Source organism: Gemmatimonas sp., assembly GCF_046594945.1.
Taxonomy (GTDB): Bacteria; Gemmatimonadota; Gemmatimonadetes; order Gemmatimonadales; family Gemmatimonadaceae; genus Gemmatimonas.
The window spans coordinates 1-44,290 of the sequence record NZ_JBKJRB010000095.1 but is presented as its reverse complement, the minus strand read 5'-3'; the positions used below and the strand labels follow the sequence as shown (position 1 = coordinate 44,290).

43 protein-coding genes and 1 other RNA gene are annotated in these 44,290 nt (G+C 65.8%); 25 read left to right on the top strand and 19 right to left on the bottom strand.

Translation table 11 applies throughout. The features are described from left to right. Both ACLL97_RS11405 and ACLL97_RS11400 read left to right on the top strand, forming a co-directional pair. Window positions 1-256 (top strand): GlsB/YeaQ/YmgE family stress response membrane protein (locus ACLL97_RS11405; protein ID WP_411280595.1); only part of this gene is annotated, 256 nt, incomplete at its 5' end. Between the two features lie 144 nt (window positions 257-400). After that, window positions 401-943 (top strand): YfiT family bacillithiol transferase, encoded by a 543-nt coding sequence (locus tag ACLL97_RS11400; RefSeq protein WP_411280594.1) that lies wholly within the window; start codon window positions 401-403, stop codon window positions 941-943. Window positions 944-952: 9 nt separating this feature from the next. On the opposite strand, the gene ACLL97_RS11395 is transcribed toward ACLL97_RS11400, so the two are convergent. Next, a complete protein-coding gene (locus ACLL97_RS11395; RefSeq protein WP_411280593.1) occupies window positions 953-2,989 on the bottom strand; it encodes an Ig-like domain-containing protein in 2,037 nt (678 codons plus the stop codon). Between the two features lie 199 nt (window positions 2,990-3,188). Here ACLL97_RS11395 and ACLL97_RS11390 point away from each other — a divergent pair, with 199 nt between their 5' ends. Further along, window positions 3,189-4,178 (top strand): TolB family protein, encoded by a 990-nt coding sequence (locus tag ACLL97_RS11390; protein WP_411280592.1) that lies wholly within the window; start codon window positions 3,189-3,191, stop codon window positions 4,176-4,178. Beyond that, window positions 4,175-5,086, top strand: a complete 912-nt coding sequence (locus tag ACLL97_RS11385) for an Ig-like domain-containing protein (RefSeq protein WP_411280591.1) — start codon at window positions 4,175-4,177, stop codon at window positions 5,084-5,086. Before ACLL97_RS11390 ends, ACLL97_RS11385 begins: the two co-directional genes overlap by 4 nt. Window positions 5,087-5,186: 100 nt before the next feature. On the opposite strand, the gene ACLL97_RS11380 is transcribed toward ACLL97_RS11385, so the two are convergent. From ACLL97_RS11380 to ACLL97_RS11315, 14 genes are all read right to left on the bottom strand, one after another. Further along, window positions 5,187-6,497: a DUF1501 domain-containing protein gene (locus ACLL97_RS11380; protein ID WP_411280590.1), complete on the bottom strand. Its 1,311-nt coding sequence runs from the start codon at window positions 6,495-6,497 to the stop codon at window positions 5,187-5,189. Window positions 6,498-6,528: 31 nt separating this feature from the next. Beyond that, entirely contained in the window at window positions 6,529-8,088 is a 1,560-nt protein-coding gene (locus tag ACLL97_RS11375; RefSeq protein WP_411280589.1) for a DUF1800 domain-containing protein, read from the bottom strand. A 192-nt stretch (window positions 8,089-8,280) separates the two neighbouring features. Next, window positions 8,281-9,615 (bottom strand): type II secretion system F family protein, encoded by a 1,335-nt coding sequence (locus ACLL97_RS11370; protein ID WP_411280588.1) that lies wholly within the window; start codon window positions 9,613-9,615, stop codon window positions 8,281-8,283. Then, window positions 9,612-11,144, bottom strand: a complete 1,533-nt coding sequence (locus ACLL97_RS11365; RefSeq protein WP_411280587.1) for a GspE/PulE family protein — start codon at window positions 11,142-11,144, stop codon at window positions 9,612-9,614. Before ACLL97_RS11365 ends, ACLL97_RS11370 begins: the two co-directional genes overlap by 4 nt. After that, window positions 11,141-12,964, bottom strand: coding sequence for a secretin N-terminal domain-containing protein (locus tag ACLL97_RS11360; RefSeq protein ID WP_411280586.1), 1,824 nt, complete (start codon window positions 12,962-12,964; stop codon window positions 11,141-11,143). The genes ACLL97_RS11365 and ACLL97_RS11360 overlap by 4 nt, the downstream gene beginning before the upstream one ends. Next, on the bottom strand, window positions 12,961-13,527 hold the full coding sequence (locus ACLL97_RS11355) for a hypothetical protein (protein ID WP_411280585.1): 567 nt from the start codon (window positions 13,525-13,527) through the stop codon (window positions 12,961-12,963). The genes ACLL97_RS11360 and ACLL97_RS11355 overlap by 4 nt, the downstream gene beginning before the upstream one ends. Then, window positions 13,524-14,084, bottom strand: a complete 561-nt coding sequence (locus ACLL97_RS11350) for a GspMb/PilO family protein (RefSeq protein ID WP_411280584.1) — start codon at window positions 14,082-14,084, stop codon at window positions 13,524-13,526. Before ACLL97_RS11350 ends, ACLL97_RS11355 begins: the two co-directional genes overlap by 4 nt. Beyond that, a complete protein-coding gene (locus ACLL97_RS11345) occupies window positions 14,081-15,217 on the bottom strand; it encodes a PilN domain-containing protein (protein WP_411280583.1) in 1,137 nt (378 codons plus the stop codon). The genes ACLL97_RS11350 and ACLL97_RS11345 overlap by 4 nt, the downstream gene beginning before the upstream one ends. Next, window positions 15,214-16,119: a hypothetical protein gene (locus ACLL97_RS11340; protein WP_411280582.1), complete on the bottom strand. Its 906-nt coding sequence runs from the start codon at window positions 16,117-16,119 to the stop codon at window positions 15,214-15,216. Before ACLL97_RS11340 ends, ACLL97_RS11345 begins: the two co-directional genes overlap by 4 nt. Next, complete coding sequence (locus ACLL97_RS11335; protein ID WP_411280598.1) at window positions 16,116-16,709, bottom strand: type II secretion system protein J; 594 nt, start codon at window positions 16,707-16,709, stop codon at window positions 16,116-16,118. The genes ACLL97_RS11340 and ACLL97_RS11335 overlap by 4 nt, the downstream gene beginning before the upstream one ends. Then, on the bottom strand, window positions 16,709-17,002 hold the full coding sequence (locus ACLL97_RS11330; RefSeq protein WP_411280581.1) for a hypothetical protein: 294 nt from the start codon (window positions 17,000-17,002) through the stop codon (window positions 16,709-16,711). The genes ACLL97_RS11335 and ACLL97_RS11330 overlap by 1 nt, the downstream gene beginning before the upstream one ends. Beyond that, entirely contained in the window at window positions 16,999-17,418 is a 420-nt protein-coding gene (locus tag ACLL97_RS11325) for a prepilin-type N-terminal cleavage/methylation domain-containing protein (protein ID WP_411280580.1), read from the bottom strand. The genes ACLL97_RS11330 and ACLL97_RS11325 overlap by 4 nt, the downstream gene beginning before the upstream one ends. A gap of 64 nt (window positions 17,419-17,482) precedes the next feature. Beyond that, window positions 17,483-18,250 (bottom strand): hypothetical protein, encoded by a 768-nt coding sequence (locus ACLL97_RS11320; protein WP_411280579.1) that lies wholly within the window; start codon window positions 18,248-18,250, stop codon window positions 17,483-17,485. Window positions 18,251-18,330: 80 nt separating this feature from the next. After that, window positions 18,331-19,758 carry a S41 family peptidase gene (locus tag ACLL97_RS11315; RefSeq protein ID WP_411280578.1) on the bottom strand — a complete coding sequence of 476 codons (1,428 nt, stop codon included), beginning with the start codon at window positions 19,756-19,758 and terminating at the stop codon, window positions 18,331-18,333. Window positions 19,759-20,057: 299 nt separating this feature from the next. Between ACLL97_RS11315 and tal the strand changes: the two genes are divergently transcribed. The 8 genes from tal to ACLL97_RS11275 all read left to right on the top strand — a co-directional run bounded on the left by tal (window position 20,058) and on the right by ACLL97_RS11275 (window position 29,266). After that, window positions 20,058-21,218 (top strand): transaldolase, encoded by a 1,161-nt coding sequence (gene tal, locus ACLL97_RS11310; RefSeq protein WP_411280577.1) that lies wholly within the window; start codon window positions 20,058-20,060, stop codon window positions 21,216-21,218. Next, window positions 21,205-22,710, top strand: a complete 1,506-nt coding sequence (pyk, locus tag ACLL97_RS11305) for a pyruvate kinase (RefSeq protein ID WP_411280576.1) — start codon at window positions 21,205-21,207, stop codon at window positions 22,708-22,710. Before tal ends, pyk begins: the two co-directional genes overlap by 14 nt. A gap of 46 nt (window positions 22,711-22,756) precedes the next feature. Further along, window positions 22,757-23,536 (top strand): MBL fold metallo-hydrolase, encoded by a 780-nt coding sequence (locus ACLL97_RS11300; RefSeq protein WP_411280575.1) that lies wholly within the window; start codon window positions 22,757-22,759, stop codon window positions 23,534-23,536. A gap of 51 nt (window positions 23,537-23,587) precedes the next feature. Beyond that, window positions 23,588-24,976 carry a glucose-6-phosphate isomerase gene (locus tag ACLL97_RS11295; protein WP_411280574.1) on the top strand — a complete coding sequence of 463 codons (1,389 nt, stop codon included), beginning with the start codon at window positions 23,588-23,590 and terminating at the stop codon, window positions 24,974-24,976. Between the two features lie 228 nt (window positions 24,977-25,204). Further along, entirely contained in the window at window positions 25,205-26,623 is a 1,419-nt protein-coding gene (locus ACLL97_RS11290) for a class II fructose-bisphosphate aldolase (RefSeq protein ID WP_411280573.1), read from the top strand. Window positions 26,624-26,713: 90 nt separating this feature from the next. Beyond that, window positions 26,714-27,235 carry a YtxH domain-containing protein gene (locus ACLL97_RS11285; RefSeq protein ID WP_411280572.1) on the top strand — a complete coding sequence of 174 codons (522 nt, stop codon included), beginning with the start codon at window positions 26,714-26,716 and terminating at the stop codon, window positions 27,233-27,235. Continuing rightward, window positions 27,213-28,193: a YihY/virulence factor BrkB family protein gene (locus tag ACLL97_RS11280; protein WP_411280597.1), complete on the top strand. Its 981-nt coding sequence runs from the start codon at window positions 27,213-27,215 to the stop codon at window positions 28,191-28,193. The genes ACLL97_RS11285 and ACLL97_RS11280 overlap by 23 nt, the downstream gene beginning before the upstream one ends. After that, window positions 28,190-29,266, top strand: coding sequence for a threonine aldolase family protein (locus tag ACLL97_RS11275; RefSeq protein ID WP_411280571.1), 1,077 nt, complete (start codon window positions 28,190-28,192; stop codon window positions 29,264-29,266). The genes ACLL97_RS11280 and ACLL97_RS11275 overlap by 4 nt, the downstream gene beginning before the upstream one ends. 68 nt (window positions 29,267-29,334) lie before the next feature. Here ACLL97_RS11275 and ffs read toward each other — a convergent pair. Continuing rightward, window positions 29,335-29,431, bottom strand: an RNA gene (gene ffs, locus ACLL97_RS11270) — signal recognition particle sRNA small type. 100 nt (window positions 29,432-29,531) lie between these two features. On the opposite strand from ffs, the gene dnaX reads away from it, so the two are divergent. The 8 genes from dnaX (at window position 29,532) to ACLL97_RS11230 (ending at window position 35,663) form a co-directional block, all read left to right on the top strand. Continuing rightward, complete coding sequence (gene dnaX / locus ACLL97_RS11265) at window positions 29,532-31,370, top strand: DNA polymerase III subunit gamma/tau (RefSeq protein ID WP_411280570.1); 1,839 nt, start codon at window positions 29,532-29,534, stop codon at window positions 31,368-31,370. A gap of 17 nt (window positions 31,371-31,387) precedes the next feature. Further along, window positions 31,388-31,702 (top strand): YbaB/EbfC family nucleoid-associated protein, encoded by a 315-nt coding sequence (locus ACLL97_RS11260; RefSeq protein ID WP_411280569.1) that lies wholly within the window; start codon window positions 31,388-31,390, stop codon window positions 31,700-31,702. Between the two features lie 10 nt (window positions 31,703-31,712). Further along, window positions 31,713-32,303: a recombination mediator RecR gene (gene recR, locus ACLL97_RS11255; RefSeq protein ID WP_411280568.1), complete on the top strand. Its 591-nt coding sequence runs from the start codon at window positions 31,713-31,715 to the stop codon at window positions 32,301-32,303. Next, on the top strand, window positions 32,303-32,593 hold the full coding sequence (locus ACLL97_RS11250) for a hypothetical protein (protein ID WP_411280567.1): 291 nt from the start codon (window positions 32,303-32,305) through the stop codon (window positions 32,591-32,593). The genes recR and ACLL97_RS11250 overlap by 1 nt, the downstream gene beginning before the upstream one ends. Window positions 32,594-32,656: 63 nt before the next feature. Then, window positions 32,657-33,145 (top strand): roadblock/LC7 domain-containing protein, encoded by a 489-nt coding sequence (locus ACLL97_RS11245; RefSeq protein WP_411280566.1) that lies wholly within the window; start codon window positions 32,657-32,659, stop codon window positions 33,143-33,145. A 13-nt stretch (window positions 33,146-33,158) separates the two neighbouring features. After that, on the top strand, window positions 33,159-33,836 hold the full coding sequence (locus ACLL97_RS11240) for a GTP-binding protein (RefSeq protein ID WP_411280565.1): 678 nt from the start codon (window positions 33,159-33,161) through the stop codon (window positions 33,834-33,836). Window positions 33,837-33,881: 45 nt separating this feature from the next. Continuing rightward, window positions 33,882-34,556 (top strand): CDP-alcohol phosphatidyltransferase family protein, encoded by a 675-nt coding sequence (locus tag ACLL97_RS11235; protein ID WP_411280564.1) that lies wholly within the window; start codon window positions 33,882-33,884, stop codon window positions 34,554-34,556. 303 nt (window positions 34,557-34,859) lie between these two features. After that, window positions 34,860-35,663 (top strand): PEP-CTERM sorting domain-containing protein, encoded by an 804-nt coding sequence (locus tag ACLL97_RS11230; RefSeq protein WP_411280563.1) that lies wholly within the window; start codon window positions 34,860-34,862, stop codon window positions 35,661-35,663. Window positions 35,664-35,885: 222 nt separating this feature from the next. Here ACLL97_RS11230 and ACLL97_RS11225 read toward each other — a convergent pair whose 3' ends face one another. After that, the gene (locus tag ACLL97_RS11225; protein ID WP_411280562.1) at window positions 35,886-36,284 is read right to left on the bottom strand and encodes a GxxExxY protein; all 399 of its coding nucleotides are present in this window, start codon (window positions 36,282-36,284) and stop codon (window positions 35,886-35,888) included. Between the two features lie 250 nt (window positions 36,285-36,534). Between ACLL97_RS11225 and ACLL97_RS11220 the strand changes: the two genes are divergently transcribed. The 5 genes from ACLL97_RS11220 to ACLL97_RS11200 all read left to right on the top strand — a co-directional run bounded on the left by ACLL97_RS11220 (window position 36,535) and on the right by ACLL97_RS11200 (window position 41,576). Next, window positions 36,535-37,815 (top strand): competence/damage-inducible protein A, encoded by a 1,281-nt coding sequence (locus ACLL97_RS11220; protein WP_411280561.1) that lies wholly within the window; start codon window positions 36,535-36,537, stop codon window positions 37,813-37,815. Between the two features lie 96 nt (window positions 37,816-37,911). Next, window positions 37,912-38,454: a nucleotide exchange factor GrpE gene (locus ACLL97_RS11215; RefSeq protein ID WP_411280560.1), complete on the top strand. Its 543-nt coding sequence runs from the start codon at window positions 37,912-37,914 to the stop codon at window positions 38,452-38,454. Window positions 38,455-38,467: 13 nt separating this feature from the next. Continuing rightward, entirely contained in the window at window positions 38,468-39,610 is a 1,143-nt protein-coding gene (locus ACLL97_RS11210; protein ID WP_411280596.1) for a DnaJ C-terminal domain-containing protein, read from the top strand. Then, entirely contained in the window at window positions 39,610-40,164 is a 555-nt protein-coding gene (locus tag ACLL97_RS11205) for a hypothetical protein (RefSeq protein WP_411280559.1), read from the top strand. The genes ACLL97_RS11210 and ACLL97_RS11205 overlap by 1 nt, the downstream gene beginning before the upstream one ends. 119 nt (window positions 40,165-40,283) lie before the next feature. Further along, window positions 40,284-41,576: a dicarboxylate/amino acid:cation symporter gene (locus ACLL97_RS11200; RefSeq protein WP_411280558.1), complete on the top strand. Its 1,293-nt coding sequence runs from the start codon at window positions 40,284-40,286 to the stop codon at window positions 41,574-41,576. Window positions 41,577-41,728: 152 nt separating this feature from the next. On the opposite strand, the gene mnmA is transcribed toward ACLL97_RS11200, so the two are convergent. Together mnmA and ACLL97_RS11190 are read right to left on the bottom strand one after the other, a co-directional pair. Next, window positions 41,729-42,889, bottom strand: coding sequence for a tRNA 2-thiouridine(34) synthase MnmA (gene mnmA, locus ACLL97_RS11195; protein ID WP_411280557.1), 1,161 nt, complete (start codon window positions 42,887-42,889; stop codon window positions 41,729-41,731). Window positions 42,890-42,897: 8 nt separating this feature from the next. After that, entirely contained in the window at window positions 42,898-44,088 is a 1,191-nt protein-coding gene (locus tag ACLL97_RS11190; RefSeq protein ID WP_411280556.1) for a cysteine desulfurase family protein, read from the bottom strand. Between the last annotated feature and the right edge of the window lie 202 nt (window positions 44,089-44,290).

The following is a 44,290-nucleotide window of genomic DNA, read 5'->3' as shown; positions in this document are numbered from 1 at the left end:
GTCACTGTTGTGGACTGCTATCATCGGGCTGATTGCTGGCGCACTCGCCAAGGCGATCATGCCGGGCCGTGATCCGGGCGGCCTCATCATCACCATGCTCCTCGGCGTGGCCGGCGCTCTGCTCGGCACCTTTCTGGGTCGGACCGTCGGCTGGTATGAACCCGGCGAAGCCGCTGGACTCATCGCCGCCGTCGTGGGCGCTATTGCGTTGCTGTTTGTGTACCGCAGCATTGTCGGGCGTCGCTCGGTTAACTGAGCCGAGTGATCGAGGACCGTGACCTCGATGTAACGTCGGCATGGCGGCTGCACCGTCGCACCGGGTTCGCACCGTGGATAGTTTTCGCACTGTCCACGGTGTGGACGCGCTGTGTCTATTTCCGCCTTCCATCGGAGTCTCTCAATGTCCGGCACGCCTGACGTCGCTACCGACGCTCATCGCTATCCTATCGGTCGTTTTCAGCGACAGGCGGCATGTTCCGTCGAGCAGCGCGCCGCGTACATCAGGCGAATCGCCGAGCAGCCCGCCAATCTATCGGCGGCCATAAGCGGTCTCGATTCGGCCGATTATGCGGCGCCGTATCGTCCAGGTGGATGGACCGTTCGGCAGCTGGTGCATCACATGGCCGACAGTCACGCCAACGCCTACATCCGTGTGAAGCTGGCCTTGACCGAGCACGAGCCAACCATCAAACCGTACGATCAGGATGCATGGGTGGCGCTGGCCGACAGCGAGCTCGTGTCTCCGCTCGTCTCGCTGACGATGTTCACCGCCATTCATGAACGGCTGGTCGCGGTGCTGCAGTCACTCGAGCCCGCACAGTTCGCGCGAACGCTCGTGCACCCGGAGACCGGCCCGATGACGCTCGATCAGTTGGTCGCGCTGTACGCGTGGCACGGCGATCATCACGTGCGTCACATTCAGCTGTATCGCGAGTCGCGGTAGGCGATACGCTTACGGCTGTCCTTCCACGATACGCGCCCCTTCGCCTACGAGCGCGAGCCCCGACGTGTTGGGGATGCCGGACATGGCGTAGATGAAGCCGCGAGCCGGGGTGGTCAGCGTTTGCCACCCTGCGCCGGTGAAGCGGAGTACCGTGCCGCTGTCGCCGGCGGCGTAGACTTCGGTTGGACTGCGACCCCAGAGTGTGCGCAGGTCGCGAGTTGTCGGCGCCGGGAATCGCTCCCATGCCACGCCGTCGTACCGCAGCGCCGTTCCCGAATCGCCCACCACAAACACGTCCGTGGCGCTGGTACCCCAGACGGCGCGCAGTCGGCTGGTGGACGGCACGATCAACGACTGCCATCGGCCGCCGTCAAAGCGAAGTACGGTCCCAGCGTCGCCCACGGCGTACACGTTCGCGGGATCGCTGCCCCAGACCCCGCGCAGAAATCGCTGCGTGCCACTCTGCTGTGGAGTCCAGCCCGTGCCATTGGAGCGAAGAATGGTCCCGCTCTCGCCCACGATGACATGCTGGCCGCTGCCACTCCACACGGCGCGCAGCAGAAAGGTGGTCGGGGCCGATTCGCGTGACCAGGCGATGCCGTTGAATCGAAGCACCGACCCGGTGTCGCCAACCGCGACAATGTCGGTCGGTGAGTTTCCGCTTATGCCGTACAGATCATTCACCGACGGCACCGGTTCCTGCAGCCACGATGTACCGGCGCGACGATAGACGGCGCCGCCGAAGCCCACGGCGAACATCGCACCGCCGCCGGCGTTGCTACCGGCGCTACTACTTGCTCCGTACACCGAGAGCAGGGCAGGGTCGGATAACTCGGTGGTGGCAGTGGCGGCAGCGCCGGTACCACGCAATGTGACCACGGTGCCCCACCATCCGGCCAGCCGCAACGTGCCGTCGCCACGCGGCGCGATGGCCCGCAGGTTCTGTCCCGACCCGATCGACAGCGCGCGCCACGTAACGCCGTCGAAGTGATACGTCGCGCCACCGTTGCCCACCGCGTAGATATCGTTGAACGCGCGACCGCGCAGGGCAAACAAATTCGCGCGCCCCGGTGCCGTCACCGCACTCCACTGCACGCCGTCGAATCGCAGAATGGTGCCAAAAATGCCAACGGCGAAGACGTTACCCACACTCGTGCCCCACACATCGAAGAGCGGATTCGCGGTCGGCACGGACATGCGCTGCCAGCTCGTGCCGTTCGAACGCAGGATCACGCCATTGTTGCCGACGACGAACACGTTCGTGCCGTTCGCACCCCAGATGCCCCACAGATCTTCGGTCACGGGGGTGGGCTGCGGGCTCCACGTCGTGCCATCGAAATGCAAGATCGTCCCGCGATCGCCGGCGATGAACACGTCGTTGGCGGCGAGTCCCCAGACTTCGAGCAGCGTTACCGTGGTGCCGCTCGAGACCGGCGCGAAGCTCACCCCATCGCCATGATACAGCACGCCGCCGGCCCCGACGATCCAGATATCCGTGGGCGACGAGCCCCACACGCCAGTCAAGGTTTCGGTGGTGTTGAGCGAGATCACTTCCCACGGACCGCTCGTGCGCGACCGCAGCATGATGCCGTTCTGTCCCACCGCGTAGCTGCTCCCCGCGCCGTCATCCCAGAGACCGAGAATGGTGACGTCGGAGAACCCGGGGCGCGCGAGGCGCCATTGGGCGATGCCGGGCGCCGACCCGCTCACCCCGACCTGCACGAGCGCGATAAGCGAGCCCGACGTGGCCGTGATCTTCGCCGAACCGGGCGCGACCGCGCGGATCACACCCGACGCGTCAACCGTAGCCGTCGCCGGCGCATCGCTCCGCCACGCGATCTGTGGGTTGGCGACCAATTGTCCTGTGCTATCGCGCGCCTCCAGGGCGATGCTACGCTGCTGACCGGCTTGCAGGTTCACCGACGCTGGCGAAGCAATCAGGCTGCGGATCGACGTGCCGCCACCCGGCGGTGGCGTGACTGCCGTCGGTCCGCTGTCTCGGCACGCGCCCACTGCGACGAGCGTGGAGGTAAGCACAGCCAGCATCGCGCTGCGAGAAAGTCCGCAAGGAAGCGTACGAGTCAGCACGCGAAGCATCGTCGGGAAGAAGCGAGAGCGGTGCGAAGAAGGCCCCATGGTGTACGGAGGCTAGCGCCTCGCGCTATGCGGACGCAACGGTCAGTCCGTAGCTTTCGGAGATCACTCTGGCGTTGGTGACGTGCGCCCTCTTTTCCCTTCGCTTCGTATGAATTCTGTCCCGTTGTTTCGTCGCTGGTCCGTCGCGCCGACACTGTTCTGCACGCTCGGCGTGGCGGTGCCGTCCCGCGCGGTCGCGCAAGTTACCACTGCCGGTTCGACCGCTGGTCTGACCGCCAGACCCGCGCCGCCCGATCCTGACGTATTTCTGCTGCCGCTCGCGGGACGAGGGGACGCGCTCAAGATCGGCGTGCCGGTCAACGTGTCGCGCCGCACCGGGTACGATAACCAGCCGGCCTTCGCGCGCGATTCGCGAGCGTTATTCTTCACGTCGAACCGCGGCGACGGACAGAGCGACATTTACGTCCACGACGTCAGCACAGGACTCACCGGCCCGCTTCGTGCCACGAAGCCGGAGAGCGAATACTCAGCCATGCCGACGCTCGATGGACAATCGATCACGGTAATTCGCGTGGAGGCCGACTCCACCCAGCGGCTCGCGCAATTTCCCACCGATGGCTCGGCGCCGAGGGTGCTTTTCCCAGCCATCAAGCCGGTCGGGTACTTCGCACAAGCCGATGACAGCACGTGGGCGATGTTTGTGCTCGGTGCGCCCGCCACGCTGCGACTGGCGCGTACGGGTGCGGGCCGTGAACTCACCACCGGCGACGAGATTGCCAGCAACGTAGGACGTTCGTTGCATCGCATTCCCGGTACCGCGCACGTGAGCTACGTGCAGAAGGGCGCCGCCGCGTGGTACGTGATGCGACTCGATCCCGCCTCACGTCGGGTCGACACCTTGATCGCGTTGCCGACGGGCAGCGAAGACGTGGCTTGGGTGGACAGCACGACACTGCTCGTGGGCAGTGGCACCCAGTTGATGCAGTGGCGGCGGGGCGCCGCGGCGTGGAACGCGTTGGGCGATCTCGCCTTCGCGCAGCTCACGAACATCACGCGTTTGGCCGTGAGTCCGAATGGTCAGTGGCTCGCGCTGGTCGCCGAGCCGAAGGCGCGGACCGCAACGCGATCGCTTCGATGACGACCATCGTCAGGAGACTTACGCGCTGGGGCGCGTTCGCCGGCGTGACGCTGCTCGGGGCATGTGGAGACAGTACGGCCGGCGGCCCTCCGCCACCCGCGGCCGTCGTGTCACGTGTGGATCTGTCGGCCGCCACGACGGCGCTCACGCCGTTGCAAACCGTGCAATTTTCGGCAGTGGCGCGAACGTCGGGTGGCGACGTGGTGAGCAATGCACAGCCGGTGTGGACGTCCACGGCACCGAGCATCGCGTCGGTGAACGCGTCGGGAATCGTGACCGGTGTTGCTGTCGGGTCGGCGACCATTCGTGCGACCGTGGGTGCCGTGAGCGGCACGCTCGATGTCACGGTTGCGTCGGGCGCGGGCGTGCTCGCCACCATCGTCGTGAGCGCGCAAGATCGCACCATCCCGTTGGGTCAGCTCACGCAGGCCAGCATTAGCGGCCGCGACGCAGTCGGCGGCACCGTGGCACTCGGCACCCGCGTTGTCACGTGGAGCACCGGCAACTCATCGATCGCGACGGTTACATCGGCCGGTGTCGTGACCGGGGTGGGCGTGGGGACCGTCAGTCTGCAGGCCTCGGTCGCCGACGGCGCCGTACCAAAAACCGGCAGCGTGCAGTTGACCGTGAACAGTATTCCCAACGCACCGATCTCCGCCGATGTGGTTATGCCAGGGCTCACCTTCAGCCCCGTCGAGACGGTGGTAAAGCAGGGCGGCACGGTGCGGTTCATCTTCCCCGCGTTAGCGCACAACGTGATCTGGGATCCGCGGCTCGCGGGATCCCCGACGGACATCAATACCACCAGTAATGTCACGGTCTCCCGCACGTTCCCGTCGGTCGGTGTGTTTCCGTTCAAGTGCACGCTGCATCCGGGCATGGACGGTACGGTGATCGTGAGTCCGTAGGGCGCGTGCGGATTCACGCGCACCATGCACCAAGGGCGCACCCGACCGTCGGGTGCGCCCTTGGTGCATCGTCTACTCGCGCGACGCGGGTGGCACGACGCTACGCCTTGGTAACGTTGCGGAAGCGTGGCGTAAAGTCGGGGAACACCACCGACAGGTTGCTGTTGCCAAGTCGGTTCTGCACGATCTCGGCGAGAATATCGCGGTGATCGAGCGTGACGCGAAGATCCTGACCATTCTCGAGATTCTCTCGCGCCAGTCCGGGCCAGCCGTTGGTAAGCACGCGACCACCGTTGATCTTCTTGCCCATCGCGAAGGCGACGTTGCCGCGACCATGGTCGGTGCCGCGGTTCCCGTTCTCGCGCGCATTACGACCGAACTCGGAGATCACCACCACGGTCACGCCGTACGACGTGGTGCCCTGAATGAGGTCGGCGTGGAAGGCAGCGAGGGCGTTCGCGAGATCGAGCATCCTTATATGCATGAAGCCACCGTCGAGCGTCGCTATCGGTCCTTGCGTGGCGTGCGTGTCCCAGCCACCGCTGAACGCGTGCACCGCCTCGACGCCGACATCGGCCTTGATCAGCGCGGCGGTTGAACGCAGTGCCTGACCCAATCCGCTGGTCGGATAGACGGCGCCATTCACCGGCGCGTAGCCGGTGAAGTTGATCCGCTGCAACAGCGCAATCGTGTTCGTGGCATCCAGTGCGTTGTCCGCCACTGGATTCACCGTGCCGCTGTGATTCGCCGACAGCCACTGCGCCCGCGCGGTGGACGTCGTCGCATTGCCACCGATCGAGAAGTTGGTGGGATTCGGGATAGGTAGGGTCTTCGGTCCGCCCGACAACGTCTGCGGCAGGCCCGACGTGAAGCTGAGCGCGCGCAGCGGAGCATCGCTCCGCAGCGGTGTGCTGGTCGCGAGATGTCGACCAAGCCAGCCACCCGTGATGCGTGGGTCCCGCGGCTTGCCGAGCTCCATGTATCGCTGCGCATCGAAATGCGAGCGCGAGTTGTCGACGGAGCCGGTCGCGTGGGCCACCAGCAAGTCGCCGTTGCTGTACGCCGGCATCAATGGCGCCATGCCGGGCGAAAAGCCGAAGAAGTCGTCGAGTGCGACCGCCTTTGGACCCGTGCCTGCGGCATCGGGACGGGCGATCGCGATGTTCGGACGGCCCGTGTAATAGTCCGGGTCACCGAACGGCACGACCATGGACATTCCGTCGGTGCCGCCGCTGAGGAACACGGAAACGATGATGTCGCGGCTGCCGTTCGACGTTTGCGCCAGCACGACCTTGGGAAGCCATGTCGGCAGCAGGGCGCTTACGCCCACCCCACCGGCCAGCGTCAGGAAATCGCGACGCGCCAGCTGCTGGTATTCCTGGCACCCGTCTTCTGTCGATTCAGCACTCATGTGGCGACTCGGCTCACGTGAAAAGAGGGCATCAGAACCACTGGTACTCCTGCGCACTGCCGGCGAGTGAAATCGTTTCGCGCACCCGTGCATCACTGTAGGTACCGCCACCCAGATACGCGATCAGCTGCGTGCGCAGCGCCGGCGGAAGCTCGCCGCCGAACATGCGGGTGGCGATCTGCGCCACCACCCCATCGGTCGTGTCGGGCACCCGGAACAGTGCCGAATCCACGCGCGTCGTCGTCGCGCTGGTTTGCGTCGACAGATACTGCATGTACGACCAGCGCGTGATCACGAGTCCGCTCCACCAGTCCACACGATCTGGATACCCGTTGGGCTGTTCCCACTGAAACACCGGCATCCCCATCTGGTCGGCGCGCTGACGTGCCGATCGGATGTTGTTGATCGTGGCCCCCATGCCGCGCAGCGCCGAAATACCGAGGTGGAAGGGACGCTTGTACTTGGCCGGTGCCGCCAACAGGTTCTTGCCCGACAGAATCGTGCGGATCATCGCCGTGATGTCGCCGCCCGTGGACAGATACGTCGCGGCCGTCGCATCCACGACCGCCTGCGGCGGCTCGTAGGCCAGCAGCCAGCGCGCCATCTTGAGCGAAATGTAGGCGGCCGTGCTCGGATGCTCGATGAGCATCTGAATCGCGGTGTCACCTTCGGCCTTCATCTGCACGTCGGTCGCCGTGGCCAGCATCGCTGGGAACGCCCGGCCGAGAAACGTCTTGGCGTTCCGATCGTGGAAGTTGCGATTGAACGAGAAGATGCCGGCCCCGGCGGTGGTCCACCCGGTGAGAATGCGCGACAGCTCCGCCACGTCGGTCTGCGAGTAGCCACCGCTCACACCCAGTGTGTGCAGCTCCATGATTTCGCGTGCGTAGTTCTGATTCGGCGTCGGCGTGCGGCTGCGATTCTGGTCGAGATACACCAGCATCGCGCCGCTCTGCGCGGTGGCGCGCAACAGCTCGGGAAACGTCCGCATCGCGTTGACACGGATCACGTCGCGATCGTCGATCAGTTTCAGGTACCCGACCTTGTTCAGACTGATCGTGAAATGGTCGGTCCAAAACTCCACCATGCGTTCTCGCAATTGCGCTTTCGAAAACGCGGCGCGATACCACGTGGCGTCGGCGAGCTGATTGGCGACTTCATTGCCATCCTGAGTCGCTAGCGTCGCGGACACCATCTGCGTCATCGGGAGGCGCGCGGCGATGATCGCCTCGATCGCGCTGTCGTCGATGTCGGTGGCACGAAGTTGGTAGTCGAGGTAGCCGGCGTACCCCAGTCGACGCGCGAGGGCGACTTCCTCTGGGTTCACTCCCATCGTGATACGACGGACAAGGCGGAGTACCGGATCGCTCCAGGCTGCCGACGGATCCGCCGCGTTGCTCGCCGACTGCCCATTTGGAAACGGACTGCTGCCGCGGCTCTTCGGGCGCTGCGCCTCGAGGGTCTGGGCCGCGGCGAGTCCGGCCGCCGCCGCTGCGCCGAGCGTAAAGAATCGGCGACGACTCGGACGGCTGTCGTTTACGGTCGCGGCATCGCTCACTGGTTCCGGATTTTCAACGTCGTTCGTCGGCATGTCAGTTTGCGGAAAGGGCGACTGGGGAGACTCTGCTTCGTGGCCGCGCACACGTACCTGCCTAAATGCTCGGGATTGAGGGCTCCGCTGTCAACGCCGAAACCTGCTAAGACTGCATCCGGTTGGCGCCGTCGGCGACCATGGAGTGATTGCTGGCCCAGGTGGTGACGCCTGTCCCCTCTTTCCAGACGCTCAAAAGCTGCTGGCGTTAATGCCGTAGATCGCCTGCAGCAGTGCGAGGGCTACGAACCCGACCACGCCGCCGAAGCCGAGGATCATCACCGGCTCGATCAGCGCGACGGCACTCGTGATCACCCGCTGGACCTGATCGCTCGCCGTCGTCGCGGCGCGACGGGCCAACGGCGCCAGCGCTCCGCCCTGTTCGCCGGCTTCAAGCAGTCTCGTCGCCAGTGGAGTCAAGGACCCGGCTAGGGCCTGCGCTACCGAGCCGCCGTCGCGCACGATCACCTCGGCGCGGGACAGCCGCTCGGCGAGGTCGTCGTTGCCCACGGTCCCGCGCGCCAGGGACATCGCGCGCAGCAAAGGCACGCCAGACTCGAGGGCCATCGCCAGCGTGCCGAGATAGTTGGCGGCGGCGTGCTCACGTTCGAAGCGACCGACCAGCGGCCAGTGCAAGCGGGCGGCATGCCAGCGCCGGCGCCGCGCCGCATCCTGCAGCGACTGGCGCCCGGCTGTACCGGCCACCACGAACGCCGCCACCAGCAGCCAGCCAAAACGGGAGAGCAGGGCACTCAGACCGATCAGCATCCGCGTGCTGGCCGGCACCGTGCCGCCGGCGCCGGCGATCAAGTCGGCGAAACGCGGCACGACCACCACCAGAATGACCAGCGTGCCCACGGTCGACGCGATCGCCAAGAGTGTGGGGTACACCAACGCCGCGCGTACGCGGGAGCGGAGCCGACCCTCCTGTTCGAGATCGTCGGCCAAACGGGCGACGGTGTCCGCCATGCTCCCCGACGCCTCGGCAGCGGCCAGCAAAGGGGCATACGCGCGTGGAAGTTCCTCCACGCGAGCCGCCGCTTCGGACAGCGACTCGCCGCGTGTCACGGCCTCCCGCAGCCCGCCAAAGATTCGTTGCCAGCGCGGGTCCGTCTCCCCCGAGGCGGCGAAGGCCAAGGCGCGTTCGAGCGGTACTCCCGCCTCCAATAGGGTGGCAACCGACCGCGTCAGCATCGCCAGCGACTCGTTGCCATCCGTGGTGCGGCGCACGAGGCGATCCAGCAAACTCGCGGGCGTCCCCACGGCCGAAGCCGTCGATGACGCACCCCCCGCTGCCGTGGCCCCCGTTGCCGTGGCCCCCGTTGCCGTGGCCCCCGTTGCCGTCAGCGCCGCGGTCGCGCCCGTGGGTTCGAGTTCGATCACCCACAAGGCGCGTCGGCGCAAAAGATCGACCGCCGCCTCCACCGTAGCTGCGTCGACCTCGCCGCGCGTCATCGCGCCCTGAGCATCGACCGCCTGATAACGCCATCGCGTCGTACCCGCCGACGCCGTCGGGCGGCCAGTCACGCGCTGTCGTCCTCGCTCACCATGCGGTCCACTTCGTCGATCGTGGTGTCGCCGGCGGCCACACCGCGCCAGCCGTCGTCGCGCAACGAGCAAACGCCGCGGGTCCGAACCATCGACCGCAGTTCCACCAGCGACGCGCCGTTCGTGAACGCACCGCGCAGGCCATCGTCGAGCACGAGCAGCTCGGCGATGGCCACGCGACCTCGGAATCCAGTACCGGCGCAGGGCGCACAGCCTACGCCTTCGCGCAACCGGGTGATCGGCACGCGAGACTCGGCGGTGCGCACCCGCTCCTGCTCCGTGAGCGCGCGCCACGCCCCGCAGTGGGCACACACCCGACGGACCAACCGCTGCGCCAGCACTCCTTGTAGCGTCGCACTCAGCAGGTAAGGAGGCACGCCCATCTCCTGCAATCGCGCCAGCGCTGCGGTGGCATCGGTGGTGTGCACGGTACTCAACACCAGGTGGCCCGTCAGCGCGGCCTGCACCGCAATATCCGCCGTCTCCGCGTCGCGCAGTTCGCCCACCAGGATCACGTCGGGATCGTGTCGGAGAATGGCGCGCAACGCGTTCGGAAATCCGAATCCCGCCCGCGCGTTCACGGGCAACTGCACGACGCCGTCCAGACGGTACTCCACCGGGTCTTCCACCGTGACCACCTTCACGCCGGGCGTGCTGCGTTCGCGCAGCGCCGCGTACAGCGTGGTCGTCTTGCCCGACCCGGTCGGACCACTCACCAACAGCAAGCCCGATGGGCGTCGCAGTAGGGTACGCCATTGCGCGAGGACATCGGCACTGAGCCCCAGCGCTTCCAGCGACGAGGGTTGCTCGGCGTGCCCGCCATCGAGCAAGCGCAACACCATGCTCTCGCCGTGCAAGGCGGGCAGCGTGGAAATGCGTATGTCGAGTTCTCGGTCGCCCACCCGCACGCGAGCGCGACCGTCTTGCGGCAGGCGTCGTTCGGCAATGTCGAGACCCGCCAGTACCTTCAGCCGCGAGATGACGGCCGTGCGGAACTCGGCGCCAAGCTGCTGGGCGTCACGCAACACGCCGTCGAGCCGCATGCGCACCCGCAAGCCATCAGGGCGCGATTCCACGTGGACATCGCTGGCACCGGCGCGTGACGCTTCGGCCAGCATGGCGTTCACCACCTGAATCACCGGTTCGCGCGAGGCCAGCGCTCGCAAATCGTCCAGCGATTCGGTGAGCTCGCCGCGAAGCAGCTCGCCGCGAAGCAACGCACCGCCGCCGATCGCGGTGACCGCAGCGGTCGGCGCCACGCGCGGCGCCGACAGAATCGCGGCCCGGATGTCGCCGGCGCCAAACGGCACCACGCGCACGTCGGCGTCGAAGGCGCGCTCCAATGCATCCTGCACGGCGGCGGCGATCACGCCATCGGCCGCCACCAGCAGCGTGCCGTTCTCCAGGTCGAGCGGCAACACGGCGTGCTCCTCCAGCCACCGCGCCGGCACTCGCCCCGCCAGCGCACCGGCCGCCGCCGCCCGCAAGTCACGGGCATCGCCACTCATGCGGGTGGCTTCCGGGTAAGCGGCGTGCCGTCGAGCGCGCCCGGCGACCGATCTTCCAGGCGCTTCTTCACCCGCTCACGAATCGCATCGGCATCGGCGTCGGAGCGCACGAGATACGGCGTCACGAAGATCGCGAGCTCCGTGCGCTGACGCGTGCTGGACTGCCGCCTGAACAGCGCCCCCAAGAACGGAATGTCCATGAGTAGCGGAATCCCCTGTTCCTGGGTCTGACGCGTCTCGCCGATCAGGCCCGCGATCACGACCGTCTGCCCATCGCGCAGAATGGCGCGCGTCGATGCTTCGCGGGTGGAAATCACGGGGGCGCTCTGGGCCGCCGCCACGGTTTGCGACGTGAGCGAACTCACCTCCTGCAGCAGCTGCACCGAGATGTAGCCGTCGTCGTTGATGGTCGGAATGATCGACAACTTCGTGCCCACATCCTGATACTGAATCGCGCGGTCGATCGAGATGTCGTTGCCCAGCCGTGTGGATGCCACGAACGGCACCTTGCTCCCTACCAGGATCGACGCTTCCCGATTGTTGGCGGCGATAATCTCCGGTGTGGACAGCACTCGCACCTCGCTGGTGGATGCGATTGCTCGAAGCATTGCGCGCACGCCCGTGCCATCCAACCGGACCAGGCGCAATAAGGCGGAGGTGGAACCGGTATCAGGGATCTCCGGGTTGCCGAACTGCGCCTGCACGTCGCCGCCGCGATTCACGGCCGACCAGTCTACGCCGAACTCGGAACCGCGGCCCAGCGCGATCTCCGCCACCGTCACCTCGAACAGCACCTGCGACGGACGCGTGTCGAGCGCGTCGATCGTTTCGCGCAGCAATGGATAGTTCGGTGGTGCGGTGCGAATGACCAACGCGTTGGTGGGCGCATTGGCCACGATGGTCGTGCGCCCCACCAGCAAGCCCGACGCGGAATCCCGCGGTGTGGCGGCTTGCGAAGCGCCCATCTGCTGCGTGATTGCGTTGGCACCACTCATCCCACCCGAGTTCCGCGTGCGGAAGGTCTCCGCCTCGCGAGCTCGGAACGAATCGAGCGCGCGTGACAGCGAACGATCGGCCAGCGAGCCGCCACCGGTGTTCGCGACCTGCGCGCCATACAACTGCCCCAGCGCACCGGCCAAGTCGTCGGCGGAGGCATACTTCAGATTCACGACGTAGGTGCGAAGTCCCGACTCGCCCGCCGGTGCGGCGTCGAGCGTGCGCAGCAGCTCGAGATATCGCGCCACGTTCGCGCCGCGATCGGTGATCAGCAGTGCGTTCGAGCGCGCGATCGTTTCGATACGCGCCCCTTTGCCCATCAGCGCGCGCAGTGCATCTGCCCCCTCGTCGGCGCGAATCGATTGCAGCGGCACCAACTGCGTGACCAGACCTAGCGGCGGCGGGTCGGGAAAAGTGAAGCCGGTACGCAATGACCCGGTGGCCGGTGCCTTCGCGCTTGGCAGCACCTGCGCTACCGTGCCACTAGGCACCAGCATCAATTCGTGCGATTCCAGCAGCGACTCGAGAATGCGCTCGAGCTCCGCGGTGTTGAGCGGTGTCGGTGTGGCGAAGGTCACGCGAACATCCGGTATGTCGCTCATCAACACGGTGCGTCCCAGCATCGTGGCCAACGTGCGGATCACGTCGGCCAATCGCGCGTTGGCGAAATCGAGCGTGGTCGCGCGCAACGCCGAAACCGGTGCTTTCGCTGGCCGCTGCGTCTGCGCCTGCAGAGCGTGGTTTCCGAGTGACAATGCCACAGGACCAAGCAGGACGCCGAACGCGGTGAAGCGCCAGGTTCGGGGAAGCGGTAAGACGTTCACGGCTCGTTCTCGCTGGAATCCGGCACGACGCGGGACAGACGCAGAGTGCGTGTCCCGCTGGAACTTGAAATCACGACGCGATCACGGCCGATGCGCACCACGCGCACACCGCCGGATGATTCGCCCACCCCAAGCAGACGCGGCGGCTCGCTCGCCGAACGTGCCTGCAGCAGCGCGCGGAGCGAACCGTCAACTGACACGATCCCGAACAGCCGCGGCCCGGCACCGACATCCGCCGGCGCGAAGGCACCAGCACCCGCGTCGAGCGTCGACGGCATCGGCGGTGTGGGCTCGGATCCCGGCGCCACAAAGCGCGCCGTCGGAGCTTTCCGACTGGCGCTGAAGGCGTTGGTGCGTACAATCTCGTAGCGCACAGATTCGATCGTCGCTCCGGTGTTGCTCGACGCCAGCGATGACGCGCCACCCGTGGGCGGCAGGCGTATCTCGGCGGGCACTACAATCGTGGTCGCCGGCCACACCAGCATGATGACGGTGAGCACCGCGCACACCACGGCGAAGGCGTCCAGCACACGGTACCCGCGCCAGTCGCGTCTCGCGCTCATTCCATCACCATGGGGGCGCGGACCTCAAGCGTCACGCGCAGCACGTCGGGTGCGCCACGTAACGCCGAATTGATCTGCACGGTGAGTCGTTCCACCGCGGTGATGCGCGGCGCGTTGGCCAGCTGCGCGAGCAGGGAGGCAAGTCCGTGAATGTCACCGTAGGCCGACAAGCTGGCCGTCAGGTCGCCGTCGCTCGTGAGGTCGGGCCCGATGTCCACCCGATCGACCACCAGACCGCTCGCATCGGCCGCGCCCTGCAGCAGCGCTTGCAGCGCGCTAGCTCCCAATGCAGGGGACCGTGCGTGAATCACGCGGCGCGCGCCGCCAGCCAGCAGCACTTCTCGTGACGACGCCGCAACTTCCAGCTCGCTGGCGTGCTGTTGCATGCCCTTCAGGTGCGCCACCTGCGCGTGGACGCGATTGAGCTGGCGCTCACGGTCGCGCCATCGCGCGACGGCCGGCAATAGGCCATACGTGACCAGCAGCGAGAGCGCGAGCACGACAAGGCCGCCCATTACCACCCGGCGCTCCCGCGACGGCGCCCGCAACATGGTCATCGGGCACCTCGTGCCGCGGCCGGCTCGCTGGCCGTCCGGAAGACGATTGAGAAGGAGCTACGCGATCGTCCGTTCTCGAGATAGCGCAGACTGGGAGCTGCCGCGCGTACCGCGACGAACTGGGCGTCGGCGTCGAGCAGTGGCACCAAGGCCGCCGCATCATTCACGCTTCCGTCGATGCGCCACTCGGTACCGTTCCACTCGAGTCGCTGAATGAACGCGTCGCGAGGGAGCAGGCCACCGAGTCGTGCCAGCACGGCCGGTGGCGCATCGGGAAGTGCAGCGCGACGATCTGCCTCCGCGATCGCGGAGTGCTCCTGGACTGCGCGCACCAATCGTTCCTGCGCGGCGCGGGCGCCGGCGGTCGACACCTCCAACAACTGGGCGTCACGCTGCAAGCCGACCAGCTGCCGCTCGCGCCAGCGATCCACACTCCACGCCAGCAGCACGAGCGCGGCCGCCGCGACCGCTGCCGATTGCCACCAGCGTCGGGTACGCTGCCGCTGCCGGCGCGCGCGCATCGAGGCGTCAAGCAGCTGCCGGTCGAGCGCGCCCGCCGAGGCCCGCCAGGCACCGCCCGCGAGGTCCGTGATCATCAGCTGGCGCGCGGTGTCCGACACGCTGCCACGCGCTCGTCGGGCCTCGTGCACCCGGCCGTCGCGAATGGTGAGCTGCCCGGTAGCGCCCGGCCCGGCGGGCACCGCCCATCGACCGTCATGCCCGGCTCCCGCGGCCGCTTCGCCCACCGTCACCACCGCCTCTACCGGACTCCACGCTGACAGCGCGTCGATCCACGACGCCAGCAACGCGCTCGGCATCGCGAACGCGATACCGCCATCGGTGGCCACGGCCGCCGACTCGCCGAGCGCGAAGTAGCGGTCGCTGTCGCGCTGGAGCATGCGTACGCGGACATCGTTCGGGACCGGTGGAAGCGCCGGCTCCGCGATCTCCAGAAACGCGAGTCCAACGATCACCACTAACGACGTCGGCGCGCCGAACACCGCCCGCAGCGCATCCACCAGAGGCCCTGGTGCCTCGGGATGCCACGGCACGCGCGACGCACCGCCTGCGCCCTCACGAGCCAGCGCGTACACTGCGTCCGGTTCCAGCAAGAGACACACCGCGCGGCTCATCGATCCTGCTCCCGCCACCGCACGAGCCGTAGCTCCGTGCCGTTCACGTCGAACACCGCCTGAATCTCGCGGGTCAGCACGTGCCCGAGCCGCCAGCCGCGCGAGATCAGTAGCAGCCGTGACGGTCGATCCACCAGCGTGCCGGTGGCCGACGCCAGCACCCGCCGCGACGCGGTGCGTCGATTCACGCGACCGTCGCCATCAACGGTGAGATCGGTGGCGATGGCATCGAGCCATTCCGCTTTCATTCCCGGCACCGTGAGTAGCTCGTCGAGCGACGTGAATGGCCGCAGAGCGCGTGACGTCGGCTCGCGCCCTAGCATCGTCGCGGCGACCGAATCACGCTGCCAGCGCTGCCGCTGTCCCGCGTCGTAGGCCAACGACGATCCCAATGCCGCTCCGTGCACGCGGGACTCGATCGCCGCCGCTACCCGCCGTGCGTCAGCGGGTGGCGCCACGGTCGCCAACAGCTGTTGCCATCCCTCGGCACCGGCCGCGTTCACGTCGAGCCGCGCGCTGACGTCGACCACGGCCGTCGCGAAGACACCGTCGATGAGCGTGTCCTGCACGAGCGCCCCGCTGCCCGAGGTCAGTGCATCGAAGACGCGGTCGACGCGTGCCGAGTCGGCCCCCGCGTCACGGAGCTCCACTTCAATGCGCGATCGAGCTGCCAGCACGCCACTCTCGGCCATCGCCCTCGCCGTGACTTGCGACCGTCGGTTGTCCACCACCGCTGCCGCCTGACGCGCGCGGCTGCTCGCGATCGCGGTCACGCTGGCGAGAACCGCGATGGTGACCAGCGCGACGACCAGTGCCGCGCCACGACTTGTCCTGTCACTTGCGCCGCGTCTCGCGCCACTACGCGCGCCGCGCCGAATTTGCTGACGATGAGTCGCGGTCATGAGCGCGGCCGCTCCAATGGCGCGAGCAGCACGCGCAGCGGTATGGGCGCCGCGCTCGACGGAAGCTGCCACGTGAGTTCAATGGCGCGGGGACGGTCCTGCGCGATCGGCCAGTCGGCGCGCCAGGTCGGCGATTCCAGCGCCGACGCATGGTCCAGAACGCGCACTTCGAACCCGCTCACTGCGGAGAGTGTAGCGGTGAGCGACGTCGACTCGCGGTCAGGACCGGTTGGTGTGGCGCGCACCTCGAGCACCGAGTCGCGTACGGCGACCTCCACCACCCAGATCCCACCGGTACCGTACGGTTCGCGGACGCCGTTCGACAGGAAGCGCAGCACCGGCGACCCCCCAGCACGCTCGACGACTAGCAACGGTTCATCGACCTGCTCGGCCGCCGGTGCATGGCGCAGCATGTCGGTGAGCAGGGCACGAACGCGACTGTCGGATTCGGTGCGCGCTTCGTGCGTTACAATGCGCGCGACGGTACTGCGCGCGGACGACAATGCCATACCCGCCGTCGTGAGCGCGAGGCCGGTCACCGTGATCGCGACGATCACTTCCAGCAGGGTGAATCCGCGGCACCGGCGCATCACGGGATGCGCTCCACGAGACGCGTGAGCCGAAAACTCGCACCGCCTGTCATCGGGACATCCACCTCGATCAATTCGAGGCCGTCGCGCCACGGATGGCGCGCGATGCGCGTGGTGTTCGACGCCAGTCCGCCACTACTTACCGTCGCCAGTTCCGACTCGGCGCGCGACACGGCCTGCGTCCACGCTGCACTCTTTTGCTGCAGGGCGGCCGCGCCGCGGGTCGCATCAAGACACACGACGGCGGTGACCGCGAGCAAGAGGCTGGCGATGAGCGACTCGAGGAGCGTCACCGTGACACTCGATCGGTTACGGAATGTGTCGGGACGGAGCGGCACCTGAGCATGTCGAACGACACGCCGGAACCCGCGATGTCGCTGCCGGGGCGGCAGGTGCCGAGGGCATCGACCCGTATCGAGACCGGCTCATCGGGCGCCGCACTATGTCCGGTTTCGATGATGTCGGTGCCGTCGCGGGCCGCCAGAACCCAGCTGCCGTCGGCGTCCACCCGCAGGCGTAACTCTTCGCCGCGACGGATCGCTTCACGCCGCGCCGTCTGTGTCAGCCCGTCGAGCGCGCTCCCTTCGGCGGCGCGCGGTGACCGCCACGCCAACGGCACAATCGCGGTGGTGATCGCGAGAATCACGAGCACCACCAGAAGTTCGAGCAATGTCAGCCCCGCTCGGGGATGGGACAGGAGGGCGCGCACAGTGCCTCAATCTCGGAGGCGATCGGGGGAAGTCAACAAAACGACCGCCCCCGGACGTACTCCGTCACTTCTTGATCAACGGCTTGACGGCATCCGGAATGTCAAAAGCGCTGGCTGGCGCCCCGTTGATCACCACGTTGGTGATCGTCATGAGCAACTTGTTCGCGCCCATGCTCACCTCGGTCTTCGTCGGGAACTTCACGCCACCGAACTCCTTGTAGTCGGAGAGCGTCGACGAGACCTGCATCGTCCCCATCTGCGACTCCTGCACCGTCTCGGCGCCCACGATCAGTCCCGTGGCGACGGAGAAGTACTGCGTCGTCTCGCGTCCCGACTCCTTGCGGACGAGTTTGAGTTTATAGCTCTTTTCGCCGTTGAAGTCGACCACGCCGAGATTCTCCATCTTGGAGAAGCGGTCCACGGGGTAGAGCATATTGCCGTAGAAATCGGCGCCCTCAAGCGTTTGCGCCAGTTCCTTGTCACTCAGGAGACGCGGTCCCTGCATAGGATTTGCATCCCACGCAATCTCGCCGTTCGTGCCTTGCAGCATCTCGCCGACACCCGGAATGGTGCTCTTGGTGGCCATCTTGTTGGGCGCCGCCTGATACGCCTCGACTTCGGCCGTGAGCCCAACCGCCGGTACCTGCATCGTGGACGTTTGCTTGAGCGACGTGATCTTCATGATCGCATCCTTGCCCCCGATGGCGGCCACGTACTTTGCGATCACGTCCGCCGCCGCCGGCCAGGCCGCCGGCGACGCTTGCGCCGAAAGAGAGCCCGAGGACAACAGCAGGGCCGCCGCCGCGACCGCAAACGCACGAAGTGCCTTCATGTGTAGCATCTCCAAAAACGAGAGGTGAATGACCAACCAGTTGAGTCCAACGCGAGCGATACCTCCGTACTCCCGACTCCTTACTGCTTTTCCCTTCGCATCGTCGCCCACGTAATCGCCGCGTCCAACGCCGGATCGCGCCTCGCCAACAGCGCCTCGCGCGTGAGCGGGACCACGCGATCCGGCGTCACACCGGCCCCTTCCAGCGGCTGGCCGAACGGGTTCAAAAAGTCGGCAATGGCATGATACAGGATATCGCCATTGGGCAGCCGCTCGGGCACTGACGGCAAGGCCTGTCCCGCGGTTTGTACCCCGAAAACCCGCGCCCGGCCAAGGGCCTGCATTCCGCCGGCAAAGATCTCAGTCGTGCTAATCGACAGTTCGTCCACCACGATCGCCAGCGGACCTGCAAACGGTGACACGCCGCGAGCACGTGTATCCACCCGACGTGGATTGGCCACAAACTTGAGCGTGGCGCCGCGCTGTACCATCGTGCCGATGGTGCGCGTGCTGTCCAGAAAATGGCCCGCAATCCCCATCGACATACCGCCCACGCCGCCGAAGTTGCCGCGGAGGTCAAGAATGATGGCGTCGGCCGCGCGCAAGGAGTCGATCGCGGCGTCGAACTGCGGGGACAAGATTGGCATCCAGATGTTGAAGCGGATGATGCCCACCGTCTTGCCGGCCGACTTCACCCGTTCGAACGCGAGCTGCGCGTTCATGGCGGGCAGGTTGCCGAACTTGGCCACCGCACCGGGCTCGGGTGCGCGCGCCAGGCGTACCGTCCGGTCTGTACCGCGGCCATCCGTGAACACTACCGTGGCGGTGTCTCCCACCGCGCCGGCCAGCGCCTGCGTGGCAATCGCGTAGGCCGTCAGCGCTTCCCGCCGGAAGTCCGGCTCCTTCGGCATCCGGGCCAGTCGCGCCGACATCGGGCACCCGTTCACCGACTGCACTCGCCAGCCGGTCTGCACGCCGGCCCGCGCCGCCGGTCCCTCCCGATCGAGCTGGGCAATCACAATCGTGCGATCCAGATAGCGGACCTCGGCGCCGATCGAGCCGCTCCGGTCGGGTGCCGGCGCACCACCGGAGCTACTGGCGGAGCCACTCCCCGTGGCGTCGGCGATCTCGCGCGGGATAATCGAAAAGTGCGACTGATTGAGTCGGCCCACCATGTCCGACAGTACCGTCCGCAACTGGCCGGTCGTCGTGGCCGCCGCCGCCTTTGGGCGGAGTTCAGCTCGCACGGCCGTCCAGTTCACGCCATGGTAGGTCGTGTCCCAGTGCGTGCGCCCGATGATGCTCCACGCGCTGTCGAAGGTGACCAACGGGTCCGCCACCGGCATCGCAGCCAGCGAGGTGGACACCGTACCCGCCGCCGGGCCGCAGGCGGCCGGCATGGGAGGCAGCGCAGCCGACGTACCGGACCCACCAGCGGTCTTGCTCGGTGTCTGAACAGGTATGGTTGGCACTACCGTGCCGCGGCAGGCCGCCAGAAGAGACGCCACCAAAAAGGGGGCCGCCAACGGGAGAGACGGCGCCAAGCGCCGTGGGCGCGAGATCAGGCGTCGGGACGCGGACAGGCGCATGGAGTCGGGGGCAAGGTGGTGAGGCACTCTGGACGAATACGACCAGAGGTGAGGAGTGTTTCATCGAAATGTGGCATTTCGGTAGTCGGAATGGGCCGACAGCACAGAAAACGACGACTATTGAACATCAGATACTCAACGGCCTCGCCCGGGAGCGGTGTAGCACATTACCATGAATGGTTGTGCGGTCACTCTATGTTCGCGCCTTATCCAATACCATGTCTACTCGTCTCCACGCGCTGCACGCGGCCGGGCAGTCGCTCTGGCTCGACTATATCGATCGGGCCATGCTCTCCAACGGCGATCTGTCGCGACGAATTCGCGAGGACGCGCTCACGGGACAGACCTCTAACCCGACGATCTTCGAGAAGGCCCTCGCGGAGGGAGTTGCCTACGATGCACAGCTCGCGACGCTCGACAGGTCTCGATCCGATCGTGAGGCGTTCGAACTGGTCGCCACGACCGACGTGCGCGATGCCTGTGATGCCTTCCGCGTCGTGTATCAGCGCACCGACGCCATCGATGGCTATGTGTCGCTCGAAGTGTCGCCCGATCTGGCACGCGACACGACGGGCACGGTAGCCGAGGCTCGACGCCTCTGGCAGATTGTCGATCGTCCGAACCTCATGATTAAGGTGCCGGGCACGCCCGAGGGCGCCGACGCGATCCGTGAACTCATCGCCGACGGTATCAACGTGAACGTCACGCTGCTTTTCGCGATCGACGCGCACGCCCGCGTTATCGAGGCGTTCATAGCCGGTCTCGAAGACCGCGCCGCCGCTGGAAAGCCGGTCGCGCGGATCGCGTCGGTGGCCAGCTTCTTCGTTAGCCGCGTGGACTCCGCGATCGACCGGCAGCTCGCGGCGATGGCCACGGCCAATCCGGCCGCCGCCGAGACGCTGAACGCGCTGCAGGGTCGCGCCGCAATCGCCAATGCGAAGCTTGCGTATCGCCTCTTCACCGCCAGCTTTTCGAGTGCCCGCTGGACGGCGCTCGCGGCGCAGGGGGCGCAGGTGCAGCGCCCGCTGTGGGCCAGCACCAGCACCAAGAACGCCGCCTATCGCGACGTGATCTATGTCGAAGAATTGATCGGCGCCAACACCGTGAACACGCTGCCACCGGCCACGCTCGAAGCGTTCCGCGATCATGGGGAAGTCCGGGGCTCGGTCACGGAGAACCTGATGGACGCCGAGCGCGTGCTCGCGGCGCTCGAATCGCACGGCGTGTCAGTGCAGGCGGTGACCGATACGCTGCTCGCCGAGGGGCTGGCGTCGTTCGAGCACTCGTTCGTTACACTATTGTCGGGCCTGAATCGCAAACGCGCCGCGCTTGCGTCTGCTGCGTCTTCCACCGGAGTCCCCGCTGTTGCCAGCCTCTGATGATGTCCTGACGATCCCGCGCACGGGTCCTGAGCGCGCGGCCGCCTCGACGACAGGCGACTCCGCCCCGTCGACGTTCCATCGCGTGCACGTGCCTCGCACAAAAATCGTGGGCACGCTCGGTCCAGCCAGCAGTTCGGCCGAAGGCGTGCGGGCGCTGATCGAGGCCGGACTCGACGTCGCGCGTATCAACTTTTCGCACGGAACGCACGAGCAGCACGCCCGTACGATCGCGACCGTGCGCGAAGTGGCGGAACAACTGGGCCGCCCGGTGGCGATCCTGGGTGACCTGCAGGGGCCGCGTATCCGCATCGGCGTGCTCCCCGAAAAGCGCGAACTCGAACCCGGCACCTCCGTCGTGCTGGTGCCCGAGGAAATCGCCGCCGGTGACGAGATCCCGATCACGTACGCCGATCTGTGTCACGACGTCGCTCCGGGCAATCGCGTCCTGATCAACGACGGGCTCTTCGAGCTGGTCGTCACCAAGGTCGAGGCGCCTCGTGTCACGGCAACGGTCGTGCACGGTGGACTCCTCTCCAGCAACAAGGGGATGAATCTCCCCGGCATCGCCGTGTCGGCCCCCTCGCTCACCGAGAAAGATCGCGCCGACCTCATCTTCGCCGTGGAACACGAGCTCGACGCCGTGGCGCTCAGCTTCGTACGCAAGGCGCAGGACATCGAAGAACTGCGTGAGCTGATTCCAAAGTCGATGCTCATCTGCGCGAAGATCGAAAAGGACATCGCGCTGCAAAACATCGAAGAGATCATGAAGGCCACCGACGCGGTGATGGTGGCGCGTGGTGATCTCGGCGTGGAACTGCCGTACGAGCAGGTGCCGAACGCGCAGAAGGACATTATCGCGCTCGCTAATCGCATGGGCCGCCCGGTCATTACGGCCACGCAGATGCTCGAGTCGATGATCGACAACCCGCGCCCCACACGCGCCGAAGCCAGCGACGTCGCCAACGCCATCCTCGATGGTACTGATGCGGTGATGCTTTCGGCCGAGACGGCGGCCGGTCACTATCCGCGTCTCGCGGTCGAAGCGATGCGTCGCATCATTACGGAAATCGAGACCCATCCGCGTCCCGGTATTGCCAATCGGTCCGACCGCCGCACCACCAGTGGTGTGAACACCGAAGAGGCCATCGCCGCCGCAACGGTGGCCGCGGTGCGCATGCTCGAGTCTCCGCTCGTCGTGGTCTTCACGAAGAGTGGATTTACGGCGCGCATTGTCTCGTCGCATCGGCCGAGTGTGCCGATTCTCGCCCTCACCGATGAGCCGCGTGTGTGCCGCCAGCTATCGCTGGTCTGGGGTGTCGTGCCGCGCTTGGTGCCCACCGCGCGCGGATACGATCACATGGTGGCCATGGCCTTGCGCGAAGCACTCGACATGAGTCTCGTCACCAAGGGTGACCGCGTACTGGTCACGGCCGGCGTGCCATTCGACGTGCCGGGAACTACCAACCTGCTCAAGGTCGAAACGGTGTGATCCGGCCTGCCGGAGTCGCGCACGGGTGCGGTCGCTGACCACATCCGTGCGTCTCACTTTTCTGGGAACCGGCACGAGCTTCGGCGTGCCGCAAATCGGTTGCGGCTGTGCGGTGTGCCGTTCCACCGATCCACGTGACAAACGCACGCGCTGCGGCGCCGTGATCGAAACGGGAAGCGGCACGCGCTTGCTGATCGATACGCCGCCTGAGCTGCGACTGCAGCTCGTAGCGGCTGGAATCGACGACATCGATGCGGTGCTCTACACGCACGAACACGCCGATCACATCCACGGCATCGACGACCTGCGCGCTTTCACCATCCGTCGCGCCACGGCGCTCCCGCTGTACGGGGAAGCGGCCACGCTGAACACGTTGCGCGCGCGCTTCCCCTACATCATGGACGAACAGTTCCGTCCGTTGCCCGGCACGACGCGGCCCGAAGGCACTCTCGTGCCGATTCATCCCGGCGTGCCCTTCACTGTGAATGGCACCGACGTGCTGCCAATCGCGGTGCCGCATGGGCGTGCGTCGGTCGTCGGCTATCGCGTAGGAGACATCGCCTACATCACCGACGCAAAACTGCTTCCGGACACCGCGCGCGCGGCGCTGGTCGGCGTTCGTGTCCTCGTGCTCAATGCGTTACTGCGTCACTCGCATCCCACGCACCTGTCCGTCGCCGAGGCGGTAACGGTGGCGCAGGAGATCGGTGCCGAGCGCACGTTCCTCACGCATCTCACGCACGAGAATTCGCATGCGGAGCTCGCTGCCGAATTGCCCGACGGCATTGCGCCCGCGTACGATGGTTTGGTGGTGAGCATCTCGTAGCTTCGTTCATGATCATCGTTCAGCCTCACGCGTTGTCGGGAGTGTGTTGCCATGACGTTATCGCTCGATTTCACCAATATGATGGGCGCGGCGCTGCCGCACAGTGCCGGTATCACCACCGCGCAGCTCGCTGATGCCGCCGGCGCGTTCGCCAAGGCGCACGCTCGCGTGCACGGTATGCAGCAGGAACTCGGCTTTCTCACGTTGCCGGTGAACGACGCGTTGCGTGACACCACGCTGGCCGTGGCCGAGCAGGCGCGCGGCCGCTTCGATGATGTATTGCTGCTGGGCATCGGCGGCTCAGCACTCGGCCCGATCGCGTTGCGCACCGCGCTGCGGCCGCCCGCCTGGAATTCGCTCAGCGCCGAGGCGCGAGGCAATGCGCCCCGTCTCCATGTGCTCGACAACGTTGATCCGGCCACCATCGCCGCCACGCTCGGCCGGCTCGAGCTGGCCCGGACCCTCGTGTTGGTGATCTCGAAGTCCGGCGGTACCGTGGAGACGATGGCGCAGTATCTCATCGTGCGTGAGGCCCTGGCGCGCGCCGTCGGTGAAGTCGCGGCGCGCGCGCACCTGATCTTCATCACCGATCCCGACGTCGGCGCACTGCGCAAGATCGCGCGTGCGGAAGGCATCACGACACTCGACGTCCCACCCAATGTCGGGGGCCGCTTCTCGGTGCTGTCGCCCGTGGGCATGCTGCCTGCCGCGTTGATCGGCATTGACGTGAACGCCCTGCTGGCCGGCGCGGCCGATGTGATGACGCGCGCCGCCAGTAACGAGCTCTCGACCAACTTGCCCGGTACCTTTGCGGTGCTGCAGCACACGGCCGATACCTGCCACGGTCGTTCGGTGCAGGTGCTCATGCCGTATGCCGACCCGCTGCGCGATCTCGCGCTCTGGTTCGTGCAGCTCTGGGCCGAGTCACTCGGCAAGCTGCGCAGCGATGGCACGCCCGTGGGACCGACGCCGTTGCCGGCGGTTGGCGCTACCGATCAGCATTCGCAGGTGCAGCTGTTTATGGAGGGACCGCTCGACAAGACCGTCACCTTCATCACGGTGAAGGGGCGTGAGCACGACGGGGCCATCCCGGCGCGTCACGCCGACATCCCGGAGCTCAGCTACCTCGCCGGACACACCCTCGGTGAGCTGATCGACATCGAGCAGCGCGCCACCGCCGGCGCGCTCGCCGCGCGCGGCCGGCTCAACGCCACCTTGGCCATCGACGCCATCGACGCATTTCATGTCGGCGCGCTCCTGCAGACCTTTGCACTGGCCACCGCCTACGCCGGCGTGCTCTATGACGTCAACGCCTTCAACCAGCCGGGTGTCGAGCTCGGCAAGAACTTTGCGTATGCAATGCTGGGACGGGCGGGCAGCGAGCAAGCGCGTGCGGAATGGGATGCGCTACCCAAGCCGGATCCGCGATTCTCGGTCTGATCGCGTGATCGCGTGATCGCGTGATCGCGGGTGAAATCGTCACCATCGGGCGACTTCGGCGGGGACGGCGGCCGATCTGACTGACCGGAAAGGGAATGCCGGACTTGCCGCATCTGTCCTCACAGTGGGAACTTTCATGGGCAGGCGCGGCGAATTCCGGTAGGCCGGAGTGGCCGCTCATTCACCTTGACCCGCTCCGGCACGCGCTGGGCAGGATCCACGACACGAATGTCCGATACGACGAAACCCACCACGTCCCTGTTTGGCGGTGCCGTTACGGTGGAAGGCGATCTCGTGCAGTTACATGACGCCGCCGTCCTGACGTCTGGGCACATGGATGCGCTGGTTCATCAGGCGGTTTTCGGCAATGAAGGTGAGCGCACGTTCGCTCGCTGGCTCGTGTGGGAGCTGGGCCAGACGGTCGGTGTTCGTGCCGCGTCAATCCACCAGTTGTACGTGGCCCGTGGCCACGGGAAGTGCGGCGGATTCACCGTCCCCGCGATGAACATTCGTGCGCTCACGTACGACACCACCCGTGCCGTCTTCCGCACGGCCAACACGTTGCAGGCGGGCGCGTTCATTCTTGAGATTGCCCGCTCCGAGATTGCCTATACCGAACAGCGCCCCGACGAGTATGTGTCGGTGATCCTCGGGGCTGCACTTCGGGAAGGGTATCGCGGACCGGTGTTCATCCAGGGTGACCACTTCCAGGTCAACCACAAGAAGTTCGCCGTCGATCCCGTGACGGAAGTGAATGCGGTGAAGGCATTGGTCACGGAAGCCGTTGCTGCCGGCTTCTACAATATCGACGTCGATACGTCGACGCTGGTCGATCTTTCCAAGGAAACGCTGGCCGAACAGCAGCGGCTCAACTACGACGTGTGCGTGGACATCGCGCGCTTTGTGCGCGCGGCCGAGCCGGATGGCGTCACGATCTCCATCGGTGGAGAAATCGGTGAGGTCGGTACCGAGAACAGCACGGCGGACGAGCTCGAGGCGTTCATGGACGGCTTCAACGAGACGCTCGAGGCACAGGCGCCCGGCACCGCTGGGTTATCCAAGATTTCGGTACAGTCGGGTACGTCGCACGGTGGTATTGTGCTCGCCGACGGGTCGATCGCCGACGTGGCGCTCGATTTCGACACGCTCGAGACGCTCTCGAAGATCGGTCGCGATCGCTATGGCATGGCCGGTGCAGTACAGCACGGCGCATCAACGTTGCCCGATGCCGCATTCAGCAATTTCCCGCGGCTCGAGACGGCGGAAATCCATCTCGCCACGAATTTCCAGACCATGATGTTCGATCACATTCCGGCCGCCATGCGGGCTGAGATGTACGCGTGGCTGGATACAAGCGCGAAGGACGAGCGGAAAGCGACTGACACCGACCAGCAGTTCTACTACAAGTCGCGCAAGAAGGCGATCGGACCGTTCAAGAAGCAGCTGTGGGCATTACCCGCCGATATCCGTGGCACGCTCGGCGCGGCGTACGACAAGAAGTTCACATTCCTGTTCGAACAGCTGGGCATCGCCGGAACCCGTGCGATCGTCGAGCAGTTCGTCACGATACCTGAGCAGCATCGCCCGTTTCCGACGGGAGCCAGCAGCATCGTGGCCGCCCCGGACGACGCGGATCTTTCGGACTGAGTTGTCAGTATGGGGTCGTGAGTGGTTCGCGCCGGAACGGCGTGCTCCCCACTCACGACACGCAACTCATCACTGCTTGTGAGGTGTGATATGGCTCGGTACGACGAGTACGACGATGACCGCGTGGTGTTGATCGACCGTGACAATGGCACCAGTGGCGTCGGCACCTTTTTGCTTGGTCTGGCGCTCGGAGCAGGGGCCGCGTTGCTGTTCGCGCCCGCCAGTGGCGCCGAAACTCGGCAGCGGCTTCAGGACGAAGCTCGGCGCGCCGGACGCCGGGTGAAAGACATGACCGATGAGTTCGGCGATAAAGTCGCCGATTCCGTCGAGAAAACCCGTTTCCAGTTTGATGAGCAAGTGGGACGCGCACGCGACGCCGTCACCTCACGCGTGCAGGCCGTGGGCGACGCCGTGTCGGCCGGTCGCGACGCAGCGTCGCAGGCACGCGCCGACCTCGAGCGTGCCGTCGCCGACAGCAAGCGTGCCTACGCCGACAGTCGTCGCGCGTACCGCGAGCACGGCCGTCGTCACGGACCCGATGACGGCAGCGCGCCCGACGATATGATCTCGAGCTCCGGGGAGGAGTCCGCTGGCGCTTCGAGCGAAGGCTGAAAGCTGGTGGGACATTGTCCGACGCGTCTGGAATCAGGGCGCTGAGGACAATGTGCTCTTTCTGGCGGGCGGGCTGGCCTTCAATGTCCTGCTCGCCCTTCTGCCGTTCGTGCTATTGCTCATCTCCGGCCTGTCGTTCCTCCTCGGCAGTGAGACCACAGAAGCGGCGAATACCGTCACGGCCCTTGTTGATCGATTACTGCCGAGTGGTGCCAACGCGGCCGGCGAACTGCTGCGCGGCGTCGTGGCTGACGTGCTCAAGACACGCGGCGCGGTCACGGCGTACTCGGCCATCGGATTCGCCTGGTTCTCCACCCGACTCTTTGGTTCGCTGCGTAGCGTCCTCGCGCTGATCTTCGACGGCACCGATCGCGGGATCGTTGCCGGAAAGGTCTTCGACTTTGTCGCGACGATCATCGCCACCGTCGCCATCGTGGTCTACGTGGTGATCTCGACCTACGTGGATCTCGCCACCACGCGCGGGCTCGCGCTGCTGCAAGAAACGGGACTGCGCACTGAGGCGATGGGGTTCGTGGGCTATCTGCTCGGCCGACTGATGGCCCTGACCGTCGTCTTCGTGCTCTTCTACGCCATGTATCGGGGTCTTCCGCGCCGTCGCCCCAGCATACGTACGGCGGCCGTCGGCGCAGTGACCGCCTCGATTCTTTTCGAAATCGCACGGCATCTCTTCGTGCTGTTCGTGGCGCGGTTCGATCCGAGCTCACTGTACACGGGCACCATCGCCGCCATCGTTGCCATTGTCTTCTGGACATATTACGGTTCGCTGCTCTTTCTCATTGGCGGCGAAGTCGCGCAGGCCGTCGATCTGCGGCGCAACGAACTCGCCGCCTTGCAACAAGCAGAGGACGCGGATCGCGCTGCCGCCGCCGCGATGCCGACCCGGGTCAAACCGAGCAAACGTCCTGCTGTCAAACGTCCTCCAACCAGACGCCCGTGACCGAATTCGTCGTACCGTTCGTCGCCACTCCGTTTTTCGGTTCTCCGCTGCTCGATGTGCGCAGTGACACCGTGACCAGGCCGACGGCCGCCATGCGTCGCGCGATGGCGGATGCGGAGGTCGGCGATGATGTGCTCGATGGAGACCCCACGACACGCCGGCTGGAAGCGGTGGTGGCCGAATTGCTCGGGACGGAGCGTGCGCTGTTCTTCCCAAGCGGTTCCATGGCCAATCAAGCGGCGATCTGGGTCCAGAGCGAACCAGGCACCGAGATTCTGCTCGACGCCGATGCCCACATCTTTCACTGGGAGATCGCCGCGAGCGCTGCCCTTTGCGGGGTGCAGGTGCGTCCGATCCGTGGCGCCACCTCAGTGTTTCGTGCCGCGGATCTGCTGGCCGGCATTCGTGCGCCGTCCATTCACGCGATCGAACCGTCGATGGTGTGCGTCGAGAACACGCACAACGGTGCCGGCGGCGCCGTCACCCCGCTCCACGACCTCCGCGAGCTCTCCACCGTGGCGCGCGGCGTCAACCTGCCGGTGCACCTCGATGGCGCACGCCTGTGGAACGCGGCCGTCGCGACCGGCACCTCACTGGCCGATTTCGCCGACTGCGCCGATACCGTGATGGTGTCGTTCTCCAAAGGCCTGGGGGCACCGGTGGGCGCCTGCCTCGCGGGACGGGCCGACGTCATCGCGCGGGCCCATCGCGTGCGCAAACGCTTCGGGGGCGGCATGCGGCAGAGCGGTATTCTCGCCGCCGGCGCGCTCTACGGGGTCGAACACCATCTCGACCGACTGGCCGAAGATCACGACGCCGCCAAGTATCTCGCCCATCTGGTGGACGGTGTCGGCGGGGCCAAAGTAGTCATGCCCGACACGAACATCGTCATGATCGACCTGCCCAGCGCCCGCGCCGACGAGGTCGTGTCGCGCGCCGCTGCGCTTGGCGTGCGACTTTCCAAGTGGCACAACAGCCGGGTGCGCGCCGTGGCCCACCTCGATGCGCCGATCGGGTTGATCGCGGAGCACGGACCGAAAATCGCGCAGGCCCTCGCCGATGCGTTGGCCTAGTCGCAACGGCGTCGGCACAAAAAGCGCACGGGAGGTCCGCTCTTTCAAGCGAATCCTCCCGTACGCAGTGCTCCGGGCCTGACGAAGCGACGCCAGACTCCACGTGCCGCTGCTACCTTCGGGGTCCTGACGGATTTGGCGGGCTGTCGCCCTCCGGGACCCGGAGCAATGAGAAGTTAACCAGCGGTGGCGCGAAGTGGTACCGATCACGGCGAGAAGCTCGCGGTGCCAGGCCACCCGCGTCTCGAGCGTGTAGATTGGGGGCATGTCGCTCGCCCTCGCACGCAAATACCGCCCTCGGAACTTCGCGACCGTGGCGGTGCAGTCGCATGTCGCGAACACCCTGAAAGGCGCTATTGCCAGCGGGCGTGTCGCGCACGGGTATCTGCTGTGCGGTCCGCGTGGAACGGGGAAGACCACGCTGGCCCGCGTACTCGCCATGGCCCTCAACTGCGAGGAGCTGGCCGACGCCCGCCGAGTCCGCGGCACCGCTGCTGCCACCGAGTATAGCGACGCGATGGCCTCCGCGGGTGAACCCTGTGGGCGTTGCACCAGCTGTCAGCGCATCTGGAGTGGGAGCGCGTCTCTCGACGTCGTCGAGATCGATGCCGCGTCGAATGGCGGCGTGGCCGATGCGCGTGAGCTCCGCGAACGAGCCATGTACGCCCCCTCCGGCGATGATCGCTACAAGGTGTATATCATCGACGAAGCGCACATGCTGTCGCGCGACGCCTGGAATGCGCTGCTCAAAGTGCTCGAGGAACCGCCCCCGCGCGTGGTCTTCGTGTTCGCGACGACCGAGGCGCAGAAGGTGCTGCCCACGGTGATTTCGCGACTCCAACGGTTCGACCTGAAGCGCATCGGTCCGGCCGAAATCCGCCAGCGGCTCGCCGCCGTGCTCACCGAAGAAGGGGTGCGCTTCGAGCCCGATGCGCTGGCGATGATTGCCGGTGCTGCCGACGGAGGCCTGCGCGACGCGTTATCGCTGACCGACCAGGTCCTCTCCCTCGGGGAAACCGCCGAAGTCACAGCGGAACGTGTGCGTACCGCGTTGGGGCTGGTGCCGGAAGAGGAGTATCTGCTCCTGCTCGACATCATCGCGCAGCGCCGTGCCGTCGACGTGTTCGATGCGGTTCAGCGTCAAGCCGACGGCGGTGTTGACTTGATGCTGTTGCTGGCTGGCATCGGTCGCGTCTTGCGAGCGCAGCTGACGATCGCCCTCGGCGGGGTTCCGCCGGAGTTGTCGGAGCGCATGCGCGCCGCTCTGCACGAGCGAAAGGGACAGCTGTCCGCCGGCGACTTGTTACGCATGCTGCATGCGCTATTGGAAATCGAACCGATGTATCGCCGCAGTGGGCAACCGCAGCTATTGCTCGAGACGCTACTGGTGCGCTTTGCGCTTCTCGATCGGACGGTGGAACTCGAAGAGGTCATCAAGGGCTTCGGGACCGGCGGTCATGATGATCCGCCGCCGCGTCGCGTCGCACACGAGCCGCGCGTGGCGTCCGCCCATGCAATCCCCCCGCTACCGCCGGCCATGGTCGCACCCGCTCTCGCGGCGACAGCGCCGACGGTGGTGGCGCCGCCGCGATCGGCCACGCAGCGGGTGGCGGAAGCCGCCGCCGCCGCGCAGTTGGCGGAGCAGCGCCCCGCGCCGCGTGCCGCCGCTGCGTCCCCGCGAGTGGGTCCTCCGCCATCGGTCGAACAGCTCAAGGCCCGTTGGGGGAGCGTGAGTGACGCGATCAAGAGCGCTGGCCGCGGGATGCTGGCACAGGCCGTCGCGCGACTGGTCCCGTCGCACGTCTCGGCCCACGGCAGCGTGGCGCTGAGCTACGATCCGACTGACGACACCTTCGCCCGCGCCGCCGATGGCGCACGCCCCGATATTCTCGCGGCACTTCAGGCGTGCTTTGACGGCGTGACCGGGGTAACAGTGGTGTCCTCGGTGAATGCCAGCGCTCAGGCGCCGTCCAGCGCGCCGCGCGATACCACCAAGCGACTTACTGCCCACGACGTGCAGCAGCAGCGTACCGAACAGCTATCGTCACAAGATCCGTTGCTCGAAGCCGCGGTGCGCGCGCTCGATCTCGAATTACTCGACTAACGACGCCAGGAACAATCATGGATTTGTTCAAGATGATGGGCCAGTTCAAGGACATGCAGTCGCGCATGCAGACGATGCAGGACGAGATGTCGCAGCGCACCTTCTCGGCGCTGGCCGGGGGCGGGATGGTGGCGGCCGACGTGGACGGCAAACTGCAGCTCAAGCGCATCAAGCTCGATCCGACCGTCGTCAACGGCAACGACGTCGAGATGCTCGAGGATCTCATCGTGGTCGCGGTGGCCGAAGCGCAGAAGAAGGCGGCCGAAGCGATGCAGATGGAGCTCGGCAAGGTCACCGGCGGCATCGACCTGCCGTTCAAGCTTCCGTTTTAATCGCCCCGCGTTGAGCGTCATCGACGAACTCACGACTGAGCTGGCGCGTCTCCCCGGCATCGGCCGGAAGACCGCCCTGCGGCTCACCTATCATCTGCTGCGGCAGCCGCCCTCGCAGAGCCGACGGTTGGCCGACGCACTCGTGCAGCTGACCGAGCGGGTGCGCGCCTGCGACCGGTGCCACAACCTCACCGAGTCGCCGCTGTGCGCCCTCTGCGTTGATCCGCGGCGCGATCCGGCCATCATCTGCGTGGTCGAGGAAGCGTCGGACATTGCTTCCATCGAGCGCGCCGGGGAGTTCCGCGGACTCTTTCATGTGCTGGGCGGGCGCTTGTCGCCTCTGGATGGCGTCGGGCCTGATGATCTGGCCATCGGCGACCTCCTCGCCCGGATCGAACCCGAAGGGGTCAAGGAGGTCATTCTGGCCACGAATCCGTCGCTCGAAGGGGAAGCCACCGCCCTCTACGTCCAACGGCAGCTGCTGCCGCGTGGAGTGCGTATCACTCGGATCGCCCGCGGCTTGCCCGTCGGCGGTGACCTTGAATATGCCGATGGCGTGACGATCGCGCAGGCGCTGTCCGCCCGCCGGGAGATGCTCTGATGCAACGCAAAGGAACCCGTTGGACCGAGGTGGGGATGCTCGCCACCGGACTGGTGGCCGGACTGGTCGTGGGCCTGGTCGGTTGGAGCGCGCACCAGCACCGGCACCGTCGATCGCTCTTTCATCCGGACGCCACGAGTCGCCTGGCGGCGCTCGGTTACCTTCGGGCGCACCCAAGCGTTGATAGTGCGCGGCTCCTTCGTGACTATCTCCAGTGGGAGCCGCATCCGTTGCTGCGTCGCACGGCCCGAGGGGTTCTGCGCCGTACGGAACGGCTGTTACGTTTTTAACGGACCCGCATGCCAGCCACGTGACGCTGGCCAGCGGAACCTGATCCCTTCCACCCACCGTTCATGTCTGTCGGCGCTGCCACCTGGTCGTTCACCGAGGACGACTTCGGGGCCATCACCATTACGCTGCAGCGGTTCCTCTACGACGCGAAGGCGCGTTGCGCCCTGCTTGTGGACCGGAGCGGACAGCTGGTCGCCACAGTCGGCGAGCCACCGAACTTCGACGCGACGGCGTTCGCCACGCTCACGGCGGCTGATTTCAGCGCGAACGATCAGCTGGCGCGGCTCATTGGCGAGAGTGACTTCAGCGTCCTGTTCCATCAGGGCGAGAAAGAGTCCATGTACCTCGCCGACATCGCCCGACGCGTCATTCTCGTCGTGCTCTTCGACAACCGCACCACGCTCGGCCTGGTCCGGCTGCGCATGAAGTCGGCCGTCGACGAGCTCACGAAAACGTTCGAAGGGGTCTTTTCCCGTGGTGGGTCCTCGTCCACGCCGCCGCCGGGGTTCCTGGCTGGCGCCGAGGATGAGATCGATCGGCTTTTCCAGTAAGGGGCCGTAATCGATGTCGATGATCAACTATGCGTCCCGCGAGATCAACTGCAAAATCGTGTTCTACGGGCCGGGGCTCGGCGGCAAGACCACCAATCTCGAATACGTGTATGGCAAGGTCTCCCCGAACACTCGCGGGAAACTGATCTCGTTAGCCACGGAAACGGAACGCACCCTGTTTTTCGATTTCCTGCCGGTCGATCTGGGGACCATTCGCGGATTCCGTACGCGATTTCATCTGTACACGGTGCCGGGCCAGGTCTATTACAATGCCAGCCGCAAGCTCATCTTGAAGGGCGTGGATGGTGTAGTGTTCGTGGCCGACTCGCAGGTGGAGCGCGCGGAGGCGAACCTCGAGTCCATGCAGAACCTGTATGACAACATGGCGGCGTACGGGTACGATCTCACGCGCCTGCCGTTCATCATTCAGTACAACAAGCGCGACCTCCCAAACGCGGCGCCGCTTGCGGAGCTGCAGGCGATGCTCAATCCGGGCTGGGAAGTGACTGATCCCACCCGCATGCGCGCGGTGGCGGATCCCTTCAAGCCGGGCGAGCTTCTCGTGAGTCAGTTGCCGACCGGTGAGTGGGTGGAGCGCGTTCCGACATTTGAAGCTGTAGCCGTTACCGGTGATGGCGTGTTCGACACCCTGAAAGCCGTTTCCAAGCTGGTGCTCAAGACGCTCGCATAACCGCGGGTGTGGCGGGCGCCTGACCTCCCGCCTCTCGATACTCCTGTGAACCTTCCGAACGCAATCACGATGGGCCGCATCGCCCTGACGCCGCTGATTGCGTGGTTGCCGTTCACCACGTCGTGGACAGCGCGTCTGCTCGCGTTCCTGCTGTTTACCATTGCCGCCGTCACCGATTACTGGGACGGCCATCTCGCGCGGTCGCGCAATCTTGTCACCGACCTCGGTCGCTTGCTCGACCCGTTGGCCGACAAGCTGCTGCTCGTAGCCACGCTGATCCCGATGTACTGGCTGCAGAAGCACTACACGCTGCTGGTGCCGGACGGCACGATGCCACAGCCGACGCCGCTGCTCTTTCAGACCCCCTTCGGGGCTGTGTCGCTGCCGTTGTGGATCGTGCTGGTGGTACTCGGTCGGGAAGCCTTCATGACCGTGTTCCGGCAGGTCGCCGCCCGTCGCGGTTTGGTCATCGCCGCCATCGGCCCTGCCAAGTGGAAGACGACCTTTCAGAGCATCTGGCTCGGCGCTGCGTATTTCTGGTTCTTCGCCGCGACGCTGGCCACGCGTGAGGGTTGGGAAGGGAACAGCGCCTGGACGGCGTTCGCGTACTCCGTCGGATTCGTGGGCGTCACCAGCATGATCGGAGCGGTCATCCTGACGCTCTGGAGTCTCTGGTTGTATTTGCGGCGGTACGGTAGGCAGGTGGCGCGGTTGGCGTGAGCGGGGCGATATCGTCGGTGCGGCGCGCACGGCGTCGCGAAAACGGCAGGCGACCTGAGTCGTGCGTCCGGTGTGACAGTGCTACACAATGTGTCACTCCGAAACCACACAAATCTGCTCGCGCCGATCATGTGATGCTCCTCGGAGCTGGGTGAGGGACAAGGCGTATTCCATCACAGATATGGTCTTTAAATTGCTGAAGTGTTCTTCATGTTAGCCGTGTGCGCGACGTTAATGGTCGCGCACCACACACGTCGACAATCGAGCGTGTGCGCGGCTCCTGACCCCTCCACGGGAAATCGCATGAAGAAAATGTTGTTCACTGCCGCGATGATTGCGGTCGCTGCGTCGACGGTCGGCGCACAGGAAGCGATGCCATCCTTCTCCGGTATCGTGACGTCATCGACGCAGGCCTCAGGTGTGTGGTACACCGATCGCTTCGCACCCAGTTCGTTCGCAACGATAGGTTCGTTTCAGGGACGGACGGACGTGCTGCAGATTGGCATCTCGAATGCGGATGGACTCGCGAATCGCCCAACGCCGTTTCAGTCCATGTTCTACAACACGCAGGGTCGCAAGTTCGATATCGGCGCGACCGGTCCGTTTACGCTTAGCGCAGACCTCTGGGTCGACGAGTCGTGGCGTTCTGCGGACAACGGTCTTCGCCGGACTGACATGTGGGGAACAGCGTTCGATAACGCCAATCAGGTAGCGGCGTACCCCATCACCGGCTTCACGAACGTCGGTGGCACTGGAATGTTCCGCGGATACGATGTGAACACCGGTCTGTTCATCAATTTCAACGCGCCCGTGCTCTACGGAGCCTGGAATTCGTTCCGGGTGGCGTTCGACGGCACCTCATTCAGCTATCTCGTAAACGGCGTCTTCCAAGCAAGTGTCGGCGCGGGGAATACAGCGGGCCTCGGCAACGTCATCATGCAAGCGTACAACTTCGACGACAGTTTCTCGGGCTTTGACGCGCAGAAGAACAACTACAATGCGCGCTGGTCGAACACGACCACTGTCCCCGAGCCCTCCACCTACGTCCTTATGGCCGCTGGCCTCGCCGGGCTGGTCGCCGTGCAGCGTCGCCGTCGCCGCGCCTGATCACGTACGATCCGCGCTCCGCAACGCCCCTGCCATCCGGTGGGGGCGTTTGCATTTTCGCACAGGACGGTGGTGTCTCGTCCCCGTTCCTCCGTGCCCTCAGGTCCTCCGTGCACTCTGACGAGTGGTACGCGGTCCGCCGATTCTGAGACGTTCGCAAAAGCGGTGATCACTGATCGCTCAACGCCGCGGAGACGCATGGCACACGCCGCACGCGCACGCCTACGGCACCTCCCGATCGTTGTACACGCGATCAATGCCCGCTTTCATGGTCTCGAATCCGAAGTTGAGCACCAGCCCCACCTGCAGTCGCATCAGGCGCAAATACGTGAGCACCTGCATCCGATGCACCGGCGCGCTGCGCTCCGTGCTCTTGACCTCGATCACTATCACATGGTCTACCAGCAAATCGAGGCGAAACGCTTTCTCGATCGAGCGGCCGCGATAGACCAACGGCACCACGACCTGCGCCTGCACCCTGTGGCCTCGTCGTTCGAGTTCATCTTGGAGCAGAACTTCGTACGTGGATTCCAGCAGCGACGGCCCCAGATCCCGGTGCAGCAGGATCGCCGCGTCCACGATGGAACCGGTGATCTCGGCGTGTACTGGAATGAGTGCCATAGCGACCAGGTAGGCGCGGGCGTCAGCGGGGTGTCAGCGCGGTCGGCAAACGGCAAAAGCTCATCGGAGGCACGGAGGCACGGAGGCACGGAGGCACGGAGGCACGGAGGCACGGGGAACTGCAGTCCCCCGTGCGCCCCGTGCCTCCGTGCCTCCGATGAGCGGTTCAACGATCCGTCCCCCACGCCCGCACCATCGCCACGCGCTATCCGATCCACCCGACCGCAGAGGACCGCTACATTTCGTCTCCATGAACCTCGAAATCGTCACGATCGGCGACGAGCTCCTCCTCGGCTTCACGATTGACACGAACGCCGCGCATCTCGCCCGTGAGTTGGCCGCGCTCGGTGTGCGCATCGTGCGACGTGCCACCTGCGGCGACGACAGTGCGGCCATCGCCGACGCCGTGCGCGATGCGCTCAACCGCACCGGAGCGGTGATCACGACCGGCGGGCTCGGCCCCACCGCCGACGACATGACCAAGCCGGCCATCGCCTCGATCTTCGGGCGCGGCATGGTCCTCGACGACGCCATCCTCGCGTCGCTTCAAGAGCGGTGGCTCAAGCGCTTCGGCCACGAGCTCCCGGCCAGCAATCGCCAGCAGGCCATGGTGCCCCAGGCCTGCACCATCCTGCCCAATCGGCACGGCTCCGCGCCCGGCATCTGGTTGGAAGACGCACAGAATCGGTGGGTGGCCATGCTCCCTGGTGTTCCCCGCGAAATGCGCGGCATGCTCGCCGACACGGTCATCCCGTACCTGCGCGATCGCCTTCCGGTCGGTGGCCCCGTCATCCGTGCGCGCACCCTTCGCACCGCCAACATCGCCGAATCAGCGCTGGCCGATCAACTCGGCGACCTCGCCCGTGGCGTGAACGGGCTTTCGTTGGCGTATCTCCCCGGCAATGATGGCGTCGACCTGCGGCTCACGTCGTATAACCTCCCGCCCCGCGAAACCGAAGCCACGCTTACCGAGGCCGCGCAGCTGGTACGGAACAAGGTGGGTCGGTTCATCTACGGAGAAGGCGACGACGATCTCGCCGCGCTCATGCTGCACGAGTGCGCGGTGCGTGGTGCCACCCTCGCCGTGGCCGAAAGCTGCACGGGCGGCCTGCTCGGGATGCGCCTGACCGCCGTGCCGGGCTCCAGTAGGGTCGTGCAGGGCGGAACGATCGCGTATGCGAATGTGGCCAAGGTGCGCGAGCTGGGGGTCTCACAGGGTGATCTGGACGCCCACGGGGCCGTGAGCGAGCCGGTGGCGCGCGCGATGGCCACCGGCGCCCGGCTCCGGTTCGGGACCAACATCGGGATCGGCATCACCGGTATCGCCGGTCCCGACGGCGGCACTCCCGAGAAGCCTGTGGGTACCGTCTGGGTGGCGGTCGACCTCGATGGCGACGTTCATGCCGTTCGTGCCATCCTGCCGGGTGACCGTTCAGAAATCCGGTATCGGGCGGCCCAATTGGCGCTGGACCGTCTGCGTCGGGCCTTTGAACGCAATCAGGATGTCATCGGATGGACCGCCCGGGGCTGACGCGCGCGCCCGTCTATCCCTTTCTTTGAACAGCGCGATGAGCACTGCTCGCAAACTTTCGCTGACGACTTTCGTACGCATACCATGACCGACCCGATGTCTGACGCTCCGATGGACAACATGGATCCGATGGAAACGCAGGAAACCGCCACTGTGCAACCGCCCGTCGACGGTGGTGACGAGCTGCAGCAGACGCTGCGCGAGCTCGAGTCGCAGAAGGACAAGTATCTGCGACTCGCCGCCGAATACGACAACTTCCGCCGTCGTGCCGTGAAGGAGCGACAGGAAGCTGGTTGGCGCGCGCAGGGGGAACTCGTGCGCGGCCTGCTCGACGGTCTCGATGACATCACGCGCTTCGCCGCCGTCAATGCCGATACAGTCGATTCCAAAGCGGTGATCGATGGCATGCAGCTGGTCGAGAAGAAGCTCTTCAAGTCGCTCTCCGGACACGGCTTTGAGGTGCTCGACCCGACCGGCCATCCGTTCGATCCCGCCAAGCACGAAGCGGTGAGTACCGCACCGGCGTCGCAGCCCGAAGAAGACGGCATCGTCGCGGTCTGCTTCCAGGTCGGCTACGTGATCAATGGCCACGTGCTCCGTCCGGCGCGCGTGGTGGTGAAGCAGTGGAACGGCGCCTGAGGGCGCAGTGAGCATGGCCAACGGAAAGGACTTCTACCAGGTGCTCGGGGTCGCCTCGACGGCGACCGCCGATGAGATCAAGAAGCAGTACCGCCGATTGGCGAAGCAGCATCATCCCGACGCGAACCAGAATGACCCCAAGTCCGCCGAACGCTTCAAGGAAATCTCCGAGGCGCACAACGTCCTTGGCGATTCGGACAAGCGCAAGGAATACGACGACATGCGGCGCTTGGGCGCCTTCGGTGGCATGAGCGGCTTTGGCGGCGGGCGTGCCTCATCCCGGCCTGGCCCGTCGGGGGCGGCGCGTCCCGGTCAGCCGGGTGCGGGCACGTTCACCGACTTCGATGTCGGTGGGATCGGTGGACTCGGCGATTTGTTTTCGTCAATGTTTGGAGGCACCGCTGGAGCCGGCCGTCAGCGGGCGCGTGGACCGGAGCGTGGTCAGTCGATCGAGCAGACCGTCGAAGTGCCGTTCCGCGTGGCCGCGGTCGGCGGAAAAGTGCCGGTCGACATCGAGGTGAACGAAGAGTGCGTCACCTGCCACGGCAACGGAGCCGCCCCCGGCGCTCAGCTGCGCCCGTGCGGCGAATGCAGCGGCCGCGGCGTGATCTCCTTCGGGCAGGGGAGCTTCGCGGTAAATCGTCCATGTCCGGTGTGTGCCGGCCGTGGCAGCGTACCCACGGAACGCTGTCCCACGTGCCGTGGGACCGGCGACACGCGCGTCTCGCGGAAAGTCCTCATCTCCGTGCCGTCGGGCGCCGAGTCCGGCGCGAAGGTTCGCCTGCGCGGTCAGGGTGGCAAGGGCGCCTCCGGTGGACAGGCCGGCGATCTCGTGATCACGTTCACCGTGACACCCGATCGCTTTTACACGCGTGATGGACTCGATCTCATCGCTACGGTGCCGATCAACATCGCACAAGCCACGCTCGGCTCGCGCATCAGCGTGAAGACGCTCGATGACAAGAAGGTCGCCCTTCGCATTCCGGCCGGCACGTCGGCAGGCAAGCGCTTCAAGATTACCGGGCAGGGGATCGAAAAGGACGGCAAGAAGGGCGACTTGTTGGTCGAGGTCACCATCACCGTTCCCGATACGCTCACCGAAGCACAGGAGAAGGCGATGCGTGAGTTCGCCGAAGCTGGTGGGATGAAATTCTGATGCGCCGCGCGCGCAACGTCGCGACGGCGACGGCGATGGTCTGTGCGGTGTGTACCGCGACGTCGGCCTCGTGGGCGCACGCCGCGCACGCGCAGGTCACGCCCAGACCGGCCGGCGCCGGCGCTCCGACCACGCCGAGCACGCCGGAAATGCGCTGGCGCTTCGATCAGTGCATGGGTGGCCTCACCTACGGCGCGCCGTTCAAATGGGCGCTCTCGTATGGCGGGGGCATGGTCTACGAAGGCGATCGCATCGACCTCTGCGCGTTAGCGGTGGCTAAGATCGGTCTGGGCGGTGCCGGCGCGTCGGTTGGACTGGCCAAGTCGTTCGGCTCGATGGGTACCGGCACCGCGATCACGGGCGGGATCATCCGCACGTTCAGTGATCCCCTGAATGCGACCGCGCGTCGCACCTACGTCGGCGGCTCGGTACATATCTGGCCGCTGCTCGCCCTCGGTGGTGAGCTGGGCTACTACGTGCGGCTCGGTGACGAGGCTGGGGCGTCGTCGCACGGAAAGCAGGTGATCACCTGGTCGGCGGGCTTCGGCTTCTAGCGCACGTTGTGGCCGCCGCCCCCCCACCAAAATGAGGAGCGGCTCGACCGGGGTTCTCGAACGGTGGCTTTCTCGGCGCCGGCTCGCGCCGTGCACCGCGTCGAAGTAGGTTCGCGCGCATGTCCGCCACCCCCGTTTCCTCAAATACCCCCCGCCGCAATCCGCTGAGATCGCAGGCCGTTCAGGTTACACTCGGTCTTCTCCTGGGCCTCGCGCTCGGCATGTGGCTCTCTCATGAAGCCTCGCCCTCCGCCTTCACCAGGGGACTGATCGGTGTGCTGGATGTCGTCGGCACGGCCTGGATCAATGCGGTGCGTATGACGGTGATCCCGCTGGTGGTGCCCCTGCTGATCGTGGGCGTGGCGGGCGGCGGCGATACTCGCATCACGGGACGCGTGGGAGCGAAAGCGTTCGGCTGGATGCTGGGGCTCGCAATTGCCTGCGCAATATTCACCATCGTCGTGGCGCCGCTGTGGTTCGATACGCTGTTGCTCGATCCGGAAGCCACCACACGACTGCGCGCCACCGCGTCCATCGATATCCCGCCGGCCGACGCGTTGTCGCTGCGCACGTTTATTCTCGGACTGATCCCGCTTAACCCCATCAAAGCCGCCGCCGATGGCACGTTGCTGCCGGTGGTGCTGTTCACGCTGCTCTACGCGTTCGCGCTGGGCAACGTGAGCGACGGGCCGCGCGCCGCGCAGCTCGCGTTCTTTCGCGGGATGGCCGACACGATGTTGGTGGTCGTGCGCTGGATGCTGGCGATCGCTCCGATTGGCATACTAGCGTTGGCCACCGTGCTTGGACAGAAGCTCGGCACGTCGGTGCTCGGCGCTATCGGGTTCTACTTTATGGTCGTGATCGTGCTGCATCTGATTGCGACCGCCGCACTCTATGGTGTCATGGGCGTCACGCGTCGCGTGCCACTGCTTGACTTCGCGCGAGCCCTGATTCCGTCGCAAGTGGTCGGCATGGGCACGCGCAGTTCCTTGGCTTCGCTGCCGGCTATGGTGAAAGGCGCGACTGATGTGCTGCACTTACCGCCCACGGCTACCGGGTTCGTGCTACCGTTATGTGCGTCGGTCTTCAAGCTCACGAGCGCGATTTACTGGGTGGTCGGCGCCCTGTTCGTGGCGAAGCTGTACGGCATCGAGCTCCCGTTTTCGAGCATCGCCCTCGTGGCCGCAAGCAGCGTGGTGCTGAATTTCAGCACGCCCGGCATCCCCAGTGGCGGTATGCTACTGCAAGTGCCGCTGTATACGAGCATCGGCCTGCCCGTGGAAGGGATCGGCATTCTCATCGCGCTCGACACGCTGCCCGATATGTTCAAAACGCTGCTGAATGTCACCGCCGACATGCTCGTGGCCGTGATGACCGTGCCAGCGGCCGAGCTTCCGGGGAGGCCAGTGTGAATGGCTGACATCGTGAACTGATCACTCAGAGAAAAAGCGCAAAAGGAGGAAAAAAGAAGGCGAGGTATTGCACGCATCCGCCCTCGTTTCCTCTTTATGCTCCTTTTCTCCGTGTGATCAGTTCAGCAGCGGCAGCCGAAGCGATGCCCCGACTACGCCGCAAGGATCGGCAGTCTCCGGCCCGGCGCCGTGCGCATGCCGCGCTCGATCACACCACCGCCCAGCACCGTGTCGCCGTCGTACATCACCAGTGACTGGCCCGGCGAGATGGCGTGCACCGGTTCGTCGAGCGCCAGCTCGATCGTATCACCGGAGAGCCGCACGATCGTGGCCGCTGCGGCGGCGGCGCGGTTCCGCACCTGCACCTGGACCGGCGCCCCAACCACCGGCGGCGTGACCAGCCAATTCAGCTCACGCGCTTCGAGGCCGCGCCCCAGTAGCGCCTCGCGCGGTCCGATCACCACCGCGCGCTCGCTTGGCACGATCTCCACCACGAACATCGGCTCGGCGAACCCACCCGGTAGCCCTTTCCGCTGGCCAATCGTGTAGCGCGCGAAGCCCTGATGTTCGCCGATCACTTCGCCGCTCACGAGACGCCACGGGCCGACCGACAGGGCAGGGGCATCGGCGCCCAGCTGTTCCTCCAGCACGCGCACATGATTGCCATCGGGCACGAAACAGATGTCCTGACTCTCGGGCTTTTCCGCCGTGCGCAGCCCAAAGCGGCGCGCGATCTCGCGCGTTTCCGCCTTCGTCTGATTCCCAACCGGGAGCACGAGCCGCGAGAGCACCGGGCGCTCGATGCCCCACAAGAAATAGCTCTGATCTTTCGCGGGATCGAGGCCACGCAACATCACACGCCCGTCGCTTCCGTTCGCCACCGTGCCCATGCGCGCATAGTGACCGGTGGCCAACCATAGCGCGTCGATGTTGTCGGCCGTGTGCAGCAGATCGCGGAACTTCGTGAACGTGTTGCAGCGCACGCACGGAATCGGCGTGCGGCCGCGCGCGTACTCCTGCACGAAATCGTCGAGCACATCGTGACCAAAGCGGTCCACGAGATTCGTGACGTAGTGCGGAATGCCCAACCTTTCGCACACGCGCCGCGCGTCACTGGTGCTGTCGAGTGAGCAGCACGGACGGTCGGGAATGTCCTTACCATCCTCGTGCAGCTTCATCGTGACACCGACTACGTCGCAGCCCGCTTCCACGAGCACCGCGGCCGCGACCGACGAATCCACGCCACCGCTCATCGCCACGAGAACGCGCTCACCCTTCTGCGGTAACGAGCCGTGTACTGACGCGCTCGACATGTGCGGTCTCAGAACTCGACGGGCTCGAACGCGCACGCCGCACTGGCGGCCTTGCCGACACGCGACTTCTCGGCCAGCGCCGTGAGCACATCGAGCGTACGCTGCACACACGCGTCCGTGCTCATGCAGCCCAGCGACAAGCGCAGTGCCGCGTTCGCGATGTCAGGCGACACGCCCATCGCGCTCAGTACGTGTGACGCGGACACACTCCCACTCTGACACGCCGATCCCGCACTACAGGCGATGCCGCGCAGATCGAGTGCCATCAGCATCGACTCGCTGCTGGTGCCCGGGATCGACATGTTGGTGATGTGCGGAGCGCGCAGCGTGCCTTCGCCGTGAATAATCACGTCGGGAATCCGCTCGTGCAGTCCCTGCTCGAGCATCGCGCGCAGGGTGGACAGTCGGGCATGCTCGGCGTCGTGTTCCGCCAACAACAGTTCGGCCGCGGTGGCGAGTCCTACGGCGAATGCCACGTTCTCCGTGCCGGGACGACGGCCACGATCCTGCGAACCGCCGTGAAACATCGGCTCGAGCGGCGTGTCCCGACGAATGAACAGGGCACCGATGCCCTTGGGCGCGCCAATCTTGTGCCCCGAGATCGTGAGCAGGTCGAACGGCATCGTACGGGCATTGATCGACAGCTTGCCGAAGGCCTGCACGGCGTCGGTGTGAAACACCGCCCCGGCGGACTTGGCCTGTGCGGCCAACGCGGGCACGTCTTGCACCACCCCGACTTCATTGTTCACCCACATGACGCTGGCCACCGCGACGCGCGCATCGAGCAGTTCGGTAAAGTGTGCCATATCCACGAGGCCGTGGCGCGTGACTCGCACCAGGCGCTCTTCACCTCCTTCGTGCGCGACCTGATGCACCGCCCCCAGCACGGCCTTGTGCTCGATCGGGGTGGTAATCGCGGCCACGCGACCCTGCGCCCGTCGCGTGCGGAACACGCCAAGGATGGCGAAGTTGTCGCCCTCGGTTCCGCCTGACGTAAAACAGACCTCGTCGGCGTGAGCCCCGAGACACGCGGCCAATCGCTCACGGGATTCGTCGAGCGCCACGCGCGCTTCACGGCCCCAGCGATGCACGCTGGACGGATTTCCGAAGCGCGCGCCAAAGTAGGGCGCCATGGCGGCCATGACCTCGTCGCGCACCGGCGTGGTGGCGGCGTGGTCCAGGTACACGGGCTGATTCATCCCGGTAAATTATAGGGAAATGTTCACCACCTGTATCCACTGTACGATGGATCTTGGCCGGAACGAGGCGTTCGAGGCCTTTCCGGTGGGCACCCGGCTGGCGTTCGATGCCGCCAAAGGGCGCCTCTGGGTGGTGTGCCGTAGCTGCGACCGGTGGAATCTCTCGCCGCTCGAGGAGCGCTGGGAGGCCATCGAGGCCATG

Bases quoted from the DNA above. Each gene is read 5' to 3' on its own strand.
- ACLL97_RS11240 (WP_411280565.1), top strand. From the start codon at position 33,159: ATGTCGATGATCAACTATGCGTCCCGCGAGATCAACTGCAAAATCGTG.
- ACLL97_RS11190 (WP_411280556.1), bottom strand. From the start codon at position 44,088: ATGAATCAGCCCGTGTACCTGGACCACGCCGCCACCACGCCGGTGCGC.
- mnmA (WP_411280557.1), bottom strand. From the start codon at position 42,889: ATGTCGAGCGCGTCAGTACACGGCTCGTTACCGCAGAAGGGTGAGCGC.
- ACLL97_RS11295 (WP_411280574.1), top strand. From the start codon at position 23,588: ATGACGTTATCGCTCGATTTCACCAATATGATGGGCGCGGCGCTGCCG.
- ACLL97_RS11245 (WP_411280566.1), top strand. From the start codon at position 32,657: ATGTCTGTCGGCGCTGCCACCTGGTCGTTCACCGAGGACGACTTCGGG.
- ACLL97_RS11250 (WP_411280567.1), top strand. From the start codon at position 32,303: ATGCAACGCAAAGGAACCCGTTGGACCGAGGTGGGGATGCTCGCCACC.
- ACLL97_RS11335 (WP_411280598.1), bottom strand. From the start codon at position 16,709: ATGCGCCGGTGCCGCGGATTCACCCTGCTGGAAGTGATCGTCGCGATC.
- ACLL97_RS11375 (WP_411280589.1), bottom strand. From the start codon at position 8,088: ATGCCGACGAACGACGTTGAAAATCCGGAACCAGTGAGCGATGCCGCG.
- ACLL97_RS11290 (WP_411280573.1), top strand. From the start codon at position 25,205: ATGTCCGATACGACGAAACCCACCACGTCCCTGTTTGGCGGTGCCGTT.
- ACLL97_RS11220 (WP_411280561.1), top strand. From the start codon at position 36,535: ATGAACCTCGAAATCGTCACGATCGGCGACGAGCTCCTCCTCGGCTTC.
- ACLL97_RS11205 (WP_411280559.1), top strand. From the start codon at position 39,610: ATGCGCCGCGCGCGCAACGTCGCGACGGCGACGGCGATGGTCTGTGCG.
- ACLL97_RS11225 (WP_411280562.1), bottom strand. From the start codon at position 36,284: ATGGCACTCATTCCAGTACACGCCGAGATCACCGGTTCCATCGTGGAC.
- ACLL97_RS11200 (WP_411280558.1), top strand. From the start codon at position 40,284: ATGTCCGCCACCCCCGTTTCCTCAAATACCCCCCGCCGCAATCCGCTG.
- ACLL97_RS11230 (WP_411280563.1), top strand. From the start codon at position 34,860: ATGAAGAAAATGTTGTTCACTGCCGCGATGATTGCGGTCGCTGCGTCG.
- ACLL97_RS11350 (WP_411280584.1), bottom strand. From the start codon at position 14,084: ATGACCATGTTGCGGGCGCCGTCGCGGGAGCGCCGGGTGGTAATGGGC.
- ACLL97_RS11380 (WP_411280590.1), bottom strand. From the start codon at position 6,497: ATGAGTGCTGAATCGACAGAAGACGGGTGCCAGGAATACCAGCAGCTG.
- ACLL97_RS11210 (WP_411280596.1), top strand. From the start codon at position 38,468: ATGGCCAACGGAAAGGACTTCTACCAGGTGCTCGGGGTCGCCTCGACG.
- ACLL97_RS11355 (WP_411280585.1), bottom strand. From the start codon at position 13,527: ATGAGCGCGAGACGCGACTGGCGCGGGTACCGTGTGCTGGACGCCTTC.
- ACLL97_RS11345 (WP_411280583.1), bottom strand. From the start codon at position 15,217: ATGAGCCGCGCGGTGTGTCTCTTGCTGGAACCGGACGCAGTGTACGCG.
- ACLL97_RS11395 (WP_411280593.1), bottom strand. From the start codon at position 2,989: ATGCTGGCTGTGCTTACCTCCACGCTCGTCGCAGTGGGCGCGTGCCGA.
- ACLL97_RS11400 (WP_411280594.1), top strand. From the start codon at position 401: ATGTCCGGCACGCCTGACGTCGCTACCGACGCTCATCGCTATCCTATC.
- ACLL97_RS11340 (WP_411280582.1), bottom strand. From the start codon at position 16,119: ATGACCGCGACTCATCGTCAGCAAATTCGGCGCGGCGCGCGTAGTGGC.
- ACLL97_RS11390 (WP_411280592.1), top strand. From the start codon at position 3,189: ATGAATTCTGTCCCGTTGTTTCGTCGCTGGTCCGTCGCGCCGACACTG.
- ACLL97_RS11385 (WP_411280591.1), top strand. From the start codon at position 4,175: ATGACGACCATCGTCAGGAGACTTACGCGCTGGGGCGCGTTCGCCGGC.
- dnaX (WP_411280570.1), top strand. From the start codon at position 29,532: ATGTCGCTCGCCCTCGCACGCAAATACCGCCCTCGGAACTTCGCGACC.
- ACLL97_RS11260 (WP_411280569.1), top strand. From the start codon at position 31,388: ATGGATTTGTTCAAGATGATGGGCCAGTTCAAGGACATGCAGTCGCGC.
- ACLL97_RS11215 (WP_411280560.1), top strand. From the start codon at position 37,912: ATGTCTGACGCTCCGATGGACAACATGGATCCGATGGAAACGCAGGAA.
- ACLL97_RS11365 (WP_411280587.1), bottom strand. From the start codon at position 11,144: ATGAGTGGCGATGCCCGTGACTTGCGGGCGGCGGCGGCCGGTGCGCTG.
- ACLL97_RS11285 (WP_411280572.1), top strand. From the start codon at position 26,714: ATGGCTCGGTACGACGAGTACGACGATGACCGCGTGGTGTTGATCGAC.
- ACLL97_RS11320 (WP_411280579.1), bottom strand. From the start codon at position 18,250: ATGAAGGCACTTCGTGCGTTTGCGGTCGCGGCGGCGGCCCTGCTGTTG.
- tal (WP_411280577.1), top strand. From the start codon at position 20,058: ATGTCTACTCGTCTCCACGCGCTGCACGCGGCCGGGCAGTCGCTCTGG.